Annotated in this window: 49 protein-coding genes and 3 pseudogenes (1 of these 52 cut by a window edge); 16 read left to right on the top strand and 36 right to left on the bottom strand. The window is 60.3% G+C overall.

Translation table 11 applies throughout. The features are described from left to right. The 15 genes and pseudogenes from rlxS to queC all read right to left on the bottom strand — a co-directional run. A protein-coding gene (gene rlxS / locus AC0L3O_RS22385; protein WP_473534997.1) for a relaxase/mobilization nuclease RlxS crosses the window boundary here: on the bottom strand, positions 1-1,763 show its 5' portion. 208 nt of this gene lie to the left of the window's left edge; the window shows 1,763 of its 1,971 coding nt (coding positions 1-1,763); its start codon is at positions 1,761-1,763; the stop codon falls past the left edge of the window. A gap of 209 nt (positions 1,764-1,972) precedes the next feature. Next, a complete protein-coding gene (locus AC0L3O_RS22380; RefSeq protein WP_473616625.1) occupies positions 1,973-2,659 on the bottom strand; it encodes a lytic transglycosylase domain-containing protein in 687 nt (228 codons plus the stop codon). Then, entirely contained in the window at positions 2,647-3,195 is a 549-nt protein-coding gene (gene traF / locus AC0L3O_RS22375; RefSeq protein WP_473616623.1) for a conjugative transfer signal peptidase TraF, read from the bottom strand. Before traF ends, AC0L3O_RS22380 begins: the two co-directional genes overlap by 13 nt. Continuing rightward, positions 3,192-3,461 carry a helix-turn-helix transcriptional regulator gene (locus tag AC0L3O_RS22370; protein ID WP_473479475.1) on the bottom strand — a complete coding sequence of 90 codons (270 nt, stop codon included), beginning with the start codon at positions 3,459-3,461 and terminating at the stop codon, positions 3,192-3,194. The genes traF and AC0L3O_RS22370 overlap by 4 nt, the downstream gene beginning before the upstream one ends. A 176-nt stretch (positions 3,462-3,637) precedes the next feature. After that, a complete protein-coding gene (locus AC0L3O_RS22365) occupies positions 3,638-3,961 on the bottom strand; it encodes a DUF736 domain-containing protein (RefSeq protein ID WP_473616622.1) in 324 nt (107 codons plus the stop codon). Positions 3,962-4,664: 703 nt separating this feature from the next. Then, complete coding sequence (locus AC0L3O_RS22360; protein WP_473616621.1) at positions 4,665-5,054, bottom strand: hypothetical protein; 390 nt, start codon at positions 5,052-5,054, stop codon at positions 4,665-4,667. Between the two features lie 258 nt (positions 5,055-5,312). Next, positions 5,313-5,534 (bottom strand): ParB N-terminal domain-containing protein, encoded by a 222-nt coding sequence (locus AC0L3O_RS22355; protein WP_473616620.1) that lies wholly within the window; start codon positions 5,532-5,534, stop codon positions 5,313-5,315. A gap of 77 nt (positions 5,535-5,611) precedes the next feature. Then, complete coding sequence (locus tag AC0L3O_RS22350) at positions 5,612-6,004, bottom strand: DUF2958 domain-containing protein (protein WP_473512871.1); 393 nt, start codon at positions 6,002-6,004, stop codon at positions 5,612-5,614. 144 nt (positions 6,005-6,148) lie between these two features. Next, on the bottom strand, positions 6,149-7,135 hold the full coding sequence (locus AC0L3O_RS22345; RefSeq protein WP_473616618.1) for an ArdC family protein: 987 nt from the start codon (positions 7,133-7,135) through the stop codon (positions 6,149-6,151). 402 nt (positions 7,136-7,537) lie between these two features. Further along, positions 7,538-8,254, bottom strand: a complete 717-nt coding sequence (locus AC0L3O_RS22340) for a DsbA family protein (RefSeq protein ID WP_473616617.1) — start codon at positions 8,252-8,254, stop codon at positions 7,538-7,540. Positions 8,255-8,568: 314 nt separating this feature from the next. Continuing rightward, positions 8,569-9,540: pseudogene (locus tag AC0L3O_RS22335) on the bottom strand (cation:dicarboxylate symporter family transporter); the annotation flags it as partial. Positions 9,541-9,962: 422 nt separating this feature from the next. Further along, positions 9,963-11,222: a glycosyltransferase family 9 protein gene (locus tag AC0L3O_RS22330; RefSeq protein ID WP_473616616.1), complete on the bottom strand. Its 1,260-nt coding sequence runs from the start codon at positions 11,220-11,222 to the stop codon at positions 9,963-9,965. A gap of 747 nt (positions 11,223-11,969) precedes the next feature. Beyond that, the gene (gene queE, locus AC0L3O_RS22325) at positions 11,970-12,704 is read right to left on the bottom strand and encodes a 7-carboxy-7-deazaguanine synthase QueE (protein ID WP_065010612.1); all 735 of its coding nucleotides are present in this window, start codon (positions 12,702-12,704) and stop codon (positions 11,970-11,972) included. Next, on the bottom strand, positions 12,701-13,057 hold the full coding sequence (gene queD / locus AC0L3O_RS22320) for a 6-carboxytetrahydropterin synthase QueD (RefSeq protein WP_065010611.1): 357 nt from the start codon (positions 13,055-13,057) through the stop codon (positions 12,701-12,703). The genes queE and queD overlap by 4 nt, the downstream gene beginning before the upstream one ends. Continuing rightward, positions 13,057-13,755, bottom strand: coding sequence for a 7-cyano-7-deazaguanine synthase QueC (queC, locus tag AC0L3O_RS22315; RefSeq protein ID WP_473616614.1), 699 nt, complete (start codon positions 13,753-13,755; stop codon positions 13,057-13,059). The genes queD and queC overlap by 1 nt, the downstream gene beginning before the upstream one ends. Positions 13,756-14,170: 415 nt before the next feature. Between queC and AC0L3O_RS22310 the strand changes: the two genes are divergently transcribed. Both AC0L3O_RS22310 and AC0L3O_RS22305 read left to right on the top strand, forming a co-directional pair. Next, positions 14,171-14,560, top strand: a complete 390-nt coding sequence (locus tag AC0L3O_RS22310; RefSeq protein WP_473616644.1) for a hypothetical protein — start codon at positions 14,171-14,173, stop codon at positions 14,558-14,560. 179 nt (positions 14,561-14,739) lie between these two features. Beyond that, complete coding sequence (locus AC0L3O_RS22305) at positions 14,740-14,922, top strand: hypothetical protein (RefSeq protein WP_473616646.1); 183 nt, start codon at positions 14,740-14,742, stop codon at positions 14,920-14,922. 693 nt (positions 14,923-15,615) lie between these two features. Here the strand turns inward: AC0L3O_RS22305 and AC0L3O_RS22300 are convergent. The 4 genes from AC0L3O_RS22300 to panB form a co-directional block, all read right to left on the bottom strand. Then, positions 15,616-16,245: an acyl-homoserine-lactone synthase gene (locus tag AC0L3O_RS22300; protein ID WP_473616613.1), complete on the bottom strand. Its 630-nt coding sequence runs from the start codon at positions 16,243-16,245 to the stop codon at positions 15,616-15,618. A gap of 94 nt (positions 16,246-16,339) precedes the next feature. Then, positions 16,340-17,065, bottom strand: a complete 726-nt coding sequence (locus AC0L3O_RS22295; protein ID WP_473616611.1) for a LuxR family transcriptional regulator — start codon at positions 17,063-17,065, stop codon at positions 16,340-16,342. A gap of 112 nt (positions 17,066-17,177) precedes the next feature. After that, positions 17,178-18,077, bottom strand: coding sequence for a pantoate--beta-alanine ligase (gene panC / locus AC0L3O_RS22290; protein ID WP_473616610.1), 900 nt, complete (start codon positions 18,075-18,077; stop codon positions 17,178-17,180). Then, positions 18,074-18,910, bottom strand: a complete 837-nt coding sequence (gene panB, locus AC0L3O_RS22285) for a 3-methyl-2-oxobutanoate hydroxymethyltransferase (RefSeq protein ID WP_473616609.1) — start codon at positions 18,908-18,910, stop codon at positions 18,074-18,076. The genes panC and panB overlap by 4 nt, the downstream gene beginning before the upstream one ends. 174 nt (positions 18,911-19,084) lie before the next feature. On the opposite strand from panB, the gene AC0L3O_RS22280 reads away from it, so the two are divergent. The 10 genes from AC0L3O_RS22280 to AC0L3O_RS22235 all read left to right on the top strand — a co-directional run bounded on the left by AC0L3O_RS22280 (position 19,085) and on the right by AC0L3O_RS22235 (position 30,696). Next, positions 19,085-20,047: an NUDIX hydrolase gene (locus AC0L3O_RS22280; protein ID WP_473616607.1), complete on the top strand. Its 963-nt coding sequence runs from the start codon at positions 19,085-19,087 to the stop codon at positions 20,045-20,047. A gap of 65 nt (positions 20,048-20,112) precedes the next feature. Beyond that, a complete protein-coding gene (gene nadA / locus AC0L3O_RS22275; protein WP_473512884.1) occupies positions 20,113-21,087 on the top strand; it encodes a quinolinate synthase NadA in 975 nt (324 codons plus the stop codon). Then, a complete protein-coding gene (locus AC0L3O_RS22270) occupies positions 21,084-22,631 on the top strand; it encodes an L-aspartate oxidase (protein WP_473616606.1) in 1,548 nt (515 codons plus the stop codon). The genes nadA and AC0L3O_RS22270 overlap by 4 nt, the downstream gene beginning before the upstream one ends. Further along, positions 22,628-23,515, top strand: coding sequence for a carboxylating nicotinate-nucleotide diphosphorylase (gene nadC / locus AC0L3O_RS22265; RefSeq protein WP_473616605.1), 888 nt, complete (start codon positions 22,628-22,630; stop codon positions 23,513-23,515). Before AC0L3O_RS22270 ends, nadC begins: the two co-directional genes overlap by 4 nt. A gap of 225 nt (positions 23,516-23,740) precedes the next feature. Then, the gene (gene bioB / locus AC0L3O_RS22260) at positions 23,741-24,709 is read left to right on the top strand and encodes a biotin synthase BioB (RefSeq protein WP_473616643.1); all 969 of its coding nucleotides are present in this window, start codon (positions 23,741-23,743) and stop codon (positions 24,707-24,709) included. Next, positions 24,706-25,845, top strand: coding sequence for an 8-amino-7-oxononanoate synthase (locus AC0L3O_RS22255; protein WP_473616604.1), 1,140 nt, complete (start codon positions 24,706-24,708; stop codon positions 25,843-25,845). The genes bioB and AC0L3O_RS22255 overlap by 4 nt, the downstream gene beginning before the upstream one ends. Next, the gene (gene bioD, locus AC0L3O_RS22250; RefSeq protein ID WP_473532485.1) at positions 25,842-26,477 is read left to right on the top strand and encodes a dethiobiotin synthase; all 636 of its coding nucleotides are present in this window, start codon (positions 25,842-25,844) and stop codon (positions 26,475-26,477) included. Before AC0L3O_RS22255 ends, bioD begins: the two co-directional genes overlap by 4 nt. Next, entirely contained in the window at positions 26,477-27,742 is a 1,266-nt protein-coding gene (locus tag AC0L3O_RS22245) for an adenosylmethionine--8-amino-7-oxononanoate transaminase (protein WP_473616602.1), read from the top strand. The genes bioD and AC0L3O_RS22245 overlap by 1 nt, the downstream gene beginning before the upstream one ends. Continuing rightward, on the top strand, positions 27,739-28,722 hold the full coding sequence (locus tag AC0L3O_RS22240) for a beta-ketoacyl-ACP synthase III (RefSeq protein WP_473532487.1): 984 nt from the start codon (positions 27,739-27,741) through the stop codon (positions 28,720-28,722). Before AC0L3O_RS22245 ends, AC0L3O_RS22240 begins: the two co-directional genes overlap by 4 nt. 327 nt (positions 28,723-29,049) lie before the next feature. After that, positions 29,050-30,696: an MFS transporter gene (locus tag AC0L3O_RS22235; RefSeq protein WP_473532488.1), complete on the top strand. Its 1,647-nt coding sequence runs from the start codon at positions 29,050-29,052 to the stop codon at positions 30,694-30,696. Positions 30,697-31,175: 479 nt separating this feature from the next. On the opposite strand, the gene AC0L3O_RS22230 is transcribed toward AC0L3O_RS22235, so the two are convergent. Both AC0L3O_RS22230 and AC0L3O_RS22225 read right to left on the bottom strand, forming a co-directional pair. Continuing rightward, on the bottom strand, positions 31,176-32,468 hold the full coding sequence (locus AC0L3O_RS22230; RefSeq protein ID WP_473616601.1) for a type II toxin-antitoxin system HipA family toxin: 1,293 nt from the start codon (positions 32,466-32,468) through the stop codon (positions 31,176-31,178). Next, positions 32,465-32,797: a helix-turn-helix domain-containing protein gene (locus tag AC0L3O_RS22225; RefSeq protein WP_065010596.1), complete on the bottom strand. Its 333-nt coding sequence runs from the start codon at positions 32,795-32,797 to the stop codon at positions 32,465-32,467. Before AC0L3O_RS22225 ends, AC0L3O_RS22230 begins: the two co-directional genes overlap by 4 nt. Positions 32,798-33,692: 895 nt before the next feature. Between AC0L3O_RS22225 and AC0L3O_RS22220 the strand changes: the two genes are divergently transcribed. Both AC0L3O_RS22220 and AC0L3O_RS22215 read left to right on the top strand, forming a co-directional pair. Further along, positions 33,693-34,847, top strand: a complete 1,155-nt coding sequence (locus tag AC0L3O_RS22220) for a porin (RefSeq protein ID WP_473616600.1) — start codon at positions 33,693-33,695, stop codon at positions 34,845-34,847. A 1,058-nt stretch (positions 34,848-35,905) separates the two neighbouring features. After that, entirely contained in the window at positions 35,906-38,425 is a 2,520-nt protein-coding gene (locus tag AC0L3O_RS22215) for a two-component system VirA-like sensor kinase (protein WP_473616598.1), read from the top strand. Positions 38,426-38,542: 117 nt separating this feature from the next. Here AC0L3O_RS22215 and virB11 read toward each other — a convergent pair whose 3' ends face one another. The 11 genes from virB11 to AC0L3O_RS22160 form a co-directional block, all read right to left on the bottom strand. Continuing rightward, positions 38,543-39,583: a P-type DNA transfer ATPase VirB11 gene (virB11, locus tag AC0L3O_RS22210; RefSeq protein WP_065010592.1), complete on the bottom strand. Its 1,041-nt coding sequence runs from the start codon at positions 39,581-39,583 to the stop codon at positions 38,543-38,545. Beyond that, positions 39,567-40,709, bottom strand: a complete 1,143-nt coding sequence (gene virB10 / locus AC0L3O_RS22205; protein ID WP_473616597.1) for a type IV secretion system protein VirB10 — start codon at positions 40,707-40,709, stop codon at positions 39,567-39,569. Before virB10 ends, virB11 begins: the two co-directional genes overlap by 17 nt. After that, positions 40,706-41,587, bottom strand: a complete 882-nt coding sequence (locus AC0L3O_RS22200) for a TrbG/VirB9 family P-type conjugative transfer protein (RefSeq protein WP_065010590.1) — start codon at positions 41,585-41,587, stop codon at positions 40,706-40,708. The genes virB10 and AC0L3O_RS22200 overlap by 4 nt, the downstream gene beginning before the upstream one ends. Next, entirely contained in the window at positions 41,584-42,297 is a 714-nt protein-coding gene (locus AC0L3O_RS22195; RefSeq protein WP_473616595.1) for a type IV secretion system protein VirB8, read from the bottom strand. The genes AC0L3O_RS22200 and AC0L3O_RS22195 overlap by 4 nt, the downstream gene beginning before the upstream one ends. Then, complete coding sequence (locus tag AC0L3O_RS22190) at positions 42,294-42,452, bottom strand: type IV secretion system lipoprotein VirB7 (RefSeq protein ID WP_082982598.1); 159 nt, start codon at positions 42,450-42,452, stop codon at positions 42,294-42,296. Before AC0L3O_RS22190 ends, AC0L3O_RS22195 begins: the two co-directional genes overlap by 4 nt. 25 nt (positions 42,453-42,477) lie before the next feature. Further along, positions 42,478-43,365: a type IV secretion system protein gene (locus AC0L3O_RS22185; protein WP_065010588.1), complete on the bottom strand. Its 888-nt coding sequence runs from the start codon at positions 43,363-43,365 to the stop codon at positions 42,478-42,480. Positions 43,366-43,423: 58 nt separating this feature from the next. Further along, positions 43,424-44,107 carry a TrbJ/VirB5 family protein gene (locus AC0L3O_RS22180; protein WP_065010587.1) on the bottom strand — a complete coding sequence of 228 codons (684 nt, stop codon included), beginning with the start codon at positions 44,105-44,107 and terminating at the stop codon, positions 43,424-43,426. A 13-nt stretch (positions 44,108-44,120) separates the two neighbouring features. After that, a complete protein-coding gene (gene virB4, locus AC0L3O_RS22175) occupies positions 44,121-46,490 on the bottom strand; it encodes a type IV secretion/conjugal transfer ATPase VirB4 (protein ID WP_473616594.1) in 2,370 nt (789 codons plus the stop codon). Then, positions 46,490-46,816: a type IV secretion system protein VirB3 gene (locus AC0L3O_RS22170; protein WP_065006389.1), complete on the bottom strand. Its 327-nt coding sequence runs from the start codon at positions 46,814-46,816 to the stop codon at positions 46,490-46,492. The genes virB4 and AC0L3O_RS22170 overlap by 1 nt, the downstream gene beginning before the upstream one ends. Beyond that, entirely contained in the window at positions 46,816-47,121 is a 306-nt protein-coding gene (virB2, locus tag AC0L3O_RS22165) for a pilin major subunit VirB2 (RefSeq protein ID WP_404927828.1), read from the bottom strand. The genes AC0L3O_RS22170 and virB2 overlap by 1 nt, the downstream gene beginning before the upstream one ends. Before the next feature lie 74 nt (positions 47,122-47,195). Continuing rightward, positions 47,196-47,978 (bottom strand): type IV secretion system lytic transglycosylase VirB1, encoded by a 783-nt coding sequence (locus AC0L3O_RS22160; protein ID WP_065006391.1) that lies wholly within the window; start codon positions 47,976-47,978, stop codon positions 47,196-47,198. Between the two features lie 1,300 nt (positions 47,979-49,278). On the opposite strand from AC0L3O_RS22160, the gene virG reads away from it, so the two are divergent. Both virG and AC0L3O_RS22150 read left to right on the top strand, forming a co-directional pair. Then, positions 49,279-50,004 (top strand): two-component system response regulator VirG, encoded by a 726-nt coding sequence (gene virG, locus AC0L3O_RS22155; RefSeq protein ID WP_473532493.1) that lies wholly within the window; start codon positions 49,279-49,281, stop codon positions 50,002-50,004. A gap of 148 nt (positions 50,005-50,152) precedes the next feature. Further along, positions 50,153-51,262: pseudogene (locus AC0L3O_RS22150) on the top strand (IS110 family RNA-guided transposase). Between the two features lie 291 nt (positions 51,263-51,553). Here AC0L3O_RS22150 and AC0L3O_RS22145 read toward each other — a convergent pair. From AC0L3O_RS22145 to AC0L3O_RS22130, 4 genes and pseudogenes are all read right to left on the bottom strand, one after another. Next, a pseudogene (locus AC0L3O_RS22145) lies at positions 51,554-52,071 on the bottom strand (IS66 family transposase); the annotation flags it as partial. A 127-nt stretch (positions 52,072-52,198) separates the two neighbouring features. After that, entirely contained in the window at positions 52,199-55,657 is a 3,459-nt protein-coding gene (locus AC0L3O_RS22140) for a Ulp1 family isopeptidase (protein WP_473616593.1), read from the bottom strand. A gap of 51 nt (positions 55,658-55,708) precedes the next feature. Then, a complete protein-coding gene (gene virD4 / locus AC0L3O_RS22135) occupies positions 55,709-57,454 on the bottom strand; it encodes a type IV secretion system ATPase VirD4 (RefSeq protein WP_473616591.1) in 1,746 nt (581 codons plus the stop codon). Next, a partial coding sequence (locus tag AC0L3O_RS22130) for a hypothetical protein (protein ID WP_473616590.1) occupies positions 57,426-57,671 on the bottom strand: 246 nt, incomplete at its 5' end. The genes virD4 and AC0L3O_RS22130, both read right to left, overlap by 29 nt.

Below are 57,671 nucleotides of genomic sequence, written 5' to 3'. Positions count from 1 at the left end.
GGTCGCACTTCAGCATAGGACAGACCGAGCTCTTCCGAGAGCTGACCGGCAACACGGTTCAGTTCACGCTGGCGGAGGATCGAAATCATGTTGGCGCGATAGACGGTGCGGTCCTGCTCTTCATGCGCGAGACCCTGAGCAATCAGCCATTGCCGCCTGCGGGCTTGCGCCTCCCGCACGTCACGGCCAAAGCCGGAGTTGCGCAGGGCCTCCGGTGAATCGGAAACCATTTCCCGGTCGATCCAGGTGGCACCGTCGAACCCGATTTGCTGATCAAGCGGCATTGATGAGAGCTTGTCGACGACAACAGGCACAGCCATGGCTCGCTTGCGCTCGTAGTCGGCGACTTGGTCGAGATGGTTCGGCGCGATAATCCATGTGCCGTCGGCTTCGCGCCTGACAGTGCCGGTTTCGCGGCGAATGGCTTCCAGACGACGCACATGGGTTTCGGCGAAGCGTTCGCTGGCAGACGGATCATGCTTCAGGTGGATATCAACATTGTAGCGCCCGCCGTGGACGGCAGCGATCTCGGCGACGGTGCGGTCAACCTGCCTCGGCCCGGTGTTTCTCGGCGTGACACGGACGATGCAGCCGTCGGGCGTCGGTTCGGTGGCCTCGCCTTTGCCGACATCGATGTAGTGGCTTTTCCCGTCCACCCCATCCACAATGAGGTAGTGGCGGTCGTTGATCTCGTCGGCAAGCCCGCGCGCCACAAGGCGGCCAACGAAAGGTTGCGCGAGCTGCCCGGATTGATCGTGGATCACACAGTCGGCTGCACTTCGGGATAGTCCTCTACCCGCAATGTCTCGGTGCATCGTCTTGATTATGTCACCGCGCTCGCCGATGCGCTGCAGTGTCGCTTCGAGCTCATCGTCGAGGCGCCAGCGGCCGGAGCTGATCTCCTCGGCCAGACCCATCCGTCCGAGTTTGCGCAGGCGGCCCTGGTGCAGGGTCTGTCGAAAGGCGTCGCGGCCGACCGGAGAAACCAGTCCATCGCTGTCGCGCATGCTGAGCAGCTGCCGGTCGATGCTGGTGAAGCGCTCCTGCTCCATTTCCTGGCGCAGGCGGTGCTCGATCTCGCGATCGGTTCGTGGACCGAGATCGAGGCTGACCAGCTCGGCGGTCCGTTCGCGGATTCCGCTTGAGATATATTCCCGCGCAATGACGAGGTTCTCGCCGCGGTCGTCCTTGCCACGGACGATGATATGGGTGTGCGGGTGGCCGGTGTTGAAATGATCGACGGCAACCCAGTCGAGCTTCGTGCCGAGATCCTCCTCCATCTGCGCCATGAGCCGGCGCGTGAGTGGCTTCAGGTCGTCATACTGGATGCCGTCTTCGGGTGCGACGATGAAGCGGAATTGATGCCGATCGCCATCGGCACGATCAAGGAAGGCCTTGCTGTCGACGCGATCACTGTCGGCGCCGTAGAGCTCGCCAGGCGCGCCTTCCCGGGTAACGCCGTCGCGTTGGATGTAGCGCAGATGCGCACGCGCCCCACCCTGGCCTTTGCCGGCCAGCTTGACGACGCGCGCCTTGACCACCACCCGCCGCTGCCGGAAGGCAGCATACCTGTCGCGTGATTTCAGCAGCGCGGCGCACGCTCCGCCGCGCCCTGCCCGGCTGCCGTTAAAGCGGCCGCCGCGCTGGGGTCGGCCGCCGGCTCTGTTGATCGCCGCCTGGACCTGGCTGGCGAAGCGTTTGCCTGCCTTCGAGCCGCGCGAGCCTATTCTGCCGAGCTTCGGCCTGAATTCGTCATCCTGCATCGTGGCCTCCCAGAAATCTCAAGCAGTGTCAGATACTTGCGTGTTCCACACTCCCGGCTCTGCCAGCAGCCTCCAGGAAAAACGATGTGCAGACAAAGACTTCGCCGCCTCCTGGAGGCAATGCCTTTATCTTGCCTTACGCCGCCCTTCCGCTTTCCGGCTTCCGCACCAGCCCTTTCCCGTCCCGCAAAACCGCCCCGCTCACCGAGTCACCCGCCATTCTGCTCGTTCGTCCGAGCGCGATTGACGCGCAGCGGCACAAAGAGATCGCCTTTCGCTTCGCCGGCGCGAACGCCGTTACGAAGGAAGAAGAGCGAGCGGCCGGAGGGAGCGTTTTGGCTGTTTGGCGCCTTGGAGTCCCCTTCGAATTGATCAATGTCGTCCGCCGAAATCCCCTTCCCCCTGAGCTGTTTAAGATAGGCAGCTGTCTCCTTGGGCAGCGGCTTCCCACGCTTCAAATGCTCTTCGTAGCGCTCGGGTCCTGCGTTATAGGCGGCAAACAGGCCGGGGAATCCGAAGCGGTCAAACATGGCGCTGAGATAGGCGGTTCCGGCGAGAATATTGTCACGCGGATCGTGCGGATCGGCTCCCAGACCGTATCTGGCACGCATGTCCTCATACGTTTCCGGCATCACCTGCATGAGGCCCATTGCGCCCGCGCGTGAGGTAATTGGGAGGCCGTCGAGCGTGGTCTTGCCGCCGCTTTCGGCATGCATGACGGCGTAAATCCAGGCCTGAGGAATACGGAAGCGTCTGCTTGCTTCGTCTGTGAACTCCTGCCACCTTTGAAGCTGCGGATTTTGGGAGATGGCGACCGGCTCAGCGCCGGTCGAGGCGGAACAGGCGCATGGCGCGAAGGCGATCGTGCCGAACATCAGGAGGGTCACTCGGTCCATAGCGGCACGAGCCTCCCGACGACATTTGCACGCGGCACCGGCCCGAAATAGCGGCTGTCGAATGACCTAATATCGTCGCTGCCGAGCAGGAAGATTTCGTTGTCGGCGAGTGTCCGGCACCCGTTCCACCGTGGCAGCGGGCGGCCTCTGGTATCCTTCGCCAGCCGTCGCGCAACGATCTCGCCGTCGATGATGACCGCTTCATTGAAGGTGCAGACTTCGTCGCCCGGCAGCGCGGCAAGACGTTTTACCAGCGGCACGTTGCGGGGCAGATAGCCGCGTTGGGCGGCGAGTTCGGCGAGCGATTCTGGCGGGCGGACGAGCGCCAGATCGCCCCGAGCCGGTGCTGCAAGCCCGAGGCGATAGAGGCCGACGGGCGCGCTGGCCGAGGCGTTCCAGACCAGCCAGGGCCTTGGTTTGACGGTGCCGGTGAAGCCGATCAGGGTCAGTCCAATCACGGCAGCGGCGATGGTTTTGCGTGCCTGGAGGCGCCGCAGGCGGCTGCCGATCAGACGGATGGAAGGGCGCCGGCTCATGCTCGGCCTCCCTGGCCGGCTTGGCCGGAACCGGCCTCACCACCCTCGTTACCGGCGTACTGCGGGTGTCCTTTCGACCATCCGTCGAGTTCGTCGATGTGGTAGCGGACATAGCGGCCGTGCTTGCGGAATTTCGGGCCGCCGCCCGTGAGCCGCATCTTTTCCAGGGTGCGCTGGGAGAGCCCGATATAGAAGGCTGCTTGGGCTGTGCTGAGAAAGGGACTGCCCTTTTTGGCGCGGGCCGCGCGTTCGTTTTCGTCGTCCATGGTGATCCTCGTTTCGCTTCGGACAAGCGATGGCGAGGATGGGCGAGCGAGATCGCCTCCGGGACGGGCGAAGAGTCCGGGGAGAGTTTTCGCCGCCTTTTCGGGCGGGCGGGTTTGGCTGGAGCGCCTGGGAATGAGCCCCGCGCCGGCTGGGGCGCGAGGCTCGGGTCGGCCGATCAGTCGGCCGGGTTCCAGATGATAGCGTAGGTGTCGTCATCGTCCTGGCCGGCGGCGCGGCCGAGATTGGCGTAGAGCTTGCGCGGTCCGAACTCCGGCGCCGCAATCGACAGGCTCACATAGTCCTTGCCGGAGGTTTCGCCGGTGCGGATCCAGCCGGCGCCAACTTCGACCCCTTGCGTCAGCACCCGGAAGTCGGGATGGTTGTCGGCGCTCTTGGCCTGGTTGGGGACGATGTCGATGTCGGCGCGGACGCCGAGCGTCTTGAGCTGGCCCTTGTAGCCGCCGTTTTCCTGCTTGTTGACGTAACCGATCGCGGTCATTTCGAAGTCTCCTTTTGCTGTCGCCGGGGACCATCCCCTGCGATGGCGGACCGTAATGGGCGCGTCCGGACCGCCTGAACCCGACAGGGCCGAAGCGATAGCGGAGGACCCGAGCGGGCAGCTTTTTTGAAGCGAAGCGGCGCGAGGAAGCCGCCGCAGGCGGCGGGGAAAAAAGCTGATCGGCGAGGGTTTCGGGCGGCCGGATCCGCCCATAGGTCACAAGCCAGCCGCAGGGGAATGGTCCTTGAAGAGAGCAGGAGATCGTGGGAAACGCGGTCGCTACAGCCAGGCAGGAGGGGCGGGAATTTACAAGGCCTGCGGCTGATCAGGTGCCCACGCCGATCGAGATCGTGACCGCAGGTTGGGCGCAGATCAGGCATCGGGCGGCCGGACCGATCCAGGGATCAGGAGTTTGCCGGCCTGGATTTTGGTGCGCGATGCGGGGCAATGGAAGCTCGAACATGCAGCCACTGCGACCGGGGTACAGTGCCGAAGGGCTGCTGCCGAGAAGCCGCGGCCGGCCGTGACAGGCTATTCGCAGGCGAACAGCGACCTGACCCGTGCCCATTGATCGGCGGTGCGGAAGCCGCCTCGATCAGTGTAGCTTTCGACCGGGAATTTCATCCAGCACGGCAGCCAGGTCTCGACTTGTCTGCGGCGTTATCGCCCGAAAGAAAGTCGCGGATGATCTTCTTTTGCGTCTTCACCTTTTCGGCGACATTGCCGTCCGCGACATGTTTGCCGCCGACTTCGGCAAGCATGGAATTGGCAATTTCCTTGTCGCGCAACAGGTCGAAGAAGGCGTCGTCCGGTTGCTAACAAGCGCCGATGTCGACGTTAGATGCTTGCCGAGCGCCTCGATGACGGCGCTGCCGGCTTCAAGTGTCTCGTCCATGACGATGCTGAGAACGCGCACGACATGATGGTCGCGGAGCGCCAGGAGCCGCGCGAAGATGCTTGCCGTGCCGAGGTCGTCGCCATTGCCGCCAGCGATTGTGCCATCCTTATCCGGTTGCCCGAGCAGCGCCAAGACCTCGCGCCGTTTTTCGGCGAACGCGGCTTCCGCCCTGCTTCCGGCGAGGCTTGCGGCCACGATCTCGCTGCAAGCGCGCTACGTTCGCGGCGAACCTGCCACAGGCCGGAACCGGCTATCGCATGCGCCACCATCAGGCGAAGTGCTGCGCTCGGATGGTCGAGCAGCCCCAAGCGCACGCCTCTGATCAGCCGTGAGAACGTCTCCCATTGCGACACTTCGTCGGAGTCGAGGCGGGCGACGTTCTCGATCAACGAGGCCTCGAGGGCATCGGCGTCCTCGCCAGCCTCCATGATGGCGCAGGGCAAGGGATTGGCTTTACCTCGCCCGTCGGCGAGCGATTCGAGGCGAAATAGCGCGCCGTCCGGCGACGATCTCGAAGCTTTCCGGCGAGCCGTTGGGCCGCACCAGAAGCGGCACGAGGACGCCGCGCGCGCGGACGGACGGCAGAATGTCGGACAGGTCGGGCGCGCGTTTTCCTTGGCGCATGTTGAGGGCGGAAATATTCAGTCGGTCGAGTGGAATATGGGCAAGCTTCATGTCTTTCTCCTTCATTTGGGGTGCGATTGTCCCCGCCGGGGAGACCGAAGGCCGATGCGGCGGAGACGGGTTTGCGCCTAGCGGCGCTCGGAATGGGATTTGGCAAGTGCTTCCGCTGCCTGCCTCAGAAGCCGCTCGGCTTCGGTGATCTGGCCGGCGCTGCGCGCGGCCTCCGCATAAACGGACAGCGGACAACGCGCTATGAAATAAAGGTCGCGCTCGATGCCCAGTCCGAGCGGACCCTTGATGGATTCGAGTTCGGCAAGGCTGACGCTGCCGAGTTCAGGGAAGCCGAAGCCGAGGTCGCAAAGGCCGAACAGCGTGTCGCCGTCCACATCGAGTTCGGTCAGGAGCCAGATCGCAGGACCGGCCGGATCGAACAGTTTCACGACCGGTGCGTGGTCGGTTTCGGTGTCGGCAGCGCCGTTGGCGAGGAGCCGGGCGCGCAGTTCATCGGTGATCAGGATCATTGCGGAATTCCTTCAAGACGGTTCGGGCTTATTGAGTGCGGCTTTTTGAAACAGGCGGATACGAGCGGCTGGTGCGCCGCGCGCGGGCGCGCATCGGCGCGCCCTCAGAAGCGCAAGGCGGTCGCGCATGGCGATGGAGCGTGCTCACGCGGCGATCTCGGCATTCGCCTCACTTTTGATCTCGGCACGCGCCTCACCTTCGACGTCGGTCTTAAGGCCGAGCAGAAAATCGGCGGCTTTCGAGGCGTGGCTGGCGGCGCGGAAGATGGCGCGATTGTCCTCGCGCAGCACCTTCAGCCATGAGCCGATATAGTCGGCGTGGCGCACCGTCGGCTCAATGCCGAGACTGCTGCAGACGAAAGCCGCTGCGATTTCGGCGACCAGTTCCTCGCGCGCATAGGCCTTGGAACCGAACGAGCCGGAGAGGTCACGCGCAAGCCGCGTCGGGTGGCCGGTCCAGTGGCCAAGTTCATGAAAGCAGGTGCGGTAATAGTCGATCTGGTGAAAGAAGGCGGGCTGCGGCGGCACCTGAATAAAGTCGCTGCCCGGCATGTAGAAAGCGCGATCGCCGCCAATGCGAAAATCAGCACCACTTGCATGAATGAGCGCCTCGGCTTGCGGGACGATCTGGCGCGCGGGCAGCGGTTCGGCGGCGGCATAGAGATGTTCGGGCAGGTTATCGCACTGCGCGACATTGAAGACGGTGAAGCGCTTCAAAAAAGGCACGGCCTGCGGCTCATCGCCATCGGCCTTCGCGCGTTCCTTCTCGTCCTTTGGGACAAAGCGATCGGCATGCACGATGGTGGTGCCGTGTTCGCCCTTCCTGACATTGCCGCCAAGGGCAAGCGCCTGCCGGAACGTGAGCCAGTTCTGGCTGGGGTATGAGCGCTCGGTGACGGCGCCCCACAGGATCAGGATATTGATGCCGGAATAGCGCCGCTGGGTGGCTGCATTCCTGGGCAGGCCAAGGGCTGCCTTTGCCCTGCCCCAGGGCTTGACCCATGGCACGGTGCCGCGCTCCAGTTCGGCAACGATACGGTCTGTGATCTCCTGATAGAGGCTGGCGCCCGTGCGCCCGCCCCTGCCTGCGCCAGCCTCTCCGCTGGCGGAACGCTTGTGTTTTGCACGCATCTTTTGGTCCTCCGCTCTTCAATCCCGCGCCTTTCCCCGGAAGCGGGGTGGGCGGCGAAAGCGACCGGAAAGGCCCGACGTCAAAGGCGGAGCGCATCCGTAGGACCGGAACGAAGAGGAGGACCCGGAGCGCCAAGCGAAGGGTTGCGGGCCGCCGCGGCGGGCCTAGAAGGGAGTGCCGCCCACCCCGTGCCACCGGGGAAGGCCACCACAAAAATCGACGCCGGCCAGCTGGCCGGCGACCGTCAGCAGCCGGCAGGCTGCCGGCGTCAGGGGGCGAAGCCGGATGGCCGAGACCGCCTGAGCCTGTCGAAGAAAAGCGGGCTCGGTGCACGAGCACCCGGCGCGCGCCTTCAGGCGCGCGGGCGCTCAGGACTCTGGTCCCGAGAGCAGTTGATGCGGTCAAAATGCCCATTTTGCAGCTGTGGAAGACTGAACCTTGGCGTTTGCGCGCACATCGGCGATGCAGCTTCGCAGCCCGGCCGTCTCTACCACCCCGGCTATCACTTCGTCGCCGACCACCAACGCCGGCGTCCCGGTGATGTACAGCTCGTTCGCGAGCGCGCGATCGCGTGCGATGGCTTCGGTGATGGCCGGGCCTTCCATATCCCGCTTGAGCTGCTCAACATCGAGGCCGACACGTGCCGCAATGACTAGGGTGGTTCTTTGGTTCACCAAGCCAGGAAAAGCAAAAAGGGCGCGATTGAACGCCTCATAGTTTCCCTGTTTGTGGGAGGCGAGCGCCGCACGCGCGGCGAATTCAGAAGCAGGTCCGAGGACCGGGAGCTGTTTACGCACAATCCTCAGATTGGGATCATGCTTGAGGGCTTGCTGGAGAATGAGGTCCATTTCCTTGCACAGCGGGCAATTGTAGTCGAGGAATGAGACCAGGGGGACGTCGCCCTGCGGATTGCCGGCGACTGGCGAGGCGAGGTCGTTGAGGAGTGCGTCGCGATGCTGCGGAATGAGTATCCTCAAGTCCGCCGCGAGCAAGGCGTTCATCTCCGAGCCGTTGCAGGTCGTCAACCTATCTGGCTGTCGCCTTAGCGTTCCCAGCACGGACAGGGCGAGGACTAAAAAACCGATTACGGCGACAAGGACGGCGTTTTGCTTTGACATGGGTCGGGCTCCAATCAGCCGTTAACGGGGCAGCAACGGCTGGCCTTTTGGCGTGAAAGTTGGTCGTCGCTTTGGATCGCTTGCCCGGCACTTCCCGCAGTATCGGCAGTCGCGGGGGAGGCTCACAATGTCGATGCCGCCGCCACGGCTTCGCTCCAATGGCTGACTGCAATAGCTGAGCGGCGTTCGCGAGTTGCCAGCCGAGACCACCGGTCATCACGCCGGGCGATCTGCCCTTCAACGCCCGAGCGCCGAAGGACCCGCTCGCGAGAGCCTTTGCCAATCGTCCATCATCCGGCTCGCCCTGCTTCGGGCAACACGAACCTTCCCACTGCGTTGCCGAGAAAAATGGTCAGCACACGGCACTCCGACACAAAGTGGTCGACGCGAAGAATAAGCGTCACGCCGACAGCTGGGGCGGTCGGAACGACAAAGAGCGCCGCGGCCAACGTGAGGAGGCCCGCACCGGTAATGCGAGTTGTTCCCTTCGAAGAGAGCAAGGCGACGAACAGCAGCAGGATCCGACCGCCGATCGACATATCCGTGTTCGTCGCCTGGGCGAGGAAGAGGGGGACCAGCGTCAGGTGGATATTGGTGCCGTGCAGATTGAATGAATATGCGGCCGGGATGCCGAGGCCCACGACCAAACGCCTGGCGCTCGCCCCTTCGACGGGCGCGGCCCTCATCAGAATGCCGACCAGCTTGAACACCGGCGCGAGGAGGGCCTGAAGCAAAGAAAGCACAGGCTTGCCCGTGTCGCCGACCATCGCCAGAGCGATGCCGAACAGCACCGAGAAGAACAGGACCTGTATGATGTCGCCTTCGGCGAAGGCACCAACGATTGACGGCATCAGCAAGCCGGTCACGAACTGCTCGTGGATCTTCGCCGCATAGCCCTTCACGGCCTGAGCATCGAGCGAGGCTGGATCGATGTTGAGGCCGGCACCTGGCTGAACGACATTTGCGACAATGAGACCGACAATCAATGCGAGGCTCGAGAAGGTGAGGAAATAGATCATTGCCTTGCCGGCGACCCGGCCGACCTTCTTGAGATCGTTCATGCCGCCGATGCCGGTTGCAATTGTCAGGAAGATGACAGGCGCGATGATGATCTTCACGAGCTTGATGAAAGCATCGCCGAGCGGCTTCAGAGCCTCTCCGCTCCCCGGATAGAAAAAGCCAACAGCGACGCCAAGGGCGACGGCAGCAAGCACCTGAACGTAAAGCCGCGCAATATGGGGCTTACGAGGCCCTGCGTTCGCGCTGTGGACTTGTGGAGCTAACACCGTTTCTCTCCCTGCCGGATCGGGGCGGGCTCTTCCTCGCTTCAAGGCCTCTCACTGGCGGCGCTCCGGTCGAACGCTGCTGCCATCTCGGGCGCAAGCGCCGTGCCAAGCAGCGGCGGCGCGATAACGCGCAGGACCTTTCACGCAGTGCCGCATTCGCCGCAGGCGCGTGCCCTCCTAAAAACAAGGGCAGACCGTCGGCGGACATGCGGCCTGGCAGCGGCCGAAAGGTCGTCGAGGCAACCTGTTTGCCTTGGTGGCTGCGATCGGGATCTAGATGGTCGACACCTGGCTATGGCTATGTCGAAGCCATCGCGCAGTCGGCTGAGCTTGTCGGATATCAAACACCGCCGTCGACAGGGGATCGCTATCGCGATCCGTATAGTCTGGCGCTCCACAGATGGAGTAATCGACCGGCCGGGTTACGGCATGGGCCCTGAGCTGCCTCTTCGCGCGCGATCGTCGTTCTGGCCGCACCGCCCGCGAGCCACAATAAGTTTGTCCCGCCCCTTACAATAATTCATCAAGGCGTCTACCTCGGCAATCACCAGATCGGGCGTGATGTCGAACTTGCAGCGGACTTTGACCGGACAGCGCCGCACTTTGTCCAGACCACATCCCCGACATTCAATAACGCTCATAAGCATGCTGACCAGTGGACCACGGAAACCCCAAATTTCCGGTAGATGTGACGCGGTGAAAATGCCGACAGTAGGGCGGCCAAGCTGGGCAGCGACATGCCCAGTGCCTGAATTGTTCGACACCACGAGCGCGGCCGAATTCATGAGATGATTGAATTCCAATTCTGACAAGTCGACAGCCGTTCGAATCTCCGCGGCTCCACGGTCGCGAGCTGTCATCGCGACCTCCTCAAGCGCTTCCCGGCTTTCGCCACGGCCGACGAGAACCACCTCACCGCGGGCAGAAAGAGCAGCGACAAGTTTGCCAAAATTTTCAATCGGCCAATCGCGCAGGCTGGAATTCGAGAACGGAGCCACGACGATCGGGGACTTGCCTTCTGCCGAACTCTGTCGGCGGCCCGCTTCACTTTCTGCGTCGAAACAGGCCGCTGCCTTTGCGACCAGAAACAGGAGGATTTCCGACACATGCTGGAGACGTACCTGCTTACGGTCAACGAACCAATCAAGCCATGTGCGAGGGAATTTGTCGGCGATCCCTATTTTTTGGGCCAGCTTGTAGAAGATGGTTCTGCGCAATTTCAGATCGAATGGCGCTATCGCAATATCGATCTGATGCATTCCGTAAGGATCAACTATCGCCGCACGATGCCTGGCGGGGACTTCGAGCAAAATGGGCCTTGTCTCATCCGGGACACGCATATCAATGGCGAGATCAAACTCGCCGGTCAGCAGCGGCCGTATGTCGGCCGCTTTCTTGCGGGTATCGACCTTCGGGTTGCGAGGAAAGAAGTCAAAAGCAACGTAATCGTCGGCGAGGTCGAACTGTTTTGCAGTGTCGATGTTCCAGCTTCCGACCACCAGCGTAATGTGGGCATCGGCAAAGCGCTGACGCAGGTCCATCAGGGGCGCTAGAGACATCCAAAAGTCCCCGACACGATCAAGCTTAAGCGCCAAAATTCTCATCTTGGCGCTTGGCTGTTCCGACTCTTCCCAACTGCGGTATATAATTTGATTGGCGTCGCGCTTTGTAAAGTATCCCATTGCCATTCCGAGGTTATACGTACAACATTGCTAGCCAAGTTATGTGTGTGTAGGTTGGATTCTTCCAATCTGATCCGCGTTAACAAATTAACGCGGCAAACGACTCTGAAACGACTGGTGATTTGCAGTGTTCGCGTCTGCGAACCGAAAGAGGAGTTCCGGCGTCAGCCCCGGTCAGTCCGGAAGCTTTGCCGACCAGCGACGGCAACGACGAGCGGAAAGATGGGCTGTCGAATTTCTTTGCGGGAAGAGGCAGGTGCGGACTGGCCTGAATGAGTTAGGCCTGGGTGACGCCGGTCGTTCAACGGTTCTGAGAGGGGAAAGACTCCGCTAAGAAATCGAGGTCGGACAATTCGAAATCGTCGGCCTGCTGCAACTCATTCCCAGGACAATTTCCAGCGCACGTCTGAGGTCATGCAAAGATTTTCCCCTTTCGGGCCCCTTTTCACGCGACAGAGGCAGCGGATGGTCGATGGGTGCCGGTGCTGACGTCAATGCGAGATTCCGGAAGGTTGAGAAAATCGTTTGTTTCGATGGAGCCCATCCACGCCATGGATAGATGGCTGCCAAAGTTTGCGGCCACAATACAGCGGAGCGGTAGCCTAGCCGCTCCGGTGCGCGCTCACTTTCGAAGCGCCCAGCACCATCTCGGCATCGAGCACCTCCGGAAGCACCCGGCAGCGCCGCCAAATGGCGGCCAACCCGTCGAACCGAAAATCCGCGGGCGCATTCCCGCACAGGGCGCGACTAGACGCCTCTCCTGTTTCCCCAGAGCATAACGTGCAACTGCGGCAACACGCGTGCTTCGAACCACCTGTCGTGTGTCACCTTTTCCACAAGCCACTCCATGCGTTTTATTATTCCGTCCAGGTCGACAGGTGCGTCTTCATTGCCAGGGCGCGGTGGCGTGTGATTGCCGGGTTGCAGATAGACCGGAAGGCGCGGAAATCGCGCGGCGGCGTCTTTGGCATAGGCGTAGTCACTCTCGTCGAAAACAACGAGCTTGAGCACGATTTGCGGCTTCTGCTGCGCCGCTTCTATGCACGCCTCGAATGCAGCCCAATCGGTCCTCATTTCGCTTGACGGCGGCTTTGGGCTGAGAACCAGCACATCAAGATCCGCAAACCAGTCGCTGACCACCGAACCTTGGGTTTCCAGCGCAAAACGGTAACCTTCACCACGGCCTCGCTCGATCAGCCCACCGAAGGGCTGAATGGCCGGATTGCCGCCTGACAGCGAGACCATCACTGGCCGGCCACCGGAAAGCCCAACGACGCTTTGCCACACCGCATCGATTGGCATCATCTCCCATTCGTGGCGGAATTGACTGTCCACCGCATGCAGGCTGTCGCACCAGGAGCACCGGTAGTCACACCCGCCGGTTCTGATGAAGACTGTAGGCAACCCGATGAGCACTCCCTCGCCCTGGATCGTGGGCCCAAATATCTCGCTCACACGGATTGCGGGACGCGTGTCCGTCACGGCCGGTATTCCGCCCAGGTTTTCGGGGTTTCGCTCACCCGTACGGCCGCGGTTTCCGGCAGACGTGCCTTGCACCATTCATAGAAATGTCTGGCCAAGTATTCCGCCGTGACTTGCTCATGTCCCAGCACCTCATTGAGGTGCCGATGGTCGAGGCTCTCGTCGATATAGCGTTTGAGCGGCGCCAGATCGTGATAGTCGCGCACGAAGCCGTGCGCGTCCAGGTCCTTCGCCGAAAGTTCCACTTCGACGATGTAGTTATGCCCGTGCAGGCGCGCGCACTGATGATCCGGCGGCAAAGAGGTGAGCTGGTGCGAGGCCGAGAAGTGGAATTCCTTGGTGATGCGGAACATCAGGCGCTCCTCCTCCGCAGCGCCTCGAGCCAGAAGACAGGGTCTTCGTAGTCGGTAGGATCAGCGTGCCCCGCGAGATGAAATGCCTCGCGCCGCTCCACGCATGTCCCGCACCGTCCGCAGTGACGCTCGCCGCCCTTGTAACACGACCAGGTCTCCGCAAATGGCGTTCCGCGTCTTGCTCCATCCCGGACGATGTCGCCCTTTGTGAGGTTGACGTAAGGCGTGTAAAGGCGAATCTCTGCGTAGCCTTCCAGCGCGCGGTCTTGCATCATCTGGAAAGCTTCGATGAAGGCCGGACGGCAATCTGGATAGATGAAATGGTCCCCACCATGGACGGCCATCGCCACCGCTTCGGCCTTGTGCGCGGTGGCGAGACCAAAGGCAATTGCCAACATGATGGCGTTCCGGTTCGGCACTACCGTGATCTTCATCGTGTCTTCGGCGTAGTGGCCGTCCGGCACGTCGAAATTATCGGTGAGCGCTGAGCCGGAAAGGCCGCGGCCGATTTCGGGGATGTTGATGATCTGGTGCATAGTGTTCAGTCGCTCCGCGCAGAGAGCGGCGAAGCCCAATTCTTTCCTGTGCCGTTGGCCGTAATCGAAAGACAGGAGGCCGGCGAGCTCGTGCTCCGCTGCCACGCTGTGAGCAAGGGAAACGGAGTCCAATCCGCCGGAGCAGATGACGAGAGTCTTCATCGTGGTATCCTTGTTTTGACCGGGTAAGGCTGCGACCGGAGATTTCTCTGCGGTCCCCCTACCCCAGCTAGTCAACTTTGTGAACCCGGTGGAGTCTGATCGCTGACGTGCCGAGGCGCACCGGGCGCCAGCGGGCCCTTTCATGTCCAAACCCAAGCATATGCTCAGAAGGACAAATCGAAGCGACTCGAGGCATTGCTGGGAAAGAAGCTGACCTATCCAAATCTGCGTTACGGATGCTTGCATAGGCCACACGCGAATTGGCGAAGTAACGAGGAAGGTACGGAGTTCGTTAACGGCGGGAGTGCAGAAGCCCAAGTTCAAGGACAGAGCGCGCGCCCCGCTTCAGGATCAGTTCGATCTGGAACACGAATCCGTCGTTGCAATCACCCCTATATTGCGCGCAATAGCCTACATGGCGTTGGATGAACTGGATTTGGCGATTCTCCAGATGGCGGTCGAAAGCGTCCGCTCACTCTCCCTAAGCTTCAACCAAAAAGCCGCAGAGATAGCCACGAGGAGCCACGGTGTCCTGGTTTTCGACGTGCGGGTCGATGGTGACTCGGAGGTCCAGCGGATCGCAGCCATCCGATATCGAGCCGACCAGACGGGCGTGGTCGCGTTGGACAGACAAGGCCTTGTTACCCGCTCTTGCATGGTCAATGGCACTTTCTCACATTTCATTTCGCCATTGGAGAACTGGGCCAGCATGCCCCTGTCAATGCAGGCCAAGATCGATGTCACCGTCCATGCCGGTCTCTTCGTAGGCGCTTTGCGAAATGCCGGTCATATGCGTGGCAGCTAGCATGACCGGAATGCATCTGTGGATTTTTGGTCCGCCTGAGCGTCCGAGCGACCGGCCACCGAGGCTCCGTGACGCGCGGATGTGTTCGGGGAGAGCGCGACGATCTGCTGCACACGTTCGGATATACCTCACGTGCAGGAGCCGCGCTCCTTAGTTACCTTCTCCTTCACGTTACAGGATTGCGCGAAAATATTCCGCCGGTGCGCCTGCTTGGCGGTTACGCCGCGCCTCTGCAGTTAATTGAGCAGGAAAAGCGCGAATCAGTGGAGATCCATGAGAACTGGCTTGAGGCGACCCGCTACCTGAACATGGATCATCTGCGCGAGCACAAGAAGGAGAACCTGAGGGCATTGGCCGCCTGAGACGCGGCCCGCCATGTCCGCCGCTCCGCTAAACACGGGGGTTGCGCGACGGACACGCCAACGTCACCGCTAATGCCCCGCCATTTTGCAGAACTCAGCACACTACCGCTGGTGCTTTACAATCAGGTGGCAAACTGATCATGCGATTCACCGATCCTGCGGGCTTCACCCCAGCCTTTGGCTCTTAGGCCTACGGCAGCGTAGATCCATGCCAGCAACACTTCTTATGTGGGAGCATGAATACGAACCCGGTTCGCCGAGCTATTGCGCGATTCACCATTCATTCACTTTATTAGCGCACGTTCAGAAGCGGACATGTTGGTGTAGCTCGTACGTGCCCAAAGCCCCGGCGCATCGACCCAGCGCCGGGGCTTTTTTGGTGCTAGAAGGCACCGCTGAGAGGAGCAATCGTCCAGCGGTGCAGGCCTTGGCTGTTCCGGAGTTGCTGCTTTTTTGCGGCGTAAAGAATCCGGGCTTTTACGGCGCAAAAACTCGGGTGTCTGCGGCGGGGCGCGCCATTTGGCGTGGCAACGCTGGAACTGCGGATTGCACCTAAAAACTTCCCGGGCCCAGGTCGTGCGGGGGAATCGACCGGAATAGTCGTAAGCTTCGCACTACGCGGTCCAGCCAGCATATCAACCGTACGTAGCGCACGCGGGCGGGAGCATTGGTCAGGCTGAGCATCGTTAAGCGCTACGCAGACAGGCCGAGAACCGGTTGCCATAATACAGGTCCGTTCAGACGTCCCCTCCAGCGGATGCGCTTGAGGCTAGCGTGGGAAATCTCGAGAAAACCGGCGACCGCCTCCGTGTTACCAACCGGCTTCGGCTGTCCGATGCGCGACAACGGCCACGTTGCGAGACGCAGGATCCGTTCCATGCGCGTATCGGTCACTGTCACAATCCGAGTGAGATTGTTCGCCAAGCCGAATTCGATCATGCCGGCGAAGAGCTCGTACGTTGCTTGCGCCAGTCCGCCAGACTTAGGCGCTGATGGAGGGAGATCGAGTGCGAAACGACTGCTCTCCCAAATGCGGGCACTCGCGGGCGCCGCAGTCTCACCCAGCAGCATCGGAAAGGTGTCGCGCAACATTGTCGGTCCGGTAGTCGGTAAAAGACGGACGCAACCGCAAATTCGCCAGTCAGATCCCTTGAGAAGCAGATAGACTGGGTTCAGGCTGTCAAATGCGTCTGTTTCCATCTCGTTTTCGGTCTGAACTTCCCAATCCAGCCTTTCCTTGAAGACCCGATGCCTGAGCCCGTGCATTTCATTGAGCTCGTTTGGAAACTCGCCATAGAGCTCAGGTGTTATCAGCTGCATCATCTGTCGCCTCCGTGCAGGATGTGTTCCCGCTATCGAAGAGCAAAGCCGACATTTATGCAGCCTGTAGACCTTTACAGCTTTCCAACAAAAGGCGTCAGGATCTCCACTGACGGGAAGCAGTCAGCCGTGCTATGCCCTGGTTGATCGTTCGCACGCCAAGCTTTGCCTTGGCGTTTTCCAGATGGAAGGTCACGGTGCGTTTCGAGACGCCGAGAATCTGGCTGATATCCCAGGCGGACTTACCGCGCGCCGCCCATTTCAGGGATTCGAACTCCCGCGGGGTCAGCGTTATGCCATCCACCACGCACTCTTCGGCGAGCTGGCGCCGGGCATGTATATGAAAGTTGATTGCGACCAGCTGCAATGCTTTTTCGTAGCGAGTGAGTGACCGCAAGAGAGGCGGGCGGGACTGGTCGGAAGCAAAGGTCAGCGCCGCAAACCGGCCGCGGTGGTCATGCATGGACATGGTCAATCCGCCGCGAATGCCAAAGTAAGCTGCTTTTTCCAGGATCTCTTGCTGCGAGGCCGGCAGACACTGGCGGGGTCGATCCACGCCCCAATCAAAAGTATCCCAGCCTTGCAGCCCGCGCAGGATCACCGGATCATGGCTGTGGTAGCGCAGTTGCAGATAGTGCGATGTCCAGGATGAAGGATAATTTGAAATCAATCGCGGCGTCTGGCCGGAGACCGACGGGTAACTGAAATAGGCGAAGAGCGGAAAGTCGAAGCCGGCTGCGGCGGACGCAATCGCCTCATGGAGGTCGGCCGCATCGACGCTTGCAGAGAGTTGCTCGACGAAGTTTTCGAATACGCGATACATTAGCCCCTTTGCGCCACCTCCTCGAATGTTGCTCGACGCCAGACGGAAACCTGGGTCTAAATGACCCCGCATCGATGCGACGCGGACGATTTGGTCGCCAGCATCGCCGGCATTACTTTGTTGCTTCCCCGTGAAGCGAACGCCGCGCACCTGGCCGCATACCAACCGGGGATGTTGAGACGTTATCGATGAGCCGTGTGTCGCCGAGCCAAGCCGCGATAAGCAAGCGTGCTGGTCGGTCAAGCCTTGCTAGCGGCTGCAGGTCTGTTTCGCCGCGAAGTTCCAGGTACTCGACCTCGCGAAAGCCTGTCGCCAGAATTGTTGCACGCGCTTCATCAAGCGTGGGCAGGACAGGAGAGCCACGCGCAAGCCGCTCAGCCGTGTCGAGCAAGACCGAAGCCAGCTTTGGGGCAATGGCGCGTTCTGCTGGCGAGAGCCGGCTATTGCGCGACGATAGGGCAAGACCATCGGCTTCGCGGACTGTCGGACATGCGAGCACGGTGATCGGGAGGTCAAGGTCCCGGACCAAGCGCCTGACAAGCTGAAGCTGCTGGAAATCTTTTTCGCCAAAGAAGGCGAAGTCAGCGCCGGTCTGCAGGAAGAGCTTGGCCACGACCGTCGCCACGCCATCGAAATGGCCGGGCCGGAAGGCGCCGCACAGGCCCTCGCTGAGAGTGGACACCGAAACGGCCGTGGCGAAGCCCGCTGGATACATCTCGTCTGCATCCGGCACATAGAGCAGATGTGCGCCTGTCGGCACGAGCTTGGCAGCATCTTCGTTTTCCGTCCGGGGATAGGCGGCAAGGTCGGCGGCACTGTTGAACTGCTTGGGATTGACGAACAGCGTCACGACTACCCGCTCGGCCTTCTGAAGCGCGGCACGCACCAGGCTCAGATGGCCTTCGTGCAAGGCTCCCATGGTCGGCACAACGGCGATACGGGTGCCTGAGCGACGCCATCCCGCGGCAACAGCGCGGAGCTCGGCAACGGTTCGAACGATCGGCACGCTCATGTGACGCCTCCGGCCTCCGTCTCGTTGGCGTAGAGATGTTCGGCCGCCGGAAAGCGCCGTTCCCTCACGTCGGCGGCGTAAGCCGCTATCGCCGCATCGGCCTGGTCGCCTAGTTCGGCGTAGCGCTTGACGAATTTCGGCCGGAAAGAGCTGAAAAGCCCGAGCATATCGTCGCTGACCAGAATCTGGCCGTCGCAGGCGAGCGAGGCACCGATGCCAATCGTGGGGACGGCGATCTCCGCAGTGATGCGCCGTGCAAGCGGCTCGGGCACTTTCTCCAGCACCACAGAGAAAGCGCCGGCCTCCGTGACCGCACCGGCGTCGCGCCTGATGCGCTCGGCATCGTCTCCCCGCCCCTGGACGCGGTAGCCGCCGAGAGTATTGACCGCCTGCGGCGTCAAGCCGACATGGGCCATGACAGGCACGCCGCGCGCGGCGAGGAAGCGGATCGTCTCGGCCATGGTCTGGCCCCCCTCGAGCTTCACCGCTGCACAACCGGTCTCCGCCATCAGGCGCGCAGCGTTGCGGAAGGCCTGCTCGGGGTTTTCTTCATAGGAACCGAATGGCAGGTCTACGACCATCAATGCTCGCACCAGACCGCGGCGCACCGCCCGGCCGTGCATGATCATCATGTCGAGAGTGACGCCCAGCGTCGACGAGAGGCCGTGCAGGACCATGCCGACGCTGTCGCCGACGAGAACGATGTCGCAGTGTCGATCGGCCAACCTGGCGATCGGCGTGGTGTATGCCGTCAGGCAGACGAGTGGAGTCTGGCCTTTCCGCATCCGAACATCCGGCGGTGCAATTCCCTTTCGATCACCAGCTGCGCTCAACCCAATCCCTCCTTCCCTTGCGTTACCCGCCGCGGGTGTCGCGTTTGGCACATTTTTGTGCAAGTGCGAAGAGCTAAAAATGGGGATGCAGCTGTGCGGTGTTGACGTGCGGACAGCCTCGCTTACATTAAATCGATTAAGGCTCCCGGGCACGGGTCAACCACTTTCACGAACATGGACGATCAGGCAACAGGAACCAGGAAAGACAAAGCCGGCAAGGCGGACCAAGTCAAAGTGGACCTGATCGCCGTCGTCGTGGCCGTAAATGAAAGTGACCCCTGTCTCCTAACCATCGGCGAGGCTGACACCCTGCCGTCCGGACCTTTTGCGCTTGAGCACCGGTCGCCGCAATCCGGTTTGAGGGGGTGGGTCGAGCAGCAGACCGGCCAGCCCTTGGGGTACATCGAGCAGCTTTACACCTTCGCCGATCGGGACCGAATCGGCGTCGAACGCCAGCAACGCGTCATCTCCATCAGCTATCTCGCTTTGACCAGCAAAGAACAGGCAGCGGGCTCATCCAAGTGCGGCTGGCAAAGCTGGTACGACTATTTTCCATGGGAGGACCACCGCTCCGGCACCCCGCCGGTGGTGCTGGATGTTGTGCGACCGCGCTTGATCGGTTGGGCAGAGGGAGCCAGCGACGCGGCCACGCGACGCGAACGCCGGCAGCGGGCGGCGATCGCCTTTGGCTTCGACGACCGTTATTGGAACGAGGAGCTCGTGCTTCAGCGATATGAGTTACTTTATGAAGCAGGCCTGGTCCAAGAGGCCGGAAGCGGACGGGAGACGCCGCTTCCCCTGGTGCCGAGCAAACCTATGGTCGCTGATCATCGCCGTATCGTGGCAACGGGCATTGCGCGGCTGCGCTCCAAGATCAAATACCGGCCCGTCGTCTTTGAGCTTATGCGACCGAGCTTTACGCTACTGCAGCTGCAGCGAACCGTGGAGGCGCTCGCCGGCAGGCTCATCCACAAGCCGAACTTTCGCCGCCTGATCGAGCAACAGGAACTGGTCGAGGAGACCGGTGAGACCACTGCGGAGACCGGTGGTCGGCCGGCGAAGCTCTACCGCTTCCGCCACGCCGTTCTCGACGAAAGGGCCATCGCCGGGACAAAATTGCCGCTGGCGCGGGGTTGACATCCCTTATACTCACGGCAAGTATATGCCGGTTATCTTCAACTAGAGTATAAGCGGGGGCATCAATGAGCGCCGTGCTGCCTACGGCCGCGTTCCTCTACGAGCGCGTCCGGCGCGTGATTCCGCCGATTGAATGGCCGTCTTTCGTGGACGATATCGAAGCCATCCTTGCGCTGAAGCGCGAGCGCAATGCCATCATCCTGGCGCACAACTATCAGACGCCCGAGATCTACCATTGCGTCGCAGACATTGTCGGCGACAGCTTGGCGCTGGCCCGCAAGGCTGTGACAGTCGAGGCGCAAGTCATCGTCCTTGCCGGCGTGCATTTCATGGCCGAGACGGCCAAGCTGCTTAATCCGGACAAGACCGTACTTATCCCCGACCTGGGCGCTGGTTGCTCGCTGGCCGATTCGATCACGGCACAAGACGTGCGGCTGATGCGACAGAGTTATCCCGGCGTGCCCATTGTCACCTATGTCAACACCTCCGCGGCCGTGAAGGCCGAGTCCGACATCTGCTGCACCTCGGGCAACGCAAAGGCGGTGGTGGAATCGCTCGGCGCGCCGCGTGTGATCATGCTGCCCGACGAATATCTCGCCAAGAACGTCGCCGCCGAGACGAAGGTCGGGATCATCGCCTGGAAGGGTCGTTGCGAGGTGCATGAGCGCTTCACCCCGGCCGACATTCGCGAACTGCGCGCCGCACATCCAGGAGTCATCGTGCTGGCCCATCCCGAATGCCCCCCGGACGTTGTCACAGAGGCGGATTTTTCGGGTTCCACCGCGGCCATGTCGGATTATGTCGAGCGGGAAAAACCACCCCGCGTAGTGTTGATGACGGAATGTTCGATGAGCGACAATGTCGCGATCGCGAATCCCGACGTCGAGTTCGTCCGCCCCTGCAATCTCTGTCCGCACATGAAGCGCATCACGCTGGCTAACATTCGCGTCGCACTCGAGGAGAACCGGCATGAGGTTCGGATCGATCCCGGGATTGCAGGGCGCGCGCGCCGCTCGGTCGAGCGTATGCTTTCCATATGAGCCTCGACGTTCATGACATCGGCGGGGCGCCGGTCATCATCGGCGCCGGTGTGGCAGGCCTGATGACGGCGCTTCATCTGGCGCCGGAACCGGTTGTGCTTCTGTCCAATGCGGGGCTGGGAACCGGAGCCTGCAGCGAGCTCGCCCAAGGCGGTCTTGCGGCAAGCGTCGGCGGCGAGGACGGTCCCGAACTTCATCTTTGTGACACCGTCGCGGCCGGCGACGGTCTCTGCGACGTGACGACGGTGCGGCGAACGGTCCGAGCTGCACCTGAAGCGATCAGGACTCTAGAGCGCTTCGGTGTCGCATTCGACCGACGCGCTGACGGCGCGTTGCGGCTCGGGCTTGAGGCGGCGCACTCGCAGCGGCGGATCGTGCATGCGGCGGGCGATGCCACCGGTCGCGAGCTGGTCCGCGCGCTGATCGCCGCGGCACGGCGCACAACCTCGATCACTATCCTGGAAAACGTGGAGGCCCGCCGGCTTGTCGTGGAAGACGGGGCGATTATCGCCGTGGTCGCGGCCGGGTGCACGGGCGCAATCGCCTTGCCAACGCGCCGCGCGGTCCTGGCGACCGGCGGCATCGGCGGCTTGTTTAGCGATACGACAAACCCGCCTGGCTCATGTGGACAGGGGCTCGCGCTCGCCGCCTGTGCCGGGGCGGAGTTCGCCGACCTGGAATTCGTGCAGTTCCACCCGACCGCCCTCGAGGGTCCGCGGCGGCCGATGCCGCTGGTGAGCGAAGCGGTGCGCGGCGAGGGTGCTGTGCTCATCGACGAGCAAGGAGAGCGTTTCCTCGCTGAAACCCCCGGGGGCGAGCTCGCGCCTCGCGACGTGGTTGCGCGCGCGGTTTGGCACCAGCTCGCTGCCGGACGCCGTGTGTTCCTGGACGCAAGGCGATGTCTCGGCCTCAGATTTGACAAGCGCTTTCCGGCGATCGCCGATTTGTGCCGCCAGGCCGGCATCGATCCCGCGATCGACCCGATCCCGGTGCGCCCGGCGGCACATTATCACATGGGCGGTGTTGCTGTAGACGCTGCCGGCCGCAGCTCCATCGAGGGATTGTGGGCATGTGGCGAGGTCGCATGCACCGGTCTGCACGGCGCGAACCGACTCGCCAGCAACTCGCTTATCGAAGCGGCGGTCACAGCGAGCTGGGTTGCTGAAAGCGTCGCCGACGTATCACACACCCGGCGTCCGCGCGTGTGTTCCGCGTTCGTGCCTCGACGGCCAGACGCCTCCGGCATCCGCCCAATCGTCTCGGCCGCGCTCGGCATCATACGCGATAGCGAGACGCTACGCGACGGGGTGGCGACCCTGTTGCCGATCGCAGCTCACGACAGCGCTGCCTCCGGCCCCGCCTTGGTCGCGCTGATGATCGCCATTGCGGCCCTGCGGCGCGAAGAGAGCCGCGGCTCGCACTGTCGTTCCGATTTCCCCGGACGCGATGCAGATGCGCGCCAGTCACGGCTGACACTGCGCAGCGCAATACAGACCGCCGTCGCACTCAGCTGGCGGGCGCCGATACGGAGCACCCTGACATGAATTCGTTCTCACCCCTTCCCTCAACCCTGATCGAGCCGATCGTGCGCGGTGCTCTTCACGAAGACCTGGGCAGATGCGGTGATCTGACCAGCGACGCCGTGATCCCGCGTGATCGCACGGCCACCTTGGTGCTCAAGTCGCGACAGATGGGCATCGTTGCCGGTCTCGATCTGGCCGCCTTCGCCTTCATGCTCGTCGAGCCTGCGATCGACATGCACATCTGGCGAGCTGACGGCAGCAATGTCGCGGCGGGCGAGACTATCGCCAAGTTGTGCGGACCGGCGCGAGGCCTGCTCACGGCCGAGCGCACGGCGCTCAATTTTCTGTGCCGCCTGAGCGGCATCGCCACTGCCACAGCGACGATGGTCGAGGCCGTGCGTGGCCACAAGGCGAAGATCGTGTGCACGCGAAAGACGACGCCCGGCCTGCGCGCGCTGGAGAAATATGCGGTACGCGTCGGCGGCGGCGCCAATCACCGCTTCGGGCTCGACGACGCCGTGCTGATCAAGGACAACCACATCGCGATCGCCGGCGACATTCGCACGGCAATAGAGCGGGCGCGCGCCGCCGCAGGCCACATGGTGAAGATCGAGGTCGAGGTCGAGACCCTTGAGCAGCTCGATACAGCGCTCACGCTGGGAGTCGACGCAGTGCTGCTCGACAATATGTCGGTTGAGGACCTTGCGCGCGCCGTGGCAATCGTCGGTGGCCGCGCCATCACCGAGGCTTCCGGTCGGGTGACGCCGAAAACGGCTCCGTCGATTGCTGCGACGGGGGTCGACCTCATCTCAGTCGGATGGCTGACACACAGCGCGCCTATCCTCGACATCGGCCTGGATATGCCGGCGCATCGGCGCGCGCTTGAACTGATGGAGATGGAATGAAAAGCATCCCCCCCTCCGCTGGAGCGCGCCGACGCAGGAGCTGCTCCATGCGAGCCTGCATCTTTGTGCAGCGCACCCTTCAACTGGTTCAGGCTCATCGGGCTGATCGACGATCGTAGCGAACCCGAGGAGGGTCGACAGACTCCTGCACGTGCTGTCGGACCAGCGACAAAGCTTTTGACGACGACGATTGGAACGAACTCGGAGTGCGACGTGAAGCAAGCCATGCAATCGATCGAGGGGGCACTATCCCGATGGAACCGCAAAGAGGCCGAGGCTATCCACGGGATGCCGTTCAATGACCTGCTCTTCCTGGCTCAGACAATCCACCGCCAGAACTTCGATCGCAACCGGGTGCAGCTGTCGCGGCTGCTCAGCATCAAGACCGGCGGATGCCCGGAGGATTGCGGCTATTGCAGCCAGTCTACGCATAACAAAACCGGCCTGAAGGCATCCAAGCTGATGGAGGTGGAGCGTGTCATTGCCGAAGCGATCAAGGCGCGGGACGCCGGCGCCACCCGCTATTGCATGGGCGCCGCATGGCGCAGTCCGAAGGAACGCGACATGGGTTCCGTGGTCGCCATGATCGAGGGCGTGAAGGCGCTCGGCATGGAGACCTGCATGACGATTGGAATGCTGGACCTCAGTCAGGCGCAGCGCCTGAAGGCGGCTGGTCTCGACTACTACAACCACAACATCGACACGTCCGAGCGCTATTACGGCGAGGTTGTTTCAACCAGGACTTTTGCCGACCGGCTGGAAACACTTGGGCACGTGCGCGAGGTTGGCATGAAGGTCTGCTGCGGCGGCATTGTCGGGATGGGAGAGGAAAAGGCCGATCGCATCGACATGCTGGTCACACTCGCGAACCTGCCCGAGCCGCCGGAAAGCGTGCCGATCAACATGCTCATGCCCATCGAAGGCACGCCGCTTGCCGAGGCCGAGCCCATCGATGCGATCGATTTCGTCCGCACCATTGCGCTCGCCCGGATCATGATGCCGAAGTCCTATGTAAGGCTCTCCGCCGGCAGGACGGCGATGAGCGACGAAACGCAGGCGCTGTGCTTCTTTGCCGGCGCCAATTCGATCTTTGTCGGCGACATGCTGCTGACGGCGGACAATCCGGGCGAGGACAAGGATAATCGTCTATTTAGGCGTCTCGGCATTGAGCCGATGCCAGGCGAGGCAAGATGAACGAGCCGCCGCTTGCCCGCTATGAAGCAACCTTGCAGGGTCTGGCACGCAAGGGCCGGCTGCGGACGCTGGCGCCGCGCGCCGGGCTCGACTTCTCGTCCAACGATTATCTCGGGCTTGCTGCGTCGAAGAGACTTGGCGATGCAGTCGCGGCGGCAATCGAGGGGGGCACCCCGGTCGGCGCTACCGGATCGCGGCTCCTACGCGGCAACGCGCCGGAGCATGAGGCGTTGGAGGCAGATGCGGCGGCGTTCTTCGGGGCCGAACGGGCGCTGTTCTTCGGCAGCGGCTACATCGCCAACTTCGCCCTGCTGAGCGCCCTGCCGCAGAAGGGCGACCTGCTGATCCTCGACGAACTCGCGCATGCCAGCATGCATGAAGGGGCGCGGGCTGGACGCGCCGAGTTCAGGCCGGCCACGCACAACGACATAGATGCTTTTGAGGACGCGATCAGGCGCTGGCGCGCCGAAGGTGGCATGGGGCATATCTGGATCGCAGTCGAAAGCCTGTATAGCATGGGTGGCGACTGGGCGCCGATGGAGAGCCTGGTCGGGCTTGCCGATCGGTACGAGGCATTCATAGTGGTCGACGAGGCACATGCCACCGGCGTCTGGGGACCGGACGGCCGGGGGCTGGCCGCCGCTTTCGAGGGCCGCGACAACATTGTCGCGCTCCACACATGCGGCAAGGCGCTCGGCGCATCCGGCGCACTCGTCACTGGGCCGGGAGTGCTGTGCGACTACATTGTCAACCGCTGCCGGCCCTTTATCTACGCCACCGCGCCATCGCCGCTAATGGCGGTGGCGGCGCGCGAAGCGCTCGCAATCCTGGTCGACGAGCCGACGCGCCGCGTTCAGCTGCATGAGTACATTGCCTTCGCGGGCCGCCAACTGGCCGAGCGCTGTGGCGTGGCGCGCAGCGGCTCGCAGATCCAGCCACTTGTCATTGGCGACGTCAGCCGCACCATGGTTATAGCGGCGGCACTGCAGGCCCGCGGCTTCGACATACGCGGCATTCGCCCGCCGACCGTGCCGGAGGGCACGTCGCGGCTGCGCATTTCGCTGACGCTCAATGTCGGCAAGGCTGACATTTCGGCCATGGTCGAGACGCTCGTCGAGGTGTTGGCCACGGCATGACCACGCGTATCGTCGTCACCGGAACAGACACCGGAATAGGGAAGACCGTGTTTTCGGCTGGGCTCGCCGGGCTGCTCGACGGCTTTTATTGGAAGCCGGTGCAATCGGGTCTCGATGAGGAGACCGACAGTGAGGCGGTTGAACGGCTCGCCGGCCTGCCGTCAGGGCGCGTGCTGCCGGAAGCTCACCGCTTGAAGAGCCCGCTGTCGCCGCATCGTTCAGCCGAAATTGACGGAGTCTCGATTGAGGCTGCCGATCTTGCATATCCGGTCCTGCCGACACCGCTCGTCATCGAAGGCGCTGGCGGACTGATGGTGCCGATCAACCGACAGACAAGATTTATTGACATCTTCGCTGAATGGCGGCTGCCGGTCATTCTGTGCGCCCGCACCGAGCTCGGCACGATCAACCACACTCTGCTGTCGATCGAAGCCCTGCGGGCTCGCTCCATCCCGCTGATCGGCGTCGCCTTCATCGGCGAAGAGGTAGCCGATACGCAAAGGACAATCACCGAATTCGGCGCGGTGCGTCAGCTCGGCAGGCTGCCACACCTCGTTCCGTTGACGCGCGAAACTCTGCGGAAGGCGATGTTTGCCGGCTTCGACCTCGCCAAGATTGCCGGAGGCGAATGATGTCGCGGTCGCCGGTCTGGCATCCATTCACCCAGCACGCGATCGAGCCGGCCATGCCGTCCGTTGTCCGCACGGAAGGGGCTTGGCTAGAGACGAATGACGGAAGGCATATCCTCGATGCAATCTCCTCCTGGTGGGTGGTCACCCACGGACACCGCCATCCACGGATCATGGAAGCAATCCGGAATGCGACTGAGATGCTCGACCAGGTGATCTTCGCCGGTCTCACCCATCAGCCGGCAGAGCAATTGGCCTCCGCCCTGATCGAAATAGTGCCGGCAGGCCTCGACTGGGTCTTCTATTCCGACAGCGGATCCACGTCCGTCGAAGTCGCGCTGAAGATGGCGCTCGGCTATTACCGCAACATCGGCGCGCCGCGTTCGCGCATCGTCGTCATGGAACACAGCTATCATGGCGACACGATCGGCACGATGAGCGTCGGAGCCCGCGGCGTGTTTAACGCCGCCTACGAACCCCTGCTGTTCGAGGTCGACACCATTCCGTTTCCGGCCGCAGGGCGCGAGCAGGAAACGCTGGATAGATTCGAGGCTTTCTCGCGCGACCGCCGCGCCGCCGCGCTGATCGTCGAGCCGCTGGTGCTCGGCGCCGGCGGCATGTTGATGTATCCGGCCTGGGTTCTGGCCGAATTGAAAAAGATCACTGAGGCCTCCGGCACCCTGCTGATCGCCGACGAGGTGATGACGGGCTGGGGGCGCACCGGAAGCACGTTCGCCTGCGAGCAGGCGCTGATCTCTCCGGACATACTATGCACCTCGAAGGGCTTGACCGGCGGCGCGATCCCACTGGCGGCCACACTCGCGACCGATGCCATCTTCCAGGCCCATTACTCCGAAGATCGGCAGAAGACCTTTTTCCACTCGAGCTCCTACACCGCCAATCCGATCGCTTGCGCGGCAGCACTCGCCAATGTCGAGATCTGGCGGGACGAGCCGGTGGCCGAGCGGATTGCGGCCTTGAGCGCCGGGCAGGCCCTCGGGCTTCGACGCTTTCGCAACAATGCCAACTTCACAGATTGCCGGGCGACCGGCACGATCGCAGCTCTCGATCTGCGCGCCGGCTCGGCCGGCTATCTGGCCGAGATCGGACCAAAGCTGCGCGCTTTCTTCCTCGAGCGCGGCCTGCTCGTGCGCCCGCTCGGTAATGTGCTCTATGTTCTGCCGCCCTATTGCATCACCGGAGAGGAACTCGACGGATTGTATGACGCCTTCGAAGAGGCCGGCGAACGCTTCGGTCCGAGCGCATGAGCAGATCGTCGCGCTTTCTCGGGTTTGGAGATCATGCGCCGGCCCGAAAGGTGGAGAACCAGGAAATCGAGACCCGTCTTGGACTCGAACCCGGCTGGATCGAGCGGCGCACCGGAATTCGCTCGCGCTTCTGGGCAACCGACCAGGATACGCTGTCGGGCCTTGCCGCGCACGCCGGCGACATGGCACTGGCGAATTCCGGCCTCGACCGTGGCGACATCGGCCTGCTATTACTCGCCACCTCGACGCCCGATCACCTTCTGCCGCCCAGCGCCCCGCTGGTAGCACATCGCCTGGGCTTAGGCCGCGCCGGTGCGATTGATCTCACAGGCGCCTGCGCCGGCTTCATCTATGCCCTGATGTTTGCGGACGGATTCACCCGCCTCCATGGCAAAGCGAGCCTGGTCATCGCCGCCAACATCCTCAGTCGCCGCATCAATCCAGTCGAGCGCGCAAGCGCGGTGCTGTTTGCCGATGCCGCCGGCGCCGTGGTGGTTGGTCCGTGCGAAGAGCCGGATCGGGGCATTCTCGGCGCCGCGTTGGCTTCGGACGGCTCGCGCTACGGCCTGATCCAGATTCCCGCCGGAGGAAGCAACACACCGTTCCACGGCGGCATGGACCTCGAGCAGACCCGCATGACGATCGCCAACGGCCGCGAAGTGTTCGCCAAGGCCGTGGAGATGATGTCTCGCTGCTCGCAGGACGCGCTCTCTGCTGCCCGAATGCGGTCGCAAGACATCGACAGGTTCGTGCCACACCAGGCCAATGCCCGCATTTTCGATGTGGTCGGGAGGAACCTCGGAATCGCCGATGAAGCAATCGTCAAGACGATCGCCGAGTACGGCAACTCTTCCGCCGCGACCATCCCGCTCTCGCTCTCGCTTTCGCATCGGGCGCAGCCGTTTCGGCCGGGCGAAAAGGTTCTCCTTGCGGCGGCGGGTGCCGGTCTCACCGGAGGCGCCCTCATCCTCGGAATTTAGCGGTACGACGGCCATGCACAGGATTTGTCACGAATGACACTAGCAAAACGGGCCCAATGCGAAAAAAATAGTCGCCGGCAAGCTGCATGGGCGCTGGTTCGGTGACGCGAGAGCGAAAACCCTGCAGACGATTTTCTCGAGCAGGACGATCGGCAAGGCTACCTTGCTGGGCGAGGAGTGGTTTGCGCCAGTCTAGAGAGCGGAGGTATCCAACTCCTCATTGCGATGAAGTCATCCTCGATATGTCGGCCCTTATTGGCCAACATCGTAACGGCAGTAGTGGCAGCCGTGAATTGAATAACCGGCCCCTCGAAGGCATCAACCGTCATGCAGTCCGAAAAAAATGCTCATCTGCCTGTCTCAACAACGCTGGCTCCATTTCGGAACCCGGTGTTTCGCTCGATCTGGACGGCCACACAAATATCCAGCCTCGGGTGGCTCGTGCAAACGGTGGCCATCAGTTGGCTGATGGCCACGATTTCCGCTTCGGATCTGATGGTTGCACTCGTGCAGGCCGCATCCACATTGCCGGTATTCTTCCTCTCAATTCTTGCCGGAGCCATCGCCGACAACTTCAGCCGCCGATGGGTGATGTTTGCGGGGCACTTCCTGATAGCCTTGGCATCGACGACGCTGATGATTTCGGTGGGCCTGGGATTTGTCGATCCCTGGCTCCTACTTGGATTGGGCTTTCTGGCTGGCTGCGGCTTCGCTCTGAATGATCCGGCCTGGCATGCCTCGGTCGGCGATATCTTGGACAAGCGCGACATTCCGGCCGCAGTGACGCTGATGTCTGTCGGATATAACATCATACGCAGCATAGGACCCGCTTTGGGTGGGACGATGCTGGCCTTCTTTGGGCCGCTCGCCGCTTTCGCCCTGGCCGCGCTGAGCGATCTGGTCCCTCTCGGCGCGATATGGCGTACCAAATGGAAGGTTCGCACTTCGCCTCTCCCTCGTGAGCGAATGACGATGGCAATTCATGACGGAGTGCGCTTCACGGTATTGTCCTTGGAGATCAGGGCAGCGATTGCCCGTGCAACCTTTTTCGGGCTGGCAAGCATCTCCATACTTGCGCTACTCCCACTAGTCGTCCGGGATCAGCTGAAAAGCGGCCCAATCGTCTACGGCATCTTGCTGGCCGGCTTCGGCATGGGTGCTTTCGTCGCGGGCATGAGCAATAGCTTTTTAAGGCGGATCACGTCTCAAAACAGGCTGGTATCGTTCGCCTCTGTTGCTTGTGCAGCATGTTGCCTTTCCCTTGCACTCACATCATCGGTCGCCGTGGCGGCCATTTCGCTGGCACTTGGAGGCGCGGGTTGGCTTATCACCTGGACCGGCATCGACGTGTCGGTGCAGCTGGCAAGCCCAAGGTGGGTCGTCGGCCGCACACTGTCGATATACTACGCCCTGAGCGCAGGGGGTATGGCGGCCGGCAGCTGGATCTGGGGTACTGTCGCACAGGACTACTCCTTAGCCTGGGCTCTGGAGGGCGCCGCAGGCGCTCTGTTGCTGGTTGCAGCTGCGGGTATACTGTTCCCGGTCCGTCCATGGGAAGAAGCGGATCAGGAAAGTTCGGATTTTCACCCGCCGGAGCTGGCACTCGAGTTGAAGCCGAGGAGTGGCCCCATAGTCGTCAAGGTCGAGTATCTTATAGCCGAAGAGAATATCGAGACCTTTCTGGGCTACATGCGCGCAAGGCGCCATGTTCAGAGCCGTGCCGGTGCGCGAAACTGGACACTCCAGCGAAATCTTCAAACTCCTTCGATTTGGACAGAGACATTCCGCACGCCAACCTGGATGGACTTTCTTCGCCTGAATCATCGGCTCACGGCAGCGGACAAGGAAGTCGGCCAGCGTCTCCTGGCACTGCATGATGGAGAGCGTCCTCCGCAAACAGTGCTTTCGATCGAACGAACGACTGAGGCAGCTCGTATCCGTGCCTCGACAATCTTTTCTCGTCCTCCGAGGTGACGTGATCACGAAAGCGATCGCATCGCGCATTGGGATCTGCCGCGCCGGTCGACTTGAAGCAGCGCGAAGGCCGCATCCCAGTACGCGGAGCCTATGCGTCCGGCGCTCTCTCGCGAATACCCATGCCGCCGCGGGGCTCGAGGCCGGGGGCAGGAACGGTCCGTTCTGGGCCATCTTCGATGCGGCGCGCGACGGCAAGAAGGAGGGCATCGGTTTCGAGCGCTGGTGGTCGCGCCTGCGCACAAGCCGATCAGCATCACGTTCGACGTGCGCTTCAGCAGCGCTGTGCGGCTCAGAGACTGGCAGAGGAGGATCTGACTCGCTACCGGCTGGCGCTGGGCCAGCCGGAACCAGGCCTGTTCGAAGACGGCGCTGGCGCTCGACCTTTCGGCGCCGGACATGGAGTGAGGGTGGGCGACGGAGCACCAGTCGCCTTGACGCCCTTGCAGGACGCCATCTTAACCGCGAACGGCGAGCTTTCAGGGATCATTGCTGCGCCTTTGGGCGGCTTGCCGTTCCCGATGTTCGAACGCGTCGGTGAAGCTATCGAGTTCTTGGGGGGTCATCCCAAGCGCCCGCCCCTCCTCCCGCCATGACGCGACCGCCTTTTCGACTTCTGCGAGTATCGTCTTCGCTCGATCGCTCCTGATCCGGAAATAAGCGATTACCGACATCAGTGCGTCGACAGTCGCTTCGGGCCCAGTTTCTTCGGATATCCAGGTTTTCAGCTCTCGCACGCGCTCAGGGAACGGGTTGATGTCGAATGCAGGCGCCAGGCGCCATTGCCCGCGATGCACATGGAGAAAGCCGTGATTGTGGAGGTGGTCATCGACATTGGTGATAAGGATCGAGAACGCGATGCGCCGCCAAAGCTCTTCGATGTTGGCTGCTGGCTGGCTGCCGTGCTGACGAAGCACATCCACGAGTTCAGTATAGCTATGCTCGCCAACGTCCCCTGACTCTGCGCCGATCATCGTGGCGGCCGAGATATACATGAGTCGATTGCCGTTCGGAGTCCTATCGAAACGCCGTATGAGCGCGACAGGGGCGCCGTCGCTGTCGAGCAGACGTGTCTCAGCAGCATCCACGCCGGCTTTTCTGGCCAAATTCATAGCGAGCACTTCGCCTTTTGTGACAGATCGATCATCGGCAACGCTCGGAAACTTACCGATAGCGAGGCGTCCGTCATCGTCGACGACAGAGCATTTCGGACGAAGGCCCCCAAGAGACGTGCCACGTCCACGCAAATAGGCGAGATCCGTTGCCGTCTCGGTGTTCGTCTCGACGGCGTGCGTGGCTGCGAGGAGTTGACCGATTTCAATGAGCAGCGGCGTGGTGCGTCGACCCTCCTCGGTCGTTCTTTGGTAACGCCCTTCTTCGTCCTTCAACCGGAGCGCACCAATGCGGCTCATGTCGTCCACTGCCAAGAGGTAATCCATCGCGTTCAGAGGCCGCGTTTCGGCGACATTTCCCGCCCGGCGCACCTCTTGGCGACGCTTGGCGTGGTCGCGCTGGATGACACGCCGGCCCCATCCGTCCGGCTCCGTGTCGGCGATCGCGTTGTGGAACACGGATCCGTCGCCGGTCTTTCGATGGAATTGAGGGCCAGTAACGAGTGGCAGACCGGGTTCGATCGAGAAGCCTTCCGCTGCTCTCAGCCAACCTCCATCATATTCAAAGGCAGCGCTCTCGCGCGCACCCTGCTGATCATAGCGCAACGTACCCAGTGGCATCGCTTCTTCGCCAATGTGAACAGCAATAGAACGTCTCATATTGCACCCGGTGGCTTCCGCACCCTTACCCTCTTGGGCAAACGTTCGGCGTCGAGGAGCAGGCCTTGCTCATCGCGATGTGCGTCGATGATCTGCGCCAAAGCCTCATCAAAGCCCAAAACGAAAAAGGTCATGGCGTAGGCCCCCATAGCGACAGTCGGGTCTCCTTTTTCGATCTTCAGATAGGTGCTCTTTGCGACACCCAGTCGTTCCGCCATCATCATCACGGTCAGGCTGCGCTTCTTACGGGCGAGCGCAATGTCGGCGCCGAGCTTGCCAAGCGCCCTCTTGACTCTGGGAGGCAATGTATCTGTCACTGTTGAGCGCATGTTTGTCTCATACAAACGACCTTAACTCATTCTAGGGTGCTTATATAAGACCTAAACCGTGATCTGTCGAGAGTTGGCCTGTTTGACCGATCGACAAGGCGGTGGCCCTGCAACCAACCACACTACTCTCGTGAGCATGCATCCATCCGATCCGCAATGGGCGCTAGGTGAGTCGCACGGGGGTGTGAACGATTGCGCCGCTGCAAAACGAAACGGGCCATCCTTGGCACGATCCAGATGTGTGCTGCAGCGGGGCTCCCGCCTGACGTACCGAGCGGCGCCGCCGCATGCTGTCTCGACCCGAGCTTCACAACAAACAGGTGCTGTCGGTATCGAACGAAAGTGTCACATATCGAACATACGAGCCTGTCCCAAAACGTCTGCTCGGTGCTCAGCCTGACCCCCAAAAAGCAAAAAGAAGGGAGCGCGACGAAGTTGCGCCGGCCAATTCAAGTGTCAGCGCGGAGCTACCTCTTCAGGATGGCACGTCGCTTGCTGCTCCGCATCGAACGCCGACGGCCAACCCACAAATAACGGAGATGAATATTGGTTCAGAAATGCTGAACCCCCGGTGTACTGAAAGAATTTGAGGAACGGTTGTGGGAAGCGCGGCAAGGCAATAGGCGATTTTGCCTTTCTTGGATCCGGACGGAGGTCGAATCTCACCTCGTTCGGGCAGTTGGTAGCCAACCACAGTTGTTTCTTCCATAAATCGAACTGCGATAAAGCACAGTACAAGTATCACTTGGCTTACTCACACCGGAACTCCTCTAGTCAACTTAGTATCGCGCATTCCTCAAAGAGGAGCGAGATGCACATGTTTTTGGTCCTGGGATAGGCCGCCGGTTCGCCCTTTGACGCGTCCGCCTTTTATTCTTTGAACTGGAGATTCAGAATGAACGTAAGCAGCCTTCTTCTCGGCTCAGTTGCGGCCCTGATCTCCGTTTCCGTCGCTCGCGCGACGGACGAAGTCTCCGCGCCGGCTCCGACCGAATACGTCAAGATCTGCGACGTCTACGGTTCGGGCTACTTCCATATCCCCGACACCGAGACCTGCGTGCGCATCGGCGGCTACATCCGTTACGACGTCGGCCTCAGCGATGTCCGATCGTATGACGGGATAAGAACCTCCGATGTGAGAACTGGCGAGGCTCAGGGCACCTGGCGAAACAACACGCGTTTCACGTTCAAAACTTGGACGCGCCAGGAGACCGAACTAGGCGCACTGAAGACCTATACTGAAACTCGCGTGAACTTCGGCAACCACAACGCTTATCCGGGTCCGGAAAGCCCTCACAACTATATCTTCAACAGCGGCGTCAAGTTGACTTCCGCCTGGATCCAGCTTGGTGGCCTCCGAGTTGGCAAGGACGATTCGGCCTTCGACACGTTTACAGGCTACGCCGGAAACGTGCTCAATAACGTACTCGTTCCGTACGGCGATTTCGATACCAACGTGGCTCAGTATTACTTCGATGCCGATAACGGCTTTTCGGCTCTGGTTTCACTTGAACAAGGGTCGGGTGTACTCCGTACTATCGACAGCCATGTTCCGCACGTCGTCTTCGGCGTGAAACAGACGCAGGGCTGGGGCGCGATCACCGGCGTAATCGCTCGTGACAGCGACTACGAAGCTTTGGCCGGCAAGCTCCGAGTCGATGTCAATGTCACAGATGACCTGTCGCTATTCGGAATGTTCGGCTACGGCTCCATTGGCAATCTCAACGATGACCCAACCAACGCGGTCGCCGCTCACGGTCGCGGCATCTACAAAATTTGGAGCGGCAATTGGGCTTTCTGGGCGGGCGCCACTTACACGTTAAACGAGAAAACTTCGTTCAACCTTCAGGTCTCGGGTGATCAGCTCAGGGACTCAGGACTGGCTGCAAACGTCGCCTATATGGTCATTCCAGGTTTCACAGTCACAGCCGAAGTCGATTATGCCCATTACGCCAAGTTCGCTGCCGTCGACCGTTCCGGAATGAACCCGGCTCATGTCGGCAAAAGGAACAGCCTCGGCGGCGTGCTGCGATTCCAAAGCTCGTTCTAACGGAGCGAACCTGAATGTCGGAGGCCCGACTGGAGGCCTCGGTGTCTGGCTTTACGATGTTCAAGATGTGGTTCCGGACGATCATGCCCGGACATTGGTTGCCGGACTTCATAGCCTGATCAGCGAGGCTTCCATAGAGCGCTTAGCAATTCCACTGAATAACTCGTCCAGGACATGTCTCTCGGCCCCATCTGCATCCCTGTTGTGCTACCCTCATTGCGATGAGCGCTCGAGATCGAGAGCTTCGGAGGCACGGCAAGAACGGCTGAGAAATGCCTGGAAGCTTCGTCCAGGCATTCGTCAAGTTTCCTCAGTGGTTCAGAACGACCGTCATTGCAAAATCAGTTCGGTTCAGTAAGATTCTTGTTCTGTTTGGGTCATCTTGAAGGATTAGTGTCTGAGTCGCAGCGGACCGTCCAGAGGCGCGCAAGCCTTTGGTCCTGATCGAACGGAACGCGTGACAGCATAAGCTCGATCTTTAGTCCACGGTGGTGCTACGTTGCCTAGTTCTCCGGCGCGTGATTTGACGCCGAGATATGGCGGATCGAGCCGGCGTCCTCAGCAGCACCGCAAATTGTGCGTGATTGCATCCATGTCGTGGATGTTCTTTATCGAAGCAATCGATTTTTCTGGCTGTCCGATGATGAATATGAAGCGTCACTTGGCGTGGTGGGCGCCATCGGAGTAGTTGCATGGAATGTTTGTCCAGTGTGGCCCGGGTGCCGAGGCGATCTCCGGTGAGGTCGACCATGTGATCAGCAATCGAACGGCAATCGGCGGTCGTGGAGACAATGAGCACGGATTCAGCCAGATAGCTGGGACCATCTACCTGATTATAGCTGCTACAAACCGCATGTGGTCGGCGAGCACGGCTCAGCTGAGGCCCCTGCCGCCGTGAGGGGTCGAAGCACCGCCTGCGAGCTATATTCATCTGCTTCCAAGATCGTGAGGATGTGCTCCGCGTCGCGGAGGCTTTGGGAGCTCATCTCGTCCTGGAAGCGGACCAAGACCAAGTTTGGCAACGGTGTTAAACCGTCCTCATAAGGGGAGAGGTAGGCGTGGCTTTCCTGTTCCAGCAAAATCCGGCCGCATACCGAACCTATAAGGAGCTGGAATTCAGGTCGGACCTTCGCAAGGCGTGCACCACGGATCAAACGCCGTTTCCTTGGGGAACATGGCTCGGTTCCGACAAAGCAATTGTAATCGCCCTAGCTGCCTCGATTGCGCTCTTGGTCGGGACGCAGGGGCCCCAGATCAACGACGCGGTCCTAAGCCAGCTGCGAACGATTCAGATCAACGATGCATTGCTCGGGCGCGACGTCGCCCGCGCTCGGACCGATATGGCATTGGACTACCGTTCGGTTGCTTCTACCGGACAGGCATTGCAAAGGAATCGTGAATACTTGCAACGCCCTCTCGACGTTTCGCCCGATGAGAGCTCCGGGCAATCCAAATTGCTCGCGCAGCTCATAAACTCGATCGAAAACAAAGAGGCTGCCATCTCAGCCTTGATCAAGCAAAATCAGCTTATGCAAAGCTCTCTCGCAGATCTTGCTCGCTCGATTGGTCGCCTCGGGGGGGCACCCTTGGGCAGGGTTGAACTTTCGAAGCTGATCGTGTTTTCGGCTGAACCGGGGCTCACCCTCGCATCACAGATGGATCAGCCTCTCGACCGATTTGCTCCGAACCAGGCCCGAGCTGCCGCGGATGCTTTGGGTAATTTCCTGTCTTCTTTATGGAGGTTGGACGAAGCTGCCAATCAGATCGCATCCCTCGACACGTTCTCCATGGCAGCCGAACTGGAGCGAGAGCATCTGAAAGGCTACAGCTTGGCCAACGCGCAAGCGCAGCGTACGCGACTTTTCTTTGGCTTGGTGTCCATATGCCTTTGCTTGCTTGCGATCACTCGGTCCTCCAGGCAGCATCTGCGGACGAACCGGTTGAAAAGGCGGTTGGAGCTTGAAGAGGCGTTGAATGAGATCGAAGCTCGCTTCAACGATAGTAAAGCAAAGAACGCCTCGGCGCGCTTTTCCGCCGAAGCAGCGCTTAGACTCGTTCAACGCGTTTTCGATGCGGATCAATGCGCGCTTGCTCTGGTGGATCCGAGTCTCAGCAGGCATACCGAGTGCTTTATGGCCAACACGTGCATACCCGTCTGGAACGTCGCGCATATTGATCAAGTCGTTTCACTTGTCCGCCCCGGACGGCCAGTGTTTCGCGTCATTCCGGCGGCGGAAATGGTTCGGACCGCCATAGGCACTTCCGGTGTGTGTCAAATTGTTGGATGCCGGGCCTCCGATCAGCAGGCTGTGGTTTGCATCCTTGTTTTTGAAGGAGATCGCTCACTCCCCTCAGCAGACGACCTCCGGGTTCTTGCCAGTGCTATTGTGCGTTTAAGCAACCATCTTGAAATGCAACGTGTAAATGCGGAATGCGACCTTCTGGTGAGTCGATGGGAGCATGTGGAAAGGCTGAGGACTGTCGGCACAATCGCAAGCGGCGCCACACACGAATTCAACAATATTTTAGGAGCAATAATTGGATACTCAGAGATTGCCCAAAGTCTTGTGCGTCGTCCCTCAAGACTTCGTAACCACATCGATCAAATCATCTTAGCTGGACACCGAGCCAAGCTGATCGTTGACCAGATTTTGTCACTCAGCCGAAACCGACAGCGCGTGGCAGTGCCTTTCAATGTCTCTGAAATTCTTATGGATCTTGCGCCATTGCTGCGGGTCACAGTTCGTGCGGATGTTCAGTTGAACTTCAAGATCAACGAGTGGCAAACGGTGGTCGAGGGCAGCCCAACCGAGATACAGCAGATTCTCATGAACCTGTGCAAGAACGCGTCGGAGGCTGTCTTGAACGAGGGCCGTGTCGAGGTTAGCGTTTCTCGCGCCCAGGTGTGCCAAACCAAGCCGCTGGCTCAGGGAACCTTGAGACCTGGAGATTACGTTCTCATCTCCATCAGCGACAATGGCCCAGGAATCGCAAGTTCGATACTTCCGCATGTCTTTGAGCCCTTTTTTACCACGCGCTCTTGCGTCGGCGGGACCGGGCTGGGTCTTGCCGCGGTTGACAGGCACGTGAGCGCGCTCGCAGGATGCCTTGACGTCACCTCGGCTGTTGGCCGAGGTACGCGCTTTGATATTTACTTACCGGCCTCCGAGGAGGAGCCAGTCAGCGCTGACATCGCTTTCGGTCCCTGCGAGGGATCACTCGGCAACGGAGAAATCATTGCAGTCGTGGAGCCCGATCCAGCAGAGTTGGAGATCTACAAGGACAAGGTCGCCGCGCTGGGTTATAAGCCGGTCGGCTTCGCGACCTTCGAAAGTCTTTGCGGCTGGATCGAGAGCGGGAAAGCAGCTGACCTGCTAATCTTGGGTAAAATGCCTTTCCTCGAGCGAGGACAGGCCGAATCCGTATGCCCCACCCTCATGACGGTGCCTGTCATAGTCGTCGGTGAAATCGACCCCATGCCGGTCACATCTGATAATCAGGCCTTCGTCCTTTGGCTAGCGAAGCCGGTCTCGTCCAGGACAATGGAGCATGCAATTCGTACAATGATGATGGCATGATGCCGCCGGCTCGCTCGGGCCTCAAGCAATCCGGGAAGGCCTCTCAAAAGACATCGAAGCAGAATAAAATGACGCGTCACATCACCGACTTATCGATCCCGAGACGTTGTTTCAACCTTAGTGCTTGTTGAGAAGGTCGGCTACTGTCTCTCCCCGTCGCCGGGCATCAGCGGCGAGCCATACTTCTCCCACCTCATACACTTCGCCTTGGGTACTGAACGGGACAATGACGTCAACGGCAGCCGACAGCATGTCAAGAAGCGTGCGGTCTTCCACAGCGGCTCCTTGCGCGCTGCTCTTGACGAGTGAAAAGAGCTTCTTGAAGCCTTGGACCGGATCAGCCCCGTGGATGGTTGATATTGATCCCGCATGGCCGGAGACGACTTCGCTAAGGTAAGCCCAAGCAGCATCATCGCGCATCTCGCCGAGCAATATTCGATCAGGGCGCATGCGCAAGCTGGCCTGCAACAGTTGCTCGGCTGTCACCGCACCTAAGCCTGTTCGGTCCTTCGGATAGAGTAACCGGACATGATTCTCGTGCGGGATTGCAAGCTCGAGCGTGTCCTCGATACTGATCAACCTCTCTTGGGGGGGTATAGCATCGATCAAAGTCTTGCTCATTGTCGTTTTGCCGCTTCCAGTAGGTCCGCAAAGCAGCATCGTGAGCCGCCCGCAGACGCAGGCCCGCAAAAATTGCTCCAAGTCACCATGGTCGTAGTGCTGAAGAATCGTTTCGTCCTGCCGCTCCTGGCGCTCTTTTCGTGACCGCCATTGATTCCAACGCGAGTGTTCGTAGCGAGAAGAAACTTCCTTGAGTTCAGTCACACGACTTGAGGGACGCCGTATCGTCAGGCTTATTGTTCCTGAGGGAACGGCGGGCGGCAAACAGATCTGCAACCGCTCTCCGTTCGGCAGCTCAGTCGCACAGAGGGGGCTTTGCGGTCCGACATCTTGCTTGCGCAGCGCTCCAGCGAGGATCGCGATGTCCTCCAGATCGTCATAAGACAGCGGCAGCGGATGTTTCGTGAAAACGCCGGCCTGTCGGACAAAGGCTTCCCCAGGCCGGTTGATAGCGACCTCTTCGGTCCTTGGCTCCTCAAGCCATTTCAGAACGGGCTCGAGAAGCAAACGCAATTGAGGATCAGCCTCCGATTGCATTGTTGTCTCTCCGGCGTTTGCGATATTGGGGGGCTGGCGCCACGGCAGTCGCTCTAAGATCGTATACATCTGAGAAATCGAGGTCCCGAGCCACAAAGATGGATACGGCATCTCCCTGGTTTTTCTTCAGGGTTGGCGGAACGTTGATCGTCGCTCTCAGTGTCGTCTCGACGGCTTGTCCACCATTGCTCTGGAAGCTGTTGATGCCGCTTCCTCCGCCAGAGCTGGCCGCGTATTGACCGGCCGCCTGAAACGCGCCTTGGATAACGCTCATGAGCATCGCTCCGCCAAAGCGTTGCCAGAAGTGATTGTCCACCGTGCCAGGCATTCCGGAGCGGCCGAGCTCGTCAGCGCCCGGCGATGCTATCGAAACGAGGGCATGGTCAGGTGTTTCGATGCGCGTCCACAGCACGAAGACACGCGCATCCCCCTGCTGGAGACCGCGCTGGATCTCGCCAATCACGGTCGTCCCGCGATCCAAGAGCACGACATTGTTGGTGGCGCCGCGGACGTCGTTTGGTAAGACGCACTTCACATAGCCGGGTAAATTTGTGTCGACTGCCGTTTGCAAAATGCAGGGAATGATCGTTCCTTGAGTAATCACGAGATCAGGGTGCGGCATAAGTGTGGCCCGGCTCGGCTCCTGTATATCTGGCTTCAATCGGCCTGACAGATCGCCACCGTTTGAAATCTCATCCGCGGTCGCGGGAGTATCCTTATGGTTGTCTTCGCTCCGCTGACCGTCATTGGGCATTTGACTGCTGCTACTGTAGGCGAAAATTGGCGTTTCCTCGGGCGGCGGATCAGCTGGCGCCGGTGGGGGCGGCGTGGATGGCGCAGCATCTGCCGCCTGGGCCGCCTGTACGGGTGCTGGAGGTTCGGGAGCAATCTCAATTGGCACAGGGCGGAATGGCTCGGCGTTGGCGACAATTGGCGGTTTTGGCTGAGACGGATCGTCTTGTGTGCCGGGACGACCTCCGAGCCAGATGAGCGATAGAGATGAGACGAGAACAAGAGCAGCGACGGCCAACTTCTGCAATCCCGAAACATGCCGGCGGGCCGGCTCCGAGACCATCGATCCGGATGCATGGACATCATGTCCCGACTGTGGGCCGGTTTCATTCATCGGCCCGAGCCTTTCAAAACGCGCCACACGTCGGGTGTCACTGTACCGGTCACTGGCGCTCGTCCCACAGGATCATAAGCCCTGTTGAAAATGGACAAGACCGTATTGCCATCTCTCAGACGCCATTCCCGGGCGACTGCGGATACTTCAACATAGTCCCCTTTGACCGTGTAATTGGCAGCGGCTTCTTTGCCGTCGGGATTGATAACGTAGAGGGAGGGTATGCGGGAATTGCTTGCGAAGCCAAATACGGTCGTAAAGCCGTTATCGAAAACTTCCAGCGGCGCCAGCGATCGATCGCCCTTTGCGACGTAGTGGAAATTGCTTTCGTCCGGACTGGCAGTTGCGGCGGGCCGATTCAACAGATCCTGAACTCTCTCGTCTTGCAGCACTTTCGCCCGGGCCTGACCAAGAATCGAGCGCCTTTCTGCTTCCTTTCTCTGAGCAGCAGCCTCATCAGCAGGATAGGTGAACTGCACACTGTAATATAGGTCAGGTTGCTGCTCATCGAGTTTTGGCATCGCTTTCGTTGAAATACTGAAGACGTATCTCCGTGTACCGGACTCACTCTCGGCCAGCACGATGACCGGCTGCGGCGGGAGCATCCGGCTAGCCTTAAAAAAGAGATAGTTGGCGCGCGGGAGCGCAGCCAGGTCTTTGCTGTTGGAAACGGCCACGGCTGCGACGGTCTCGTTGGCCGCGAATGTGACAACCAGCGTTGCCCCCACTGCGGTCGATAGGCGCACCACTTCGTCGGGACGGTAAGCCAGGTAGCGCATTCGCGCATCATGCTTGCCGGCAAGTGGCGTGTCTTCCGCGCACGCTTCCATGGTTAGGAAAAGTGAACAGGCCAGCGCGAGAAATGCTCTTTTTGTCATGGCTGCGCATAGCCCAGGTTCGATACGCTATCTTCCGAGGCTTGATAGGACGTGACGAGTAGACCTCCCGGATTGGTGAGTCTCGATTGGCCAGGCAGACCCGTCAAGCGCTCGTAGCGGATGGTAGCTGTCCAGGTGGTCACTATCGGCATCTGCCCATCGACAACAAGCGTACGCTTGTATCGGATCTGTTGAACGTCCGGACTGATGTCGTTTGAGGAAATATGCCCGACCTCGAGCTTGCCGCGCTTGCCGACCGTGACTTGCGGCGAGGTGGGATTCGGATAGTTGAAGAAATCTTGATATTGCTGTTGCACAGCCGGTGCGCTGAAACTGGACACGAGGTCATAGCCATATTGGGCTGTATCTGCTGTGTAGCCCTCGCGCAGGCGTACATATTCCCACAGCGAAGCATTTATGACGGCTCGATCTTGGGTTGCCGGCAGTCGAGAGATTGACACTTCGCTGTCAACGGTCCCATCCGGCCGTACCCAGAGGAACACAGGTACGAGCTTGGCCAACGGGACCATGGCAGCGATGGTAAATGCCTGGGCAACATTTCCTAGGACCGCCGCTGCGGCAAAGGCTATCAGGGCCTTTGACAGGCGCCGCGCAGACTTCGCTCGTGAAGTTTGAAACGCTTCCACCTTCTTGTAGTGGGCGGCTAGCGTTTCTCTCTCCACCAGAAGGGCATGTTCAGGAAATTTCACTTGGGCTCTTCCGCACATTCGACCTGAAGATCCTCAGGGGTGGTTTCCCATTGTCCCACGTTCAGTTGGAATGGCGCACCCGTGCAGGTCGCAAGCCGATCGGTTGTCTTGCAGGCCGCCAAAGCGAGGATTGACAAAAGTAGATAAAGTTTCATTTTTGGCACCGCGCTTGTCGATTGGTTAACCACCCGCCGTTTTGGCAAAGTGGCGATTGAGGTTGTTAAGAGGTTGGTTCGCACCTGCCCAAGAGCCGCCGGCGATGCTGCTGGCGATCGTCGGAAGCGCGACGATCAGAGCGTCACCAGCCAGGAAAAGCATGTCGAGCTCGTAAAGCCCGATGATCTTGGCTGCTGTCGTGCCCGAGAATTTGATCACCCCCAGCATGAATACCAGCGAGGCTGCTTCGGCAGCGATAACTATCGTTGCAACGATATTGAGGAGGAGAAGCAGCAGCCCGTACGAGAGCAGTTGGCCGATCCATCTGGTGGCTATGTCTCGAGTGTGATCAAAAAGGTAGCCTACAAGGACCAGGGGGCCGATCGCCAAGAGCACCTTCGTCAGGATTCCAACGGCATCGTAGATCTCGAACGCTGTCCACAGCGCGCCGTAGAAAATCCATTGCGCTCCCTGGAAAGCAAGTATGTCCTGGCCGTTCATAGGCCCAATTTCGGAAGCAATCACCTGAAAGACATACTGACTTGAGGCAAACATGAAGTCGAGCTTCTGGGGGATCGCCATGAAGGGCAAGTCGCTGCCACTGATGTGGTGAGCCAACCTCGGGATCGTGTCGTCGAAGACCGCTTCAATGTACTGCTGGTAGTTGGCCTGCCCTAAGATAAGAGCAACGACAATCGATACCATGATTACGCGCGAGATACCCCCGCGCGCATCGACTTGACCACGCATGACCAGACAGCCTTGGATTATTATCCAAAGCGTGACACACGCAACCAGAGGCGCACTGACCGCCTCTTGGATCTTTTCAAGCACTTCGTGCAGCCCTAACGTAAAGGCCTCATGAAAGATCGTGTGTATAGCCGTGAATGGCGCGGGAATTTTGAAATTCATGGCGTGAGCCTGATTTGTCCCTGATCAGCGCAGCTGAGCCGAATGAACTCTGCGTGGTTTACGGGAGGATGCTAAACATCTTGGCGGTGTCCTGGCGTTCGCGACGCTGCGTGGCGGCCTCCTCCGCGGCGTGAAGGCTGCCTTGTGCAGTGGCCATCGTCAGCAGACTCGTGGCCTGGGCATTTTGGATAATCGCATCATGAATCTGCTTGAGGACCAGACCGTTGGTCACGGTGGCCTGCACAATATTTCTCGAGCTGGAAAGCTGACCAAGCGTGTTGTCGTTAGCCTTAAGGCGCTTGTCCATTACGCCCAGAGTGTCGGCTGCAAGAGCTGCGGCATTGGCGGCACCAGCGATTTGCCCCTCTAACAGTTTCGCTTCTGCATCGGTGCCGGTGACTCTCCGAGTTGGGTCCTGCGCAATGTTACGCGCCATGGTCGAAACTGGCGCCCGAGCATCAAACATCTGCCCCTCCAGCGTATTGCTCGACGGGTAGTGATTTCCTTGGTTCAGTGTGCCCAGCAGTCCCGTGACACCGAATGACGACTTTAGCATATCCACCATTTCGATCGTGGTAGCGAGCGTCGTGATTGACCTCTCAAGGATCGCCGCATTGGAAATCGCTGTTAAGGTCACTTGTGTTTCTGTTACCGGGTCACTGACGACAAATTGCGACCGGGCCTGTGTGCTAAGCAGAAAGGAAGCAGCAAGCGTTGTTGCTGCAAGCTTGGCAAATCTCATGAATATTCCTCCGTCAGTCTTGAATTTCGTGGTAACGAGCCATGAACTTGTCGAGCCACCCACTTGGGGCATCTCCGTACTGGTCACGAAGCTGGTCGGCAAAGCGCACGGTGTTGGCCCGCCCCGAGAGTACGGCTACATATTCGCGCATCTGCCCAAGATCGAATTCGCAAACAACACTCCCGCTGTCGCGCTTGAGCAAAAACTTGCGGCTGCCAATTGCCATTCCGTGGCGGATTGCCTCGAACTCCTGCGTAGTGCACTTCAAGCCATCGACATACGCCGCTCGGTCCGCCGTCGGTGATGGGTAGAAAATCTTCGTCATGCATTGTGCAACGAGACTAGCTCCGAGGGGCGATTCAAGCACGTGTTCAGGCTGCTGCGTTGCGAGTATCAACATCCCGTTGTTTTTGCGGACGGTGAGCAAGAACTTGTCGATAACAGCCGAGAACTGGGGGTTGAGCAGATAGAAACGAAATTCGTCGCAGCTCATGACAAACCGACGGCCATCGACAACAGCGCCCACGCGATGCAGAAGATATGCGGCGGCCGGCGCACAGACCTCCTCAAATTCCAGGAGCTGCGTCATGTCGAAGCCTGTAATGGAGGCATCCAGCCTTACTTCGTCCACATCGCCGTCAAACGCCCATCCAAGCGCATTCCCTCTACACCACCGCTGCAGCCGTGCTCCTGCGCCCTCGGTGGGGCTGTGCAGCAGAAATTCGCGTAGGCCCGCAAGTGAGCGCATGACGGGGTCGAACGAAAGTTGACGAACAATGCCACGTTCCAATCGACGGCTTTCCTCCGGCGAGATCGGACCACGGCCGTCACTCTCGATCAGGGCCATCAACCATTCGCGCAGAAAATCCAACGAGGCGGAGGTGTTGTCCAGTCCACGCAGGGGGGCCAAGCCGCTCGGAGTGCCTCTGCGCAACGCCAGATATGTCCCTCCCGTGGCTCGAACCAGCAGTTCACCACCCCGGTCCTTATCGAAAAATACGATGGCACCATCGCGATCGACCACGCTTTGCTCAAGCATCGCGAGGATAAACGTCATCAGCGTCGTCTTGCCTTTGCCGACGGGTCCGAATATCGCCGTCATGCCGACGTCATTCTCATGGGGGATGTAGTCGAATGAAGTTCCACCGTTCGTGCGAAAGCGCGCAACCGCTTTGCCCCAGTGGCCGGAAGTGGAACCGCTTGGGAAGTTTTCAAATGACACAAGCCCGGCAAAATTGTGCGAGGTGATCGCCCCGGGGCGTGTGCGCCACCTGTTGTTGCCCGGAAGTTGGGACCAGTATGCGGCCTCCATGCCGATACCCTCCTGGACGATAACGGCGCCCGCATCGGCCAGCCTTGCGCGCGCATTGGCTGCGCGATCTGCAAGGCTGTTGAGGCTCTCGGCATGGACGCACAGGCTCAGATGATGCGAACCCATGACGAACTCGTTGCTTGCCAGTGCGTCCTCTGCCTCGGCAAGTTCATTGATCTGGGTGAGAGCCTTGTCGCCGGCGCTCGTCATCTGGCTGGACTTAAGGCTAAGCTTCGCATGAGCTTGTGGCCGTGTGAGGAAGGAAAAGCTCTGGCTGAGCACAAGCGGGAAGTTGGCCGACAGCAAGGGATTTAGCATGCCTGGCCGCGTTGTCGCCGGATATTCACGGAATGAAAACAATGATCCCACGGAGCTATCCCCAGGTCTTCGAATCTCAAGCGCCCGCTTCCCGCAGATGACCTGGTCAGTGTAGATCGAGGCGCCGAGTGAGCCGGTAACCATCGGAACCGGAAGAAACCGGCATGTCATTATCAGCCGAAGCGCCTCACCGATTTCGGTGAAGAGCACGTTGCCTTTCTCACGAATACCCAACCGGCGCAGACCGTAACCGCCCAGTGAGCCAGCAATGATCTGCCAGAGGTCTTCCAGGCTTCGAATTTGGGCGGCTAGATCATTGTCATTCCGGCTGGGGGACTTGAAAAGCCGCAAGCCGATCTTGCCGATTGCGCTGCGGGGGAACACGACGACAGTGAGGAAGTGATCGTTGCGAAAGAGCTTTCCCGACAGCACACGGCGCTCGTAGGCCTCGCTCAGACTGCCAGCGAATGCACTTTGAAACTGGCGCGGCGCTGGCGCCGGCACATCATTGTGTCGCACAAGGTGAGCGTATATCGAGACATTGTCATCTGCGATGTTGCGCAAGAGAGTGTTGAACGCGCGGCAGCGCGAGTTGCGCATCTCAGCGTCTTCCAAATCAAACGGCAGCCCGTTCACATGTGCCATGGCCATGATCGATCCGTCTTCCAAAAGGACAACCTGATCGCTTAGATGACCGACATACGGAAGGTAGATCTCGCCAGATCTCTCGGTCCGGCCACTGGCGCCAAACATTACACCATTCCTCTTCCGCGTTTCGGCACTCTGATCGGATTGGCGCTGACGCTCGCGCCGCCCCAGACCGGCCCGTCCACGCTTCTGCCGGCCGTTTGCAAATAGAGGAACGCGACGCTTGCGGCGTTATAGTCACGCTCAACAATCAGCCGTGCTCCGAACCAGAGTGGCACGAGCACGACTTCATAAAGCGGGTTCTTAAGGATAATGATGATGAGCCCCGCCAGCATCATGAGCGCTCCGGCCAGTGTCAGCGGCACCCCCAGAAACAGTGCGGGGCGTGTCGCCGCCACATAGAGGGTGCTCACTTCCAACCGGTCGCTCATCAGCCACCGCCTATGAGCGCCTTGCCCAGGAAGCTGGCGCCAAACATGATGACAATTCCTCCAACAACACCCGCAACCAGGCCAAGTGAAGCACGACCGAACATCCAGGAGATGCCGATGGCCACGAGTCCGAGCACGGCCAGTGATTGTCCGAAGGGACCAAGTATGAAGGCGCAGATATTCTGGACCATCTTGGCAGGATCCGTCCCTCCGGTCACCTGGGCCGCGGCCGGCCCGCTGGAGAAGACCGTCCACGCGACGCCCGCAGCAGCGGCCGGTACATATTCAGCCGCCATGCGCAGCATGGAAAAAGGCGAAGGAACACGCGTTTTAAGTGCACGAAGTATTTTGAGTGGCTTCATCATTGTATCTCCATGTTTCAATCGAATACGAGTTTGTTCGGGTTCGAGGGTTCCCGCTCGTCCGCAGCCTGGCTGCCTGTCGGACCGGAGGGATCGGCCCCGGAGCGGTTTCGCTGATAGGAGCCCCAAACGTCCCACGAATCTTGTGCGGGCTGCTTTTCATTAGTCTGTTGGCTCTGTTCGAGCAGAGGGGGCACGGTTTTCGGACCGGCTGCCTCAAGGCCTGGCACATCTTGAGCGGTCGGCTCCAGCGTTCGCTCAAGGAGACTTGACATGTCCTTTGCGGCCGACTCGACCTTGCGTACATAACCGTTGGTGAAGCCACGCGTGACGTCGCCCGTGTTATAGGCCGAGATGGCACGGCGAAGCGCCAGTTGCTGTGCCACAGCAGTCGTGCCGCCGGCATACCGGCTTTCAAGCAAGTGGGCGGCAGCCGAAAGCGAGGCGCAGGGCTCGAAAGCTTTTTCCGGCGTGAGATTGAGCATGGGAAAGTTGTTGCTGTTTATCTGCATCAATCCAACATCGACAGAATGTTGTGCTTCGAGGCGGTGCTTGATGCCCCGCGTGGCTTCCAGGTGATCTATCCAGCGAAGCTGCTCACCTGTGGTGTTGTCATGAGCCACCAGCGTTTCAAAGCCACTTTCAATCTTGGCAATCGCGGCGAGGGTGGACGGCGCAACCCATGGAGCGCATTTGCGCGACAGGCTGTGGAACTCACGGGGAGAAAGTGGCGCGGGCTCGGCTGGGAGTGACATGGATGTCAACAGGACGATGGCCAGGGGCCAAGCTGCAATAAACATTCCCTATTACCTACCTTTCCAAGCCGCCGCACGAGTTCTGCCCCTGTCCGGCACGCGCTTATCGGGGAGGTTTGTTACTCTGTGATGTTCAATTTCAGCTTTTCGGTTTCAACTGAAGCAAAGACCGTGTTGGTGTCAGCGTGGGTGGAGCAGCTTGCGCATGCGTGGGGTGGCGCCGGCCCGATCAGCCAGCGACATCTGGAGCATCTTGGTACGATGACTCCTGTGCGGGATTGCTCGTCCCGGCCGTCCGTTGCTCCTGGACCGTGGCCCGCGACTTCGGCGTCATGGATGGTGATGGGACCTTTTGTCAGCGCTAAGCCAAGGACAAAATGGGAAGCTTGGCGGGTTTGTTCAGGCTCGGGATCACCGTGGGGAATCGACGAAGGCGCTAAAGCAGCCCAACTTTGCCGATATGCTGCCGGTGCTTTAAGAGACAGCCATGCGCGGCCCTGCACACTCAGATCATTGTTTGAGACCGCGAGCTCGTCCGCGAAGCTGGCTCGAAGGGGCAAATCCGCGGGGGCGAGGGTCAACTGGGAATACGTGGCGGCGCAGCCCACCTGGTGCGAGCCTGGTTCAGCTGATCGGTCGCGCCGCCAACGGGTGGATCATGCACAGTCCCATCGGCAGAAAACCGCACGCCATTAACGGAGTCCGACGGCGCAATGGACAAGCATAGTGACACCCTCCAGATGGAGAAGTTGCAGTAACTGAGAAATGTTAGCCCGGACGTTCACCGCAATCGGCGACCTGCCGGTCGCCCGAAACAGCATTTGGGCCGCCGGCCACCTTGGACGAAGCCGGCTTGGCAGGAGACATACTATTTGGCACAAGGCCGCTGCAGCGAATCACGGTCTTCTTCCGCCGACCGCCTTTCCGATCAACCAAACGCCGCGCTGCTCAACCATGTCCGAGCTGGATCCACGAGCCGGAGGATGTCGAGATGATCCAGGTCCGCAAACTCCAGGATGACAAGGATGCAAGGGCATAGCAGGAAACTTGGCATCCATGAGGTCGAACTCGAATGGTATTGGCAGGCCTGCACCAACGGGGGAGCTCGAAGCGAAAAAGCGAAGGACCACACGGCAGGGTCATCTCGGCGCTTGGACCTGTCTGGTGGCCACGGGCTGCCTGGGTGCGGTCAATTCGCCACGGATGAAAAGACCAGGACGAGCACGGCCTCACATTGGCCGCAGGCAACGGCGAGTGATATCAAGGGGCAGCTGTTCTGCGTCGGTGCCCCAGGGTTGCTCAGAAACAGGTTTAGACAAGGGGATTCAAGATTGAAGGTGTGCCGTTGAAACATGTTCTTGTCATTGACGATGATGCCGCAATGCGGCGCCTCATCGCCGGGTATCTCACGATGCATGCCCTGAAGGTAACCGCAGTCCACGATAGCAAGCAGTTTGACTATGTTCTTTCACATGAGCCAGTCGATCTCGTGGTTGTTGACCTTAACCTAGGCCGGGAGGATGGACTTGCGATTGTCCGCAATCTGGCGACAAGATCGGATGTTCCTATCATAGTGATCAGCGGCGACCGGCTTGATGAGGCGGAAAAAGTGGTTGCACTGGAGCTCGGCGCAACCGATTTCATTCCCAAGCCTTTCGGGATGCGCGAATTCTTGGCCCGCATTCGAGTAGCGTTACGCGAGCGCATTTCCAGTCCGCGAACCAAAGATCAGCGCTCATTTCGCTTTGGGGCCTGGAAGCTCAGCGTCAAGCAGCGGCGACTGATCTGTACGGAGCGTGGCGAGGTCAAGCTTACCGCATGTGAGTTCAATCTCTTGATCGCATTTCTGGAGAACCCCCGCAACGTGCTATCCAGAGAACGGCTTTTGCTCGCGAGCCGTGTGCGTGGAGAAGAGGTGTACGATCGAAGTATCGATGTCCTAATCATGCGCTTGCGCCGAAAGCTGGAGGCTGATGCGGCCAATCCTCGCCTAGTCAAGACATGCCGTGGTGCAGGGTACTTCTTCAACGCTGACGTAGACGTTAGCTACGGAGGCACCCTGGCCGCGTGACAGGTAGTTATGCTGGAGATTGGCTGACGAGGCTGTTCAAGCGTAAGACCGTATGTCCGCTTCTGCCGGTGAGGTGGCTCGCCCTACACTGCGCGTCCGAGGGTTGCTCGGGCGGGCCGAGCCGATCCTCATCACAGGAGGACGAGCCGTGGCAGATTATAGGGAAGCATTTGTCGGAATCGATGTTGCGAAGCAGAGGAATGCCGTCGCGATTGCGGAAGCCGGCCGGGAGGGAGAGGTTCGCTTCTTCGGCGAGGTCGATGCATCGGATACGAGCATGCGCCGCGTTATCCAACGGATCGCCGCCAAGTTCGATCGGATCCACCTCTGCTACGAGGCGGGCCCAACCGGCTATGGCCTCTACCGACTGATCCGTTCCCTTGGCCATGAATGCACCGTAGTCGCGCCATCGCTGATTCCAAGGAAACCTGGCGATCGGGTGAAGACGAACCGCCGGGATGCTCTTTCATTGGCAAGGCTGCTGCGCGCCGGCGAGCTGACCGCGGTGTGGGTCCCCGATGAAGACCACGAAGCCATGCACGATCTCGTTCGCGCCCGGGCCGCCGCGGTCGAGAGGCTGCGGGTCCATCGCCAGCAGGTGGGCGCTTTCATGCTCAAGCATGCTCGTGCCTATCCACGCAGCAAGAACTGGACCATGCGCTAGCTGCGTTGGTTGCAGGAGCAGCGGTTCGATTATCCTGCACATCAGATCGCACTCCAGGAGATGGTCGAAGCGGTGCGCGTCTCGAAAGAGCGTGTGGAACGGCTTGAGCGCGTGATCGAAGAGTTCATCCCGAACTGGTCGCTGGCGCCGATCGTGCGAGCGCTCCAGACATTGCGTGGGGTCGATCTGATCGTCGCCGTAACGTTCGCTACCGAGATCGGCGACGTAAGCCGTTTTGAGAGCCCTCGCCAACTCATGGGGTATCTCGGCCTCGTTCCCGGCGAGCGATCGACTGGAGAGACAATCAGGCGTGGCGGCATCACCAAGGCAGGCAATGGCCGCGTTCGCCACATGCTGGTCGAGAGCGCCTGGACGTATCGACACCCTCCCCGGATCGGCAAAGCGAAGCTGTACCGGCTGGAGCAGGCGCCGCCGAAAGTCGGTGAGATCGCATGGAAGGCTCAAGCCCGCCTGACGACCCGCTATCGAAAGCTGGTCGGGCGAGGCAAGCGAACGACGGTGGTCTGCACGGCGATCGCCCGCGAACTAGTCGGCTTCATGTGGGCCGTCGCCAGGGAGGCACGCTCCACCTGATCGCTCGCCGCGGCAGTGTACACCTCGCGCATGGGCGGAGGCGGGACCACGGCAGGGGAATGCCCGTCAGACGCTTTGTGGCCGGCAAATTGACCGACGCCCGCAGTAAGATAGGAACAGCCCCGGACGCACAATCGGGAATGCGGTAGCCAACCCGCGCATCAGAGCTTGATCACCGACGTCCTTCAGTTCCGCCTCCTCCCATACGCGATCATCAGCACGACAGCCGCTCCCCGGATCGGATGATTTTGTGCGCCCACAGCGTTGACAGCGGTCATCAGAGCGCTGTTCTCAGGCTACGGCTTTGAGCTCGGGCGCCCGGATGCAGGCCCAAGGCAGCAGGTCGTTGATCTGGCTGTTCGGATGGCTGTTGACGATCCTGGTGAGGACGTCGGCGAGATAGCCGAGTGGCTCGACACCATTGAGCTTGCAGGTTTCGAATCAGCGACGCGATGACTGCCCAGTTTTCGGCACCGCCGTCTGAACCTGCAAAGAGCGCGTTCTTGCGGTTGAGCGCCATCGGACGGCTTGAGCGCTCGACGGTGTTGCTGTCGATCTCGATGCGGCCGTCGTCAAGGAAGCGCGAGAGGCCTTCCCAGCGTGAGAGCGTGTAGCGGATTGCCTCGGCGAGCTTGGTCTTCTGACTGATCAGGCCGAGCTTTTCGCGCAGCCAAGGTTCAAAATCGGCGACAATAGCGCGGCTATATTCCTGACGCATCGCGCGGCGTTCATCGGCCGATCGGCCGCGGATATCGTCCTCGATCTTTATAGAGGTCGGCGATCCGTCTCAGCGTCTGGGCGATCGGCGAGTTCCAGGCCTACATCGCCTTCCAGCAGTGCCAGCCTGATCAATTACGGCGAGAGCTACCGGTCCGGAGATCGGATCAGCGCCTCTGTCGTCAAAAGAGCCGTTCTGTTTGACCCCAGCCATGGAGCTCAACGCCCCGCGTCGGAGCGCTCTCTGCTTCTGAAGGAAGCCATTAGGTCGGCTCGGGCTTGATCGGAGGCTTGGTTGATGGACGTCGTGGTTGCTTCGCTCGGCTGCCGCCCCATGGCGAGGCTTTGCGGATTATCAGTCCTCTGCCTCTTCCCCGGTCTCAATAGCGCTGTGTAGTGTTCATTGTTTATGATGACGCCCCCGCTGTTCACGAGGTTGCTCCTGTCGAGTGTACTCGTCAGCTCGTCCTGGGCCTCGCGAGTCCTGCCCAAGCGCCGTTCAAACGGCGCTGGCGCGACTTGTCGGGCTTGCTGCTCTTGCAACACGGCTTGTTGCACCTGCGACGCGGCTCCAAAAGCTTCCGGGGGGATTGCGGCAAGCTCGTGCGGCAAGCGGCCCTGCCTCAGTCGGTTTTGCAGCGCCTGCCGATCGGCGACGAGGTCGTCGAGGTGCAGCGGCCGCAGCCGTTCCGGAAACTCTTGGTTCGCCAATCTCTGAACCAGCGCGCGCGTGCCGTCCACCACAAAGACTCCGCAATCAACACCGTTGTTCTGCCGGGCCATGGCGGGTGTCACCAGGGTGGTCGCGCCCAGTGTTGTTGCGAGCTCTCGTGCAGGCGCGTCATTGTATCCCCGTCCATAGCTCTGATGGATGGAATCGTAGTGATAGGCGACCGCTCTTTCCGGGTCGCGGCGATCAACGAGCAGCAGCGACCAATGCTCGTTGCGTCCATCAGTTGCCACCGTAGCCAAAGGGTTGCCACTGTTCACCGGCAGGAACACGAAGTCGGCTGCGACGTCGTTGTGATGATAGATGGACAGCAATGTAAGTTGCGGGTCCCGGTCGTGACGGCGCAGTTGCTGGGAGACCAAGGGATCCACCAGCCGCGTTCGGGCGGCGAGCGCTGGGTGGGCCTCCTGCAGGTCCTGCTCCAGCAACCGGTAATCCCTGTGGATATGGGCGTCGCTCAGCAGGTCGGCACCGAGCACCACCCCCTCGGGGAGGTTGGACGAACCTGACGGAAGCGCTGCGATCCGTGCATCGGAGGAGGTGGTCAGATTGACTAATGGAACACCGCGATAGGTGTCTGACAGCCTGGCGTTCGCTGGCGAGGCGGGTTCTGGGGCCTTTGCCAGTACTGCAGCCGCTGCAGCTTCCCTCATCGGACCGCGATCGACGAGCCAAAAGTCGTTGCCCCCTTCTGGCCTCTCGGCGGTGTAGCCGTGACCTTTAATCTCGTAGTTCCATTTCGGGTTTTCCGCATCCGGCAAGGGGTCATGGCGGCCCAAGAAAGAGAGCATTGCGTCTGGGACGCGTTGAGTCACATGGGAGAAGCCTTCGGGGATGGCGAATGAGACGTTTATGGAGTTCTCGATCGCAGCGGGGGGTGCCTCAAACCTTGCGGAGGGCGCGGCCTCCGCATGCAGCCTTCCCAAGTGTTCGGACCCAGTCCCTTGAACGGGTACCCCTTCCAATGGCAATTCACCCAACTGCTGCATGGGGGGCTGCATCGGCACGCGGCCGCCTGAATGGCCGATTTCGCTCAGCGGCTGCTGAATGGCGGCGGCTTGCGGCGTATTCAGGGCCCTCTGCCTCTCCGCTGGCCTCAATAGCGCTGTGGAATGTTCATTGTTGATGATGACCCACCCGGGTGGCAGATGGTTGCCCTGGTCAAGCGCATCCGGCCAGGGCCGGATCTGCTGTTGGCTGGCAGCTAACGCTGGCGGGGCGGCGGCCTCAACTCCGGCGTGCCCAGAGCCGGCCGCTACGAAAGCGTCGGCCACGCTGCTGTTGAGGTTATCCGGTCCAGCGAGATTTCCTGGGTCGCCGAAAAAAGACGAATCGGCTTGATCATCCTGCCGTCGCTGAAGCACTTCGCGGAACCCCTGTTCCAGTCGCAGAAGCTCCTCCGGATTGGTTGGCGACTCGTCAGCTTGAGCGAACAGCCTCCGAGCCTCGGAAACGTCTGACGCGGGCTCCGCATCGCGAACCCGTTCCAGCGCTAAGCGGAGATAGCGGTTGCCTGGAAACAACCTCTCGGCGAATTCGATCCGCGAATAGTGATCCAGCCCAGAGATCGTCTGGCCCCGACTCTCAAGCGCCTCAGAAAATTTGCGAAGATTACGACCATAGATAGCACGGGTGCTTGAGGCCAAGCTGCTGTCACTGGTCACTTGTTCTAAGACATGCGCGTCTGCCTTTGAGGGCACCGGCACTGGCCACCGGCCAGTCGCTGAATAGCCCGGCTCATGATACGCACGCAGGACGTTCAACGCCGTCTTTATATCAACGTTTTGCGGAAAGAAAGTATCTAGGTGATCGACCAGGGATTGGTGATTTTTTAGATCAGTCGCTTGGCCGCGAGCGCCGAGATCATTCGCCAATCGGCGAAGCGCATGCGAGTATATTCGGAGCGTCGCCGCGCTATGGTGTTGCTGAGCCGCAGCGTGGGCGATCGCCTTATCAATCACGTCCCGGTGTTCGCCGGACAGATGGCGATAGCGGGTAGCACGGGCGCCACTCGCGACAGGTTCGGCTCGGCGCGGCTCGGCCACGTGCTGCTCAAAGCTCACGTGCCGGGCCTGGCCCGCATCCGGCAAGGGGTCATGGCGGCCCAAGAAAGAGAGCATCGCGTCTGGGACGCGTTGAAAAGAGAGCATCGCGTCTGGGACGCGTTGAAAAGAGAGCATCGCGTCTGGGACGCGTTGAAAAGAGAGCATTGCGTCTGGGACGCGTTGAGTCACATGGGAGAAGCCTTCGGGGATGGCGAATGAGACGTTTATGGAGTTCTCGATCGCAGCGGGGGGTGCCTCAAACCTTGCGGAGGGCGCGGCCTCCGCATGCAGCCTTCCCAAGTGTTCGGACCCAGTCCCTTGAACGGGTACCCCTTCCAATGGCAATTCACCCAACTGCTGCATGGGGGGCTGCATCGGCACGCGGCCGCCTGAATGGCCGATTTCGCTCAGCGGCTGCTGAATGGCGGCGGCTTGCGGCGTATTCAGGGCCCTCTGCCTCTCCGCTGGCCTCAATAGCGCTGTGGAATGTTCATTGTTGATGATGACCCACCCGGGTGGCAGATGGTTGCCCTGGTCAAGCGCATCCGGCCAGGGCCGGATCTGCTGTTGGCTGGCAGCTAACGCTGGCGGGGCGGCGGCCTCAACTCCGGCGTGCCCAGAGCCGGCCGCTACGAAAGCGTCCGCCACGATGCTGTTGTGGTCACCCGGTCCAGCGGGCATCCCTGGGTCGCTGAAAAAAGACGAGGCGGCGAGATTATCCTGCCGTCGCTGAAGCACTTCGCTCAACCCCTGTTCCAGTCGCAGAACCTCCTCTGGATTGGTTGGCGACTCGTCAGCTTGATCGAACAGCCTCCGGGCCTCGGCAAGGTGCTGCTCATCGCCCACTTGCCGGGCCTGGTCCGCTTGCCCCTCTTCCAACCCGGCGTCCTGCACCTGCGACAAAGCTGTTACACGGGATGGATTACTATTTCGCGGGTCCACACTAGCCTCACATCAAACTGTATCGTCAAAGTCTTGCGCCGATCCACGCAGCGGGTCATCGAGTTGAGATTCTGCGGAGAGCCCCTCGTCTGCTATCGTCAAGGATACCGGCTCCGGGAGGGCGCCTGTCTGGCTTTCAAAGATGCGTTTCAGGATGCGATCCGAAAAATATCGCACCTTCCTCAACTGCAATGGTGGCAGACCTTTGATGAGAACGATCTCGTACTCGTCATTAAGTAGCCGCACCTGTTCGGGACGCAACAGCGGTGCACCCTGATGTGAATTCTGGATGTTCCAATCGAACGTTCGCGCCTGGCTGTAGGAAATCGATTGGGCTTGAAATGTGTATTCACCGATAGCTTTGGAAATGTAGTTCGGAGTCTCGTCATCGGCAGTGGCCATGAACACTTGCAGTCCGGTATTGCTGAGAAAATTCTGCTTGCCAGCCTCGCCATAGGCCCCCGTCAGTGCGGAGAGGCTCTGGATGATGAGCATGAAGCGACCCTTGTAGCCCGCGATGGTCGTAATTGCGGTCTCGATCGCCTCCAGCTTACCCAAGTGCTTGAACTCATCGAGCAGAAAGAGAACCTCGTTCTTTTCATCCCGGCGGGGCAGCGACCGCTGCAGAATTGAAACGATTTGCTGAAAAAACAAGCGTATCAAAGGCGCGATCACCTCAAGGTCGTTCGGACCAACACAAAGATAGATGCACGTTCTGCGACGGCGAAGATCATAGACCGAAAAGTCCGAGCGACTTGTAGCTGCCTTTACAGCGGGATCCGCCCACAGGTTGAGCCCGCCATCGCCGAGCACGGAAGTGTAGGAGGTCAGGATTTTCGTGTCGTTCCCCGCCATGTCGTCGAATATGCGTTGTGCCTCTTTGTTCTGGGTCTCCATGGCGAGTCGCGCGAAGAGCTTAAACTTCTCCCCCGGCTGGGCGAAGAGATCATAGACGGCGCCGATTGTTGGCGTGCCCCGCTCGATGCAGGCAAGGATCCCCGCGACAAAGATATCTCGCGCGCCGCTGACGAAACCTTCCGCGCCCTCCCCCTTGGCCGTAATCAGGTTTGCGGCCAAGCGGCGGGCTTCGGTGAATTGCTGCTGTGGCGGCAGCGCTATAAGATCCAACAGCGGATTGTAGCAGTTTGTGCGCCGCTCCGAATCCAGCGGCGCGAATTTGAACACGTCGTCGCCTGCGGCTTTGCGCGCCCTCGAGGTGAGCTCAAAGAGCTCCCCTTTGACATCCAGAGCTATCACTGAGCCTTTGAATGTAAGTAGCGTTGGAATGACTATGCCGACGCCCTTGCCAGCGCGGGTCGGTGCAACGATGAGGCTGTGAGGCTGCTCGCCATTGGTCAGGTAGTAGCCAGGCCAGAAAGGGCCACTCGTCTTCCCAAATACCGGGCCTGTCACGCCACGGTATCGTCGCAGATATCCGGTGCGTCGCATTTCATCCACTCGAGCCCAACGAGCCGTCCCGTGGTGTTCGAGCTTGCGGCGCAATACGATCTGCTGAATCAGCAAGACGACCGCGGATGTCGAGAGCACGATAGCCGCGCCCCGATAGAAAACGGGGGTTGCGAAACCCAGATAGAAGGGCGTCTCAAACCAAAAGGCACGGACATCAAACGTCATCAGAGCCTCGCCGCCACCGCCGTGGCGGAAGGTTGCGTACAGACTTGCCGCACAGAAGCCCAAGGCGAGTGAGCAGGCGATGCTAACGGCTATGTTAGGGGGCGTCGTTTTTGTTGAAGGCATTGTTCCATTGCCGATTAGCCGTAGCTAATGCTGCGCTTGCTTCAGACACCGAACCGACGTCGCGCGCGATGTCGCCACTCGACAGATCGATGCCGCAGCGGGTGGTGCGACGCTTGCGTCGCACCACCCCCCAAGCACGGGTTTTTTTATTTAAAAAAAAAAGGTAAGAAAAAACCCCACCCCCGGGAAAAAGAAAAGCCACAAAAAAAATTATGGG

Source organism: Mesorhizobium sp. WSM4810, from assembly GCF_055811235.1.
This window is presented reverse-complemented; position numbering and strand designations above follow the sequence as displayed.

What these genes read in the sequence shown, in the direction of transcription:
- AC0L3O_RS22380 (WP_473616625.1), bottom strand. Translation starts at nt 2,659, where the DNA reads ATGGACCGAGTGACCCTCCTGATGTTCGGCACGATCGCCTTCGCGCCA.
- traF (WP_473616623.1), bottom strand. Translation starts at nt 3,195, where the DNA reads ATGAGCCGGCGCCCTTCCATCCGTCTGATCGGCAGCCGCCTGCGGCGC.
- AC0L3O_RS22370 (WP_473479475.1), bottom strand. Translation starts at nt 3,461, where the DNA reads ATGGACGACGAAAACGAACGCGCGGCCCGCGCCAAAAAGGGCAGTCCC.
- AC0L3O_RS22365 (WP_473616622.1), bottom strand. Translation starts at nt 3,961, where the DNA reads ATGACCGCGATCGGTTACGTCAACAAGCAGGAAAACGGCGGCTACAAG.
- AC0L3O_RS22355 (WP_473616620.1), bottom strand. Translation starts at nt 5,534, where the DNA reads ATGAAGCTTGCCCATATTCCACTCGACCGACTGAATATTTCCGCCCTC.
- AC0L3O_RS22350 (WP_473512871.1), bottom strand. Translation starts at nt 6,004, where the DNA reads ATGATCCTGATCACCGATGAACTGCGCGCCCGGCTCCTCGCCAACGGC.
- AC0L3O_RS22345 (WP_473616618.1), bottom strand. Translation starts at nt 7,135, where the DNA reads ATGCGTGCAAAACACAAGCGTTCCGCCAGCGGAGAGGCTGGCGCAGGC.
- AC0L3O_RS22340 (WP_473616617.1), bottom strand. Translation starts at nt 8,254, where the DNA reads ATGTCAAAGCAAAACGCCGTCCTTGTCGCCGTAATCGGTTTTTTAGTC.
- AC0L3O_RS22330 (WP_473616616.1), bottom strand. Translation starts at nt 11,222, where the DNA reads ATGGGATACTTTACAAAGCGCGACGCCAATCAAATTATATACCGCAGT.
- queD (WP_065010611.1), bottom strand. Translation starts at nt 13,057, where the DNA reads ATGTTCCGCATCACCAAGGAATTCCACTTCTCGGCCTCGCACCAGCTC.
- queC (WP_473616614.1), bottom strand. Translation starts at nt 13,755, where the DNA reads ATGAAGACTCTCGTCATCTGCTCCGGCGGATTGGACTCCGTTTCCCTT.
- AC0L3O_RS22310 (WP_473616644.1), top strand. Translation starts at nt 14,171, where the DNA reads ATGGCGTTGGATGAACTGGATTTGGCGATTCTCCAGATGGCGGTCGAA.
- AC0L3O_RS22300 (WP_473616613.1), bottom strand. Translation starts at nt 16,245, where the DNA reads ATGATGCAGCTGATAACACCTGAGCTCTATGGCGAGTTTCCAAACGAG.
- AC0L3O_RS22295 (WP_473616611.1), bottom strand. Translation starts at nt 17,065, where the DNA reads ATGTATCGCGTATTCGAAAACTTCGTCGAGCAACTCTCTGCAAGCGTC.
- panC (WP_473616610.1), bottom strand. Translation starts at nt 18,077, where the DNA reads ATGAGCGTGCCGATCGTTCGAACCGTTGCCGAGCTCCGCGCTGTTGCC.
- AC0L3O_RS22280 (WP_473616607.1), top strand. Translation starts at nt 19,085, where the DNA reads ATGGACGATCAGGCAACAGGAACCAGGAAAGACAAAGCCGGCAAGGCG.
- nadA (WP_473512884.1), top strand. Translation starts at nt 20,113, where the DNA reads ATGAGCGCCGTGCTGCCTACGGCCGCGTTCCTCTACGAGCGCGTCCGG.
- AC0L3O_RS22270 (WP_473616606.1), top strand. Translation starts at nt 21,084, where the DNA reads ATGAGCCTCGACGTTCATGACATCGGCGGGGCGCCGGTCATCATCGGC.
- nadC (WP_473616605.1), top strand. Translation starts at nt 22,628, where the DNA reads ATGAATTCGTTCTCACCCCTTCCCTCAACCCTGATCGAGCCGATCGTG.
- bioB (WP_473616643.1), top strand. Translation starts at nt 23,741, where the DNA reads ATGCAATCGATCGAGGGGGCACTATCCCGATGGAACCGCAAAGAGGCC.
- AC0L3O_RS22255 (WP_473616604.1), top strand. Translation starts at nt 24,706, where the DNA reads ATGAACGAGCCGCCGCTTGCCCGCTATGAAGCAACCTTGCAGGGTCTG.
- bioD (WP_473532485.1), top strand. Translation starts at nt 25,842, where the DNA reads ATGACCACGCGTATCGTCGTCACCGGAACAGACACCGGAATAGGGAAG.
- AC0L3O_RS22245 (WP_473616602.1), top strand. Translation starts at nt 26,477, where the DNA reads ATGTCGCGGTCGCCGGTCTGGCATCCATTCACCCAGCACGCGATCGAG.
- AC0L3O_RS22240 (WP_473532487.1), top strand. Translation starts at nt 27,739, where the DNA reads ATGAGCAGATCGTCGCGCTTTCTCGGGTTTGGAGATCATGCGCCGGCC.
- AC0L3O_RS22235 (WP_473532488.1), top strand. Translation starts at nt 29,050, where the DNA reads ATGCAGTCCGAAAAAAATGCTCATCTGCCTGTCTCAACAACGCTGGCT.
- AC0L3O_RS22230 (WP_473616601.1), bottom strand. Translation starts at nt 32,468, where the DNA reads ATGAGACGTTCTATTGCTGTTCACATTGGCGAAGAAGCGATGCCACTG.
- AC0L3O_RS22225 (WP_065010596.1), bottom strand. Translation starts at nt 32,797, where the DNA reads ATGCGCTCAACAGTGACAGATACATTGCCTCCCAGAGTCAAGAGGGCG.
- AC0L3O_RS22220 (WP_473616600.1), top strand. Translation starts at nt 33,693, where the DNA reads ATGAACGTAAGCAGCCTTCTTCTCGGCTCAGTTGCGGCCCTGATCTCC.
- virB11 (WP_065010592.1), bottom strand. Translation starts at nt 39,583, where the DNA reads ATGCAATCGGAGGCTGATCCTCAATTGCGTTTGCTTCTCGAGCCCGTT.
- virB10 (WP_473616597.1), bottom strand. Translation starts at nt 40,709, where the DNA reads ATGAATGAAACCGGCCCACAGTCGGGACATGATGTCCATGCATCCGGA.
- AC0L3O_RS22200 (WP_065010590.1), bottom strand. Translation starts at nt 41,587, where the DNA reads ATGACAAAAAGAGCATTTCTCGCGCTGGCCTGTTCACTTTTCCTAACC.
- AC0L3O_RS22190 (WP_082982598.1), bottom strand. Translation starts at nt 42,452, where the DNA reads ATGAAACTTTATCTACTTTTGTCAATCCTCGCTTTGGCGGCCTGCAAG.
- AC0L3O_RS22185 (WP_065010588.1), bottom strand. Translation starts at nt 43,365, where the DNA reads ATGAATTTCAAAATTCCCGCGCCATTCACGGCTATACACACGATCTTT.
- AC0L3O_RS22180 (WP_065010587.1), bottom strand. Translation starts at nt 44,107, where the DNA reads ATGAGATTTGCCAAGCTTGCAGCAACAACGCTTGCTGCTTCCTTTCTG.
- virB4 (WP_473616594.1), bottom strand. Translation starts at nt 46,490, where the DNA reads ATGTTTGGCGCCAGTGGCCGGACCGAGAGATCTGGCGAGATCTACCTT.
- AC0L3O_RS22170 (WP_065006389.1), bottom strand. Translation starts at nt 46,816, where the DNA reads ATGAGCGACCGGTTGGAAGTGAGCACCCTCTATGTGGCGGCGACACGC.
- virB2 (WP_404927828.1), bottom strand. Translation starts at nt 47,121, where the DNA reads ATGCTGCGCATGGCGGCTGAATATGTACCGGCCGCTGCTGCGGGCGTC.
- AC0L3O_RS22160 (WP_065006391.1), bottom strand. Translation starts at nt 47,978, where the DNA reads ATGTTTATTGCAGCTTGGCCCCTGGCCATCGTCCTGTTGACATCCATG.
- virD4 (WP_473616591.1), bottom strand. Translation starts at nt 57,454, where the DNA reads ATGCCTTCAACAAAAACGACGCCCCCTAACATAGCCGTTAGCATCGCC.